The organism is Agrobacterium sp. P15N1-A, from assembly GCF_044626815.1.
Classification (GTDB): Bacteria; Pseudomonadota; Alphaproteobacteria; order Rhizobiales; family Rhizobiaceae; genus Agrobacterium; species Agrobacterium leguminum.
This window is the reverse complement of sequence record NZ_JBIUPF010000001.1, coordinates 1,338,343-1,391,979: the sequence shown is the minus strand read 5'-3', so window position 1 is coordinate 1,391,979 and position 53,637 is coordinate 1,338,343. Positions and strand designations below refer to the sequence as shown.

Annotated in this window: 60 protein-coding genes (2 of these 60 cut by a window edge); 23 read left to right on the top strand and 37 right to left on the bottom strand. The window is 59.7% G+C overall.

What is annotated here, in order from left to right; all coding sequences use genetic code 11:
- A protein-coding gene (locus ACIK7D_RS07035) for a GH25 family lysozyme (protein WP_035240397.1) crosses the window boundary here: on the top strand, positions 1–535 show its 3' end. The gene continues 578 nt to the left of window position 1, outside the view; 535 of the gene's 1,113 nt are visible here — the last part of the coding sequence; its start codon lies off the left edge, out of view; its stop codon occupies positions 533–535.
- 12 nt (positions 536–547) lie between these two features.
- Here ACIK7D_RS07035 and ACIK7D_RS07030 read toward each other — a convergent pair whose 3' ends face one another.
- Positions 548–1,423: a DMT family transporter gene (locus ACIK7D_RS07030; protein WP_080852814.1), complete on the bottom strand. Its 876-nt coding sequence runs from the start codon at positions 1,421–1,423 to the stop codon at positions 548–550.
- Between the two features lie 116 nt (positions 1,424–1,539).
- Here ACIK7D_RS07030 and ACIK7D_RS07025 point away from each other — a divergent pair, with 116 nt between their 5' ends.
- Both ACIK7D_RS07025 and ACIK7D_RS07020 read left to right on the top strand, forming a co-directional pair.
- Positions 1,540–2,952: a PLP-dependent aminotransferase family protein gene (locus ACIK7D_RS07025; protein ID WP_400155934.1), complete on the top strand. Its 1,413-nt coding sequence runs from the start codon at positions 1,540–1,542 to the stop codon at positions 2,950–2,952.
- A 72-nt stretch (positions 2,953–3,024) separates the two neighbouring features.
- On the top strand, positions 3,025–3,342 hold the full coding sequence (locus tag ACIK7D_RS07020) for a hypothetical protein (protein WP_003524488.1): 318 nt from the start codon (positions 3,025–3,027) through the stop codon (positions 3,340–3,342).
- Between the two features lie 79 nt (positions 3,343–3,421).
- On the opposite strand, the gene ACIK7D_RS07015 is transcribed toward ACIK7D_RS07020, so the two are convergent.
- The gene (locus ACIK7D_RS07015) at positions 3,422–3,880 is read right to left on the bottom strand and encodes an Rrf2 family transcriptional regulator (RefSeq protein WP_400155933.1); all 459 of its coding nucleotides are present in this window, start codon (positions 3,878–3,880) and stop codon (positions 3,422–3,424) included.
- A gap of 154 nt (positions 3,881–4,034) precedes the next feature.
- On the opposite strand from ACIK7D_RS07015, the gene ACIK7D_RS07010 reads away from it, so the two are divergent.
- A complete protein-coding gene (locus tag ACIK7D_RS07010) occupies positions 4,035–4,922 on the top strand; it encodes an NAD(P)/FAD-dependent oxidoreductase (RefSeq protein ID WP_400155932.1) in 888 nt (295 codons plus the stop codon).
- Here ACIK7D_RS07010 and ACIK7D_RS07005 read toward each other — a convergent pair whose 3' ends face one another.
- The gene (locus ACIK7D_RS07005) at positions 4,923–5,699 is read right to left on the bottom strand and encodes an AraC family transcriptional regulator (RefSeq protein ID WP_400155931.1); all 777 of its coding nucleotides are present in this window, start codon (positions 5,697–5,699) and stop codon (positions 4,923–4,925) included.
- A 94-nt stretch (positions 5,700–5,793) separates the two neighbouring features.
- On the opposite strand from ACIK7D_RS07005, the gene ACIK7D_RS07000 reads away from it, so the two are divergent.
- The gene (locus ACIK7D_RS07000; RefSeq protein ID WP_078051400.1) at positions 5,794–6,201 is read left to right on the top strand and encodes a DUF2000 family protein; all 408 of its coding nucleotides are present in this window, start codon (positions 5,794–5,796) and stop codon (positions 6,199–6,201) included.
- A 69-nt stretch (positions 6,202–6,270) separates the two neighbouring features.
- On the opposite strand, the gene lepA is transcribed toward ACIK7D_RS07000, so the two are convergent.
- From lepA to ACIK7D_RS06985, 3 genes are all read right to left on the bottom strand, one after another.
- A complete protein-coding gene (gene lepA, locus ACIK7D_RS06995) occupies positions 6,271–8,109 on the bottom strand; it encodes a translation elongation factor 4 (RefSeq protein WP_035240402.1) in 1,839 nt (612 codons plus the stop codon).
- Between the two features lie 61 nt (positions 8,110–8,170).
- A complete protein-coding gene (locus ACIK7D_RS06990) occupies positions 8,171–9,040 on the bottom strand; it encodes a carbon-nitrogen hydrolase family protein (RefSeq protein WP_400155930.1) in 870 nt (289 codons plus the stop codon).
- On the bottom strand, positions 9,037–9,645 hold the full coding sequence (locus tag ACIK7D_RS06985; RefSeq protein ID WP_170985787.1) for a GNAT family N-acetyltransferase: 609 nt from the start codon (positions 9,643–9,645) through the stop codon (positions 9,037–9,039). Before ACIK7D_RS06985 ends, ACIK7D_RS06990 begins: the two co-directional genes overlap by 4 nt.
- Before the next feature lie 73 nt (positions 9,646–9,718).
- Here ACIK7D_RS06985 and ACIK7D_RS06980 point away from each other — a divergent pair, with 73 nt between their 5' ends.
- The 3 genes from ACIK7D_RS06980 to ACIK7D_RS06970 all read left to right on the top strand — a co-directional run bounded on the left by ACIK7D_RS06980 (position 9,719) and on the right by ACIK7D_RS06970 (position 11,336).
- Complete coding sequence (locus tag ACIK7D_RS06980) at positions 9,719–10,120, top strand: ketosteroid isomerase-related protein (protein WP_400155929.1); 402 nt, start codon at positions 9,719–9,721, stop codon at positions 10,118–10,120.
- A 95-nt stretch (positions 10,121–10,215) separates the two neighbouring features.
- Complete coding sequence (locus tag ACIK7D_RS06975) at positions 10,216–10,797, top strand: helix-turn-helix domain-containing protein (protein WP_400155928.1); 582 nt, start codon at positions 10,216–10,218, stop codon at positions 10,795–10,797.
- Between the two features lie 20 nt (positions 10,798–10,817).
- The gene (locus ACIK7D_RS06970; RefSeq protein ID WP_400155927.1) at positions 10,818–11,336 is read left to right on the top strand and encodes a GNAT family N-acetyltransferase; all 519 of its coding nucleotides are present in this window, start codon (positions 10,818–10,820) and stop codon (positions 11,334–11,336) included.
- Between the two features lie 18 nt (positions 11,337–11,354).
- Here ACIK7D_RS06970 and ACIK7D_RS06965 read toward each other — a convergent pair whose 3' ends face one another.
- Positions 11,355–12,428, bottom strand: a complete 1,074-nt coding sequence (locus ACIK7D_RS06965; RefSeq protein WP_400155926.1) for an alpha/beta hydrolase family protein — start codon at positions 12,426–12,428, stop codon at positions 11,355–11,357.
- 145 nt (positions 12,429–12,573) lie between these two features.
- Between ACIK7D_RS06965 and ACIK7D_RS06960 the strand changes: the two genes are divergently transcribed.
- Complete coding sequence (locus ACIK7D_RS06960) at positions 12,574–13,668, top strand: helix-turn-helix domain-containing protein (RefSeq protein WP_400155925.1); 1,095 nt, start codon at positions 12,574–12,576, stop codon at positions 13,666–13,668.
- 6 nt (positions 13,669–13,674) lie between these two features.
- Here the strand turns inward: ACIK7D_RS06960 and ACIK7D_RS06955 are convergent, their stop codons facing one another.
- Both ACIK7D_RS06955 and ACIK7D_RS06950 read right to left on the bottom strand, forming a co-directional pair.
- Positions 13,675–14,778, bottom strand: a complete 1,104-nt coding sequence (locus ACIK7D_RS06955) for a TRAP transporter substrate-binding protein (protein ID WP_065654685.1) — start codon at positions 14,776–14,778, stop codon at positions 13,675–13,677.
- Positions 14,779–14,956: 178 nt separating this feature from the next.
- Complete coding sequence (locus ACIK7D_RS06950) at positions 14,957–15,430, bottom strand: group III truncated hemoglobin (protein WP_400155924.1); 474 nt, start codon at positions 15,428–15,430, stop codon at positions 14,957–14,959.
- Positions 15,431–15,569: 139 nt separating this feature from the next.
- Between ACIK7D_RS06950 and mbfA the strand changes: the two genes are divergently transcribed.
- Complete coding sequence (gene mbfA / locus ACIK7D_RS06945) at positions 15,570–16,553, top strand: iron exporter MbfA (protein WP_400155923.1); 984 nt, start codon at positions 15,570–15,572, stop codon at positions 16,551–16,553.
- A gap of 55 nt (positions 16,554–16,608) precedes the next feature.
- Here mbfA and ACIK7D_RS06940 read toward each other — a convergent pair whose 3' ends face one another.
- Together ACIK7D_RS06940 and ACIK7D_RS06935 are read right to left on the bottom strand one after the other, a co-directional pair.
- On the bottom strand, positions 16,609–17,223 hold the full coding sequence (locus ACIK7D_RS06940) for a transglutaminase-like cysteine peptidase (RefSeq protein ID WP_003524508.1): 615 nt from the start codon (positions 17,221–17,223) through the stop codon (positions 16,609–16,611).
- A gap of 118 nt (positions 17,224–17,341) precedes the next feature.
- Complete coding sequence (locus tag ACIK7D_RS06935) at positions 17,342–18,130, bottom strand: alpha/beta hydrolase (RefSeq protein WP_400155922.1); 789 nt, start codon at positions 18,128–18,130, stop codon at positions 17,342–17,344.
- A gap of 187 nt (positions 18,131–18,317) precedes the next feature.
- Here ACIK7D_RS06935 and infC point away from each other — a divergent pair, with 187 nt between their 5' ends.
- The 6 genes from infC (at position 18,318) to pheT (ending at position 24,270) form a co-directional block, all read left to right on the top strand.
- On the top strand, positions 18,318–18,854 hold the full coding sequence (gene infC / locus ACIK7D_RS06930) for a translation initiation factor IF-3 (protein WP_078051391.1): 537 nt from the start codon (positions 18,318–18,320) through the stop codon (positions 18,852–18,854).
- Positions 18,855–19,044: 190 nt separating this feature from the next.
- Positions 19,045–19,248 (top strand): 50S ribosomal protein L35, encoded by a 204-nt coding sequence (rpmI, locus tag ACIK7D_RS06925; protein WP_003493355.1) that lies wholly within the window; start codon positions 19,045–19,047, stop codon positions 19,246–19,248.
- Between the two features lie 40 nt (positions 19,249–19,288).
- Positions 19,289–19,693 (top strand): 50S ribosomal protein L20, encoded by a 405-nt coding sequence (gene rplT / locus ACIK7D_RS06920; protein ID WP_003493358.1) that lies wholly within the window; start codon positions 19,289–19,291, stop codon positions 19,691–19,693.
- Between the two features lie 175 nt (positions 19,694–19,868).
- Positions 19,869–20,747 (top strand): phosphotransferase, encoded by an 879-nt coding sequence (locus tag ACIK7D_RS06915; RefSeq protein ID WP_127756722.1) that lies wholly within the window; start codon positions 19,869–19,871, stop codon positions 20,745–20,747.
- Positions 20,740–21,822: a phenylalanine--tRNA ligase subunit alpha gene (gene pheS / locus ACIK7D_RS06910; protein WP_400155921.1), complete on the top strand. Its 1,083-nt coding sequence runs from the start codon at positions 20,740–20,742 to the stop codon at positions 21,820–21,822. The genes ACIK7D_RS06915 and pheS overlap by 8 nt, the downstream gene beginning before the upstream one ends.
- Before the next feature lie 24 nt (positions 21,823–21,846).
- The gene (pheT, locus tag ACIK7D_RS06905) at positions 21,847–24,270 is read left to right on the top strand and encodes a phenylalanine--tRNA ligase subunit beta (protein WP_400155920.1); all 2,424 of its coding nucleotides are present in this window, start codon (positions 21,847–21,849) and stop codon (positions 24,268–24,270) included.
- A 59-nt stretch (positions 24,271–24,329) separates the two neighbouring features.
- On the opposite strand, the gene ACIK7D_RS06900 is transcribed toward pheT, so the two are convergent.
- Entirely contained in the window at positions 24,330–25,331 is a 1,002-nt protein-coding gene (locus tag ACIK7D_RS06900) for an aldo/keto reductase (protein ID WP_400155919.1), read from the bottom strand.
- A 117-nt stretch (positions 25,332–25,448) separates the two neighbouring features.
- Here ACIK7D_RS06900 and ACIK7D_RS06895 point away from each other — a divergent pair, with 117 nt between their 5' ends.
- Entirely contained in the window at positions 25,449–26,339 is an 891-nt protein-coding gene (locus tag ACIK7D_RS06895; protein ID WP_269314234.1) for a LysR family transcriptional regulator, read from the top strand.
- Here ACIK7D_RS06895 and ACIK7D_RS06890 read toward each other — a convergent pair whose 3' ends face one another.
- The 4 genes from ACIK7D_RS06890 to ACIK7D_RS06875 form a co-directional block, all read right to left on the bottom strand.
- Positions 26,340–26,783 carry a GNAT family N-acetyltransferase gene (locus ACIK7D_RS06890; RefSeq protein WP_262534634.1) on the bottom strand — a complete coding sequence of 148 codons (444 nt, stop codon included), beginning with the start codon at positions 26,781–26,783 and terminating at the stop codon, positions 26,340–26,342.
- Between the two features lies 1 nt (position 26,784).
- Positions 26,785–27,735: an aldo/keto reductase gene (locus ACIK7D_RS06885; RefSeq protein ID WP_400155918.1), complete on the bottom strand. Its 951-nt coding sequence runs from the start codon at positions 27,733–27,735 to the stop codon at positions 26,785–26,787.
- Positions 27,736–27,844: 109 nt separating this feature from the next.
- Positions 27,845–28,828: a GlxA family transcriptional regulator gene (locus ACIK7D_RS06880; RefSeq protein ID WP_400155917.1), complete on the bottom strand. Its 984-nt coding sequence runs from the start codon at positions 28,826–28,828 to the stop codon at positions 27,845–27,847.
- On the bottom strand, positions 28,828–29,388 hold the full coding sequence (locus tag ACIK7D_RS06875; RefSeq protein ID WP_400155916.1) for a cysteine hydrolase family protein: 561 nt from the start codon (positions 29,386–29,388) through the stop codon (positions 28,828–28,830). The genes ACIK7D_RS06880 and ACIK7D_RS06875 overlap by 1 nt, the downstream gene beginning before the upstream one ends.
- 180 nt (positions 29,389–29,568) lie before the next feature.
- Between ACIK7D_RS06875 and ACIK7D_RS06870 the strand changes: the two genes are divergently transcribed.
- Positions 29,569–30,552: a Gfo/Idh/MocA family protein gene (locus ACIK7D_RS06870; RefSeq protein WP_400155915.1), complete on the top strand. Its 984-nt coding sequence runs from the start codon at positions 29,569–29,571 to the stop codon at positions 30,550–30,552.
- On the opposite strand, the gene ACIK7D_RS06865 is transcribed toward ACIK7D_RS06870, so the two are convergent.
- On the bottom strand, positions 30,549–30,920 hold the full coding sequence (locus tag ACIK7D_RS06865; RefSeq protein ID WP_400155914.1) for a hypothetical protein: 372 nt from the start codon (positions 30,918–30,920) through the stop codon (positions 30,549–30,551). The two genes, ACIK7D_RS06870 and ACIK7D_RS06865, sit on opposite strands and share 4 nt — an antisense overlap.
- Before the next feature lie 12 nt (positions 30,921–30,932).
- Entirely contained in the window at positions 30,933–31,175 is a 243-nt protein-coding gene (locus ACIK7D_RS06860; RefSeq protein WP_020812414.1) for a hypothetical protein, read from the bottom strand.
- A gap of 189 nt (positions 31,176–31,364) precedes the next feature.
- Here ACIK7D_RS06860 and xseA point away from each other — a divergent pair, with 189 nt between their 5' ends.
- Positions 31,365–32,963, top strand: coding sequence for an exodeoxyribonuclease VII large subunit (gene xseA, locus ACIK7D_RS06855; RefSeq protein WP_137452474.1), 1,599 nt, complete (start codon positions 31,365–31,367; stop codon positions 32,961–32,963).
- Here the strand turns inward: xseA and ACIK7D_RS06850 are convergent, their stop codons facing one another.
- From ACIK7D_RS06850 to ACIK7D_RS06840, 3 genes are all read right to left on the bottom strand, one after another.
- Entirely contained in the window at positions 32,964–34,166 is a 1,203-nt protein-coding gene (locus ACIK7D_RS06850; protein ID WP_080818184.1) for a mandelate racemase/muconate lactonizing enzyme family protein, read from the bottom strand.
- Between the two features lie 47 nt (positions 34,167–34,213).
- Complete coding sequence (locus tag ACIK7D_RS06845) at positions 34,214–34,921, bottom strand: FadR/GntR family transcriptional regulator (protein WP_400155913.1); 708 nt, start codon at positions 34,919–34,921, stop codon at positions 34,214–34,216.
- 105 nt (positions 34,922–35,026) lie between these two features.
- Entirely contained in the window at positions 35,027–35,527 is a 501-nt protein-coding gene (locus tag ACIK7D_RS06840) for a MarR family winged helix-turn-helix transcriptional regulator (protein ID WP_162936740.1), read from the bottom strand.
- An 81-nt stretch (positions 35,528–35,608) separates the two neighbouring features.
- Here ACIK7D_RS06840 and ACIK7D_RS06835 point away from each other — a divergent pair, with 81 nt between their 5' ends.
- Positions 35,609–36,472: an EamA family transporter gene (locus ACIK7D_RS06835; RefSeq protein WP_127756734.1), complete on the top strand. Its 864-nt coding sequence runs from the start codon at positions 35,609–35,611 to the stop codon at positions 36,470–36,472.
- 6 nt (positions 36,473–36,478) lie between these two features.
- Here ACIK7D_RS06835 and ACIK7D_RS06830 read toward each other — a convergent pair whose 3' ends face one another.
- From ACIK7D_RS06830 to ACIK7D_RS06820, 3 genes are all read right to left on the bottom strand, one after another.
- Positions 36,479–37,717: an aminopeptidase gene (locus tag ACIK7D_RS06830; protein WP_400155912.1), complete on the bottom strand. Its 1,239-nt coding sequence runs from the start codon at positions 37,715–37,717 to the stop codon at positions 36,479–36,481.
- An 88-nt stretch (positions 37,718–37,805) separates the two neighbouring features.
- A complete protein-coding gene (gene ybaK / locus ACIK7D_RS06825; RefSeq protein ID WP_400155911.1) occupies positions 37,806–38,282 on the bottom strand; it encodes a Cys-tRNA(Pro) deacylase in 477 nt (158 codons plus the stop codon).
- A gap of 12 nt (positions 38,283–38,294) precedes the next feature.
- A complete protein-coding gene (locus ACIK7D_RS06820) occupies positions 38,295–38,642 on the bottom strand; it encodes an ArsC family reductase (RefSeq protein WP_400155910.1) in 348 nt (115 codons plus the stop codon).
- A 237-nt stretch (positions 38,643–38,879) separates the two neighbouring features.
- Here ACIK7D_RS06820 and ACIK7D_RS06815 point away from each other — a divergent pair, with 237 nt between their 5' ends.
- Positions 38,880–39,047 (top strand): hypothetical protein, encoded by a 168-nt coding sequence (locus ACIK7D_RS06815; protein WP_003503889.1) that lies wholly within the window; start codon positions 38,880–38,882, stop codon positions 39,045–39,047.
- Positions 39,048–39,239: 192 nt separating this feature from the next.
- On the opposite strand, the gene ACIK7D_RS06810 is transcribed toward ACIK7D_RS06815, so the two are convergent.
- Together ACIK7D_RS06810 and ACIK7D_RS06805 are read right to left on the bottom strand one after the other, a co-directional pair.
- A complete protein-coding gene (locus ACIK7D_RS06810; protein WP_400156021.1) occupies positions 39,240–39,956 on the bottom strand; it encodes a 2'-5' RNA ligase family protein in 717 nt (238 codons plus the stop codon).
- A gap of 91 nt (positions 39,957–40,047) precedes the next feature.
- Positions 40,048–40,749 carry an isoprenylcysteine carboxylmethyltransferase family protein gene (locus ACIK7D_RS06805; RefSeq protein ID WP_170985784.1) on the bottom strand — a complete coding sequence of 234 codons (702 nt, stop codon included), beginning with the start codon at positions 40,747–40,749 and terminating at the stop codon, positions 40,048–40,050.
- A gap of 355 nt (positions 40,750–41,104) precedes the next feature.
- On the opposite strand from ACIK7D_RS06805, the gene ACIK7D_RS06800 reads away from it, so the two are divergent.
- Both ACIK7D_RS06800 and ACIK7D_RS06795 read left to right on the top strand, forming a co-directional pair.
- Positions 41,105–41,680: a TetR/AcrR family transcriptional regulator gene (locus ACIK7D_RS06800; RefSeq protein WP_400155909.1), complete on the top strand. Its 576-nt coding sequence runs from the start codon at positions 41,105–41,107 to the stop codon at positions 41,678–41,680.
- 105 nt (positions 41,681–41,785) lie between these two features.
- Complete coding sequence (locus ACIK7D_RS06795) at positions 41,786–42,274, top strand: hypothetical protein (protein ID WP_400155908.1); 489 nt, start codon at positions 41,786–41,788, stop codon at positions 42,272–42,274.
- A gap of 40 nt (positions 42,275–42,314) precedes the next feature.
- Here ACIK7D_RS06795 and guaA read toward each other — a convergent pair whose 3' ends face one another.
- The 11 genes from guaA to ACIK7D_RS06740 form a co-directional block, all read right to left on the bottom strand.
- A complete protein-coding gene (gene guaA / locus ACIK7D_RS06790; RefSeq protein ID WP_127756740.1) occupies positions 42,315–43,892 on the bottom strand; it encodes a glutamine-hydrolyzing GMP synthase in 1,578 nt (525 codons plus the stop codon).
- An 83-nt stretch (positions 43,893–43,975) separates the two neighbouring features.
- Entirely contained in the window at positions 43,976–44,614 is a 639-nt protein-coding gene (locus ACIK7D_RS06785) for a 5'-methylthioadenosine/S-adenosylhomocysteine nucleosidase (RefSeq protein ID WP_137452469.1), read from the bottom strand.
- Complete coding sequence (locus ACIK7D_RS06780) at positions 44,611–45,060, bottom strand: PaaI family thioesterase (protein WP_400155907.1); 450 nt, start codon at positions 45,058–45,060, stop codon at positions 44,611–44,613. The genes ACIK7D_RS06785 and ACIK7D_RS06780 overlap by 4 nt, the downstream gene beginning before the upstream one ends.
- 78 nt (positions 45,061–45,138) lie before the next feature.
- The gene (locus ACIK7D_RS06775; protein WP_400155906.1) at positions 45,139–45,591 is read right to left on the bottom strand and encodes a TspO/MBR family protein; all 453 of its coding nucleotides are present in this window, start codon (positions 45,589–45,591) and stop codon (positions 45,139–45,141) included.
- A gap of 51 nt (positions 45,592–45,642) precedes the next feature.
- Positions 45,643–46,737, bottom strand: coding sequence for a DUF1513 domain-containing protein (locus ACIK7D_RS06770; protein WP_400155905.1), 1,095 nt, complete (start codon positions 46,735–46,737; stop codon positions 45,643–45,645).
- Between the two features lie 4 nt (positions 46,738–46,741).
- A complete protein-coding gene (locus ACIK7D_RS06765; protein ID WP_400155904.1) occupies positions 46,742–47,863 on the bottom strand; it encodes an imelysin family protein in 1,122 nt (373 codons plus the stop codon).
- Positions 47,863–49,386, bottom strand: coding sequence for a di-heme oxidoredictase family protein (locus tag ACIK7D_RS06760; protein ID WP_400155903.1), 1,524 nt, complete (start codon positions 49,384–49,386; stop codon positions 47,863–47,865). The genes ACIK7D_RS06765 and ACIK7D_RS06760 overlap by 1 nt, the downstream gene beginning before the upstream one ends.
- A gap of 58 nt (positions 49,387–49,444) precedes the next feature.
- A complete protein-coding gene (locus ACIK7D_RS06755; RefSeq protein WP_020812392.1) occupies positions 49,445–50,722 on the bottom strand; it encodes an imelysin family protein in 1,278 nt (425 codons plus the stop codon).
- Between the two features lie 155 nt (positions 50,723–50,877).
- Positions 50,878–52,167, bottom strand: coding sequence for an RsmB/NOP family class I SAM-dependent RNA methyltransferase (locus tag ACIK7D_RS06750; RefSeq protein WP_400155902.1), 1,290 nt, complete (start codon positions 52,165–52,167; stop codon positions 50,878–50,880).
- Positions 52,168–52,228: 61 nt separating this feature from the next.
- Positions 52,229–52,597 (bottom strand): septal ring lytic transglycosylase RlpA family protein, encoded by a 369-nt coding sequence (locus ACIK7D_RS06745; protein ID WP_059759243.1) that lies wholly within the window; start codon positions 52,595–52,597, stop codon positions 52,229–52,231.
- A 428-nt stretch (positions 52,598–53,025) separates the two neighbouring features.
- Positions 53,026–53,637: the 3' portion of an SDR family oxidoreductase gene (locus ACIK7D_RS06740; protein WP_137004262.1), read on the bottom strand. 261 nt of this gene lie beyond the right edge of the window; the window shows 612 of its 873 coding nt (coding positions 262–873); the start codon falls outside the window, past its right edge; its stop codon occupies positions 53,026–53,028.

The following is a 53,637-nucleotide window of genomic DNA, read 5'->3' as shown; positions in this document are numbered from 1 at the left end:
GGCGACGGATGGCGGCGATCATCTCGATCCGATGTTCCGCACCAACTGGCAGCGCGCCAAGGAAGCGGGCATTCGCCGCGGCGCTTACCACTTCTTCTACTGGTGCCGCAACGCCAGCGAACAGGCGGACTGGTTCATTCGCAATGTACCGCGCGATCCTGACGCGCTGCCGCCGGTGATCGACGTGGAATATAACGGCGAATCGAGCTGCAAGATGCGCCATTCCCGTGAACGCGTTCTGGAAAAGATGCGCGTCTTCATGGACAAGCTCGAACGCCATTATGGCCAGCGGCCGATCATTTATACGGCGCCCGATTTTTACAAGGACAACCTCCAGGGCGAATTCCAGGATTATCCCTTCTGGCTGCGTGCGGTCGCCCAGCATCCGTCGGTGGTTTATCCCGGCCGCAAGTGGCTGTTCTGGCAATATTCCGGTTCCGGCCTGTCACACGGCGTCGATGGCCGCATCGATCTCAATGTCTTCAACGGCAGTGAGGATGCATGGCATCGCTGGGTGGACCGCCGTTCGAGCTGACGATGGCAGCCGTCAGCGCGCGAATTTTCGCGCGCCTGCGACACAAAGCACCACGATAAGCGTAACGGCGATCATGGCCGGGCTCACCTCCTCATGCAGCAGGGTCGCGGCAAGTGCCAGCCCGAAGAAGGGCTGAAGCAGTTGCAGCTGGCCCACGGCGGCGATGCCGCCGAGCGCCAGTCCGCGATACCAGAATATGAAGCCGATCAGCATGCTGAACAGGGAAACATAAGCAAGGCCGGCCCAGGCCTGCGGATCGATGCCGGCAAGCGTTTCCGGCCCGGTGAAGAAAGCAAGCGGCAGCATGACCGGCAGGGAAAGAACCAGCGCCCAGGAAATGACCTGCCAGCCGCCCAGCTTGCGGGAAAGGGCAGCACCCTCCGCATAGCCGAGCCCGCAGACGATGATTGCGCCGAGCATCAGAAGATCGCCGGCAAGCGAGGCCTCGATCCCGGCGGCAAACGAATTCGACAGGGAAAACCCTGCCACAAGCGCACTGCCCAGACAGGAAAAGAACCAGAACACCGGGCGTGGGCGTTCTCCGCCGCGCAGCACGGCGAAGATTGCTGTTGCAAGCGGCAAGAGCCCCACGAAAACGATGGAATGCGCCGAGGTGACATGCCGCAGGGCGAGCGCGGTCAATAGCGGGAAACCCACCACGACACCGAGCGAGACAATGAAAAGCGATGTCAGGTCATCGCGCGCCGGGCGCCTTTGCCTGAACAGAAACAGCAGCGCCAGCGCCAGCAGGCCGGCAATGCTGGCACGGGCGACGGTCAGGAACACCGGATCGAAACCCGTTACCGCAATGCGTGTCGCGGGCAGCGAACCGCTGAATATCACCACACCTGTCAGGCCGCTCAGCCAACCGCTCGTCGTCTTGTCCATTGTCAACTCCTGCGTTTTGCCTTTCTTGATCCCGAATGGCTGGCAGGAACAGCGACAATCATATACAATTTCAACAAACTGTTATGGTGTCATAAGCGGTACAGTTGGAGGAAAATGTGGACGGACAGGTCGCTGCGGGCACGCGCATAGAAAAGGTGATGGCAAGTGTGCGGCAACGCATCGCCTCGCGCAGCCTCGTGCCAGGCGCGCGCCTGCCGTCGGTCAGGGCGCTAGCGAAGACCATGCAGGTTTCCACCTCCACCGTCGTCGAAGCCTATGACCGGCTCGTGGCGGATGGCACTATAAGCTCGCGGCCCGGCTCCGGGTTTTTCGTTTCGGGCCCGCTTGCGCCCCTGTCGCTCGCCGATATCGAGCCGCAACTCGATAGGGCGGTGGATCCTTTATGGGTCTCGCGGCAGGCGCTGGATGAAGGTTCCGTTCTCGCCAAACCCGGCTGCGGCTGGCTTCCCGCATCGTGGATGCCGCAGGAGGCGTTAAGGCGGGCGATGCGCGGCCTTGCCCGCGCCGACGCCGCTCTGCTGACGGATTATGGCAGTCCGATGGGGCTGCTGCTGCTGCGCCAGCTTCTGTCGCGCCGGCTGGCCGAACACGGGGTGCAGGCGGGCGCCAGCCAGATCATGCTCACCGATTCCGGCACGCAGGCGATCGATCTTCTGTGCCGTTTCCTGCTGCAGCCGGGCGATACGGTTATTGTCGATGATCCCTGTTATTTCAATTTCCACGCCCTCCTGCGGGCGCATCGGGTGAGGATCGTCGGTGTTCCCTATACGCCGACCGGACCGGATCTGGCACTTTTCGAGCAGGCGCTGAAAGATCATCAGCCCCGGCTTTATATCACCAATTCCGCAATCCATAATCCGACAGGTGCAAGGCTTTCCGCCGTTTCCGCCCATCGCCTGCTGATACTCGCCGAGCAGGTGGGACTGACCATCATCGAGGATGATATTTTTGCCGATTTCGAAACCCAGGCCGCGCCCCGGCTGGCGGCCTTCGATGGTCTGAACCGCGTCGTCCAGATAGGCAGTTTTTCAAAAACACTGTCGGCCTCCGTGCGGTGCGGTTTCATCGCAGCACCCATGGCTTGGGTGGAGGCCCTGACCGATCTCAAGATCGCCACCACTTTTGGCGGAACGCATTTTTCGGCGGCGCTGATCCTCTCGCTTTTGACCGATGGCAGTTACCGCAAGCATGTCGAGGCGCTGAGGCAACGTCTTGCGGCAACGATGCCGGAGGTGGCGACGCGTCTGAGGTCGGTCGGATGTGCGCCGTGGATCGAACCGCAGGCGGGCATGTTTTTATGGTGCCGCCTGCCGGACGGGGTTGATGCCGCCGATGTAGCGCGCCGGGCGCTTTCGCGGCAGGTGGTGCTGGCCCCCGGCAATGTGTTCAGTTCCTCGCAGAACGCCTCCGGTTTCATGCGTTTCAATGTGTCGCAAATGGCAGGTCCGCAGGTTATGGCGGTGCTGGCGGAGGCGCTTCAGCAAACGCCCGAACCTCGTCGATTGTAAGCGTTCTGAAAGGAATCGGAACAAAATCCCGTGAACGTCGTTTTCTCCGCAGAATGAAGAGGAGGAAACACCATGACATTCGATCCCAACAACCCGCGTCCGGACCGCGATCTTCGTCCGGAAGTGAATATCAGTAATGAACCGCGTGCCCGCACGTCGTCGTCCTGGGTGCCGTGGTTGGCGATCATCGTCGTCGTATTGGTGGGCGTTTTCGCCTGGTCGCAGATGAGCGGCCCGACCACCGATCCGGCCACGACATCCTCCACCACGCCGCCTGCGGCAACGGATCAGGCACCGGCGCCCATGGCTCCGACCGCTCCGGCAACACCGCCTGCGAACAATACCGCACCGGCAAGCCCGAATACGGGCGGCACGCAGACCCAGCCGTAACCGGCTTACTGATATGATAAAACCGCCTGCCTCCGTGCAGGCGGTTTTTCTTTGCAAGAGGAGGACAGTTGTCCGCCCCTTAAAGCTGCTCCATCGCGGAAGGGTGGTTGGAAACCCTGGACCAGCGGCTGATGGACTCCTGTGCCAGCTGCGAAAGGGCAATGCTTCCGAAGCGGGACAGCAGAATGTTTTCCGCCTCTTTCATGGCGTCGAAAAGGGCTGCATTGACGGCCTGTTCGATGACGCAGTTCGGGTTGTCGCCCGCCAGCCCGATCGAGAACAGTTCCGGCGCGCCGAGCGCCCGGTAAATATCGAGCAGCGTGATCTCGCTGAGCGGCCGCGCCAGCACCCACCCACCGCCATGGCCTTTTTCCGACGAGACATACCCATGCTCGCGCAAGCCTGCCATTGTCCTGCGCACCACCACCGGATTGGTCTGAAGCATCGCCGCGATGCTCTCGGATGTCGCCGCAGCCTTATGATTTTCCATATGGATCAAAATATGCAGCACCCGTGAAAGGCGCGTGTCGTGTCTCATTGTCCAAACCCGTCCGTTTACACCGACGCTATCACTTTCGAGGTGATGTAACAATATAAGTTGCGTGACTATTGACTCCGAAAATCATGTAACAATATAAGTATCGTGAAATGAACGGGCACTTCCGCCTCTTTCCTGAAACGATGGGTGCATCATGAAATTCGACGTCATCATTATCGGCGGCAGCTACGCCGGCCTCTCGGCCGCCCTGCAGCTTGGACGCGCCAGAAAAAACATTCTGGTGGTGGACGCCGGTGAACGGAGAAACCGTTTCGCCAGCCATTCCCACGGTTTTCTCGGCCAGGATGGCAAGGCGCCGGGTGAAATTATCGCCGAGGCGCGCCGCCAGATCGAACGTTATCCGACCATAGATTGGGCTGAGGGCAGGGTGACCGATGCCGAAGGCGCCTTCGGCGATTTTGTAATCGAGATCGATGGCAAACGCCGTGAGACAGCGGACCGGCTGATCCTCGCCATGGGGGTCGCCGATGAATTGCCTGTTATTGCCGGGCTGAAAGAGCGTTGGGGCTCTTCGGTCTTCCATTGCCCCTATTGCCATGGTTACGAGCTCAATCAGGAAAAGATCGGCGTCATCGCCGCTTCACCTTTGGCCATTCACCACGCATTGATGCTGCCCGACTGGGGCGACACGACCTTTTTCACCAATGGCGTATTCGAACCGGATGGGGATCAGCAAGCATTGTTGTCGGACCGGGGCGTGCGCGTGGAAACAACCCGCATCCGGGAAATTACGGGGCATGCGGATGTCGTTCTGGCGGATGAACGCAGCATCGCATTGGCTGGCCTTTTCACCCAGCCGAAATTGCGTATCGCCTCGAACTGGCTGGAAAAACTTGGCTGCGCCGTGGAGGAGGGGCCGATGGGATCGACCATCGTGACAGATCCCATGAAACAGACCACCGCCCGCGGCATCTTCGCATGCGGTGATGTGGCAAGGCCTGCCGGCTCGGTCGCCCTTTCGGTGGGAGACGGCGCCATGGCGGGTGCTGCGGCTCACCGGTCGATCCTGTTTCCGGAATGATCAATGCGAAACAAGGTTGAGCCAGCGTCCCGGCGGCATGCCGAAGGCATTTTTGAAATGTCGGGTAAAATGCGCCTGATCCGCAAAACCGCAGGCAAATGCCGTTTCCGCAAGGCCCGCACCCGCACGCATCATGTCCTTGCATTTTTGCAGTCGGCGCATAATGAGATAACGGTGCGGGCTGGTGCCGAACAGGAAGCGAAAGTGCCGAAAGAGCGTGAAGCGGTCGAGCCCGCTTATCCGTTCCAGCTCTTCAGAGCCGACCGTGTCGGCGCTATTCTCCAGCAGATAGTCCCGGCACCGTAAAACGGCGATACGGTCGATCCGTTTGATGGTTCTGGCGCTTCCGTTTGAATGTTTCCAGAGCAAATCCGCCAGTCTCGACTGCCAGTCGGTGAGAAGCAGATTGTCCGGCTCGCCTTCCAGATTGCCAAGCGCCTCGATGAGGCATTGCCGGAATTCCTCATCTTCTATGACGGGATTCTGGGCGAAGGGCAGCGCATTATATCCCGCCTCAGTCGTTTTTTCGGGCGCAAGATAAAGCACACGGTAGCGCAGGCCTTCATCGGTGCCTGCGCCGCCATCGTGAACTTCGTCCGGATGCAGCACGATTACTTTCCCGGGCGTGCTGAAATGCGATTTCCCCCGATAGGAAAAGGTCTGGACGCCGGAAAGCGTGACACCCAGCGCATAAGTATCATGGCGGTGCGGCGCATAAGCGTTGCCATGAAAGCGCGCTTCGATGCGTTCTATGCCTTCACTGGAGGGCGCCTGCACGATCCCTTCGAATTTGCACGAACGTTCAAGATCGCCGGCGCCCCGAGGCGCTAGGATCGCTTCTCTTTCGTAACCACAGCCAGATTGAGTTCGCATGTTTGATACCAAGATCGCCGTCATCCTTCGTGATGACCTTGCCGTGTGGCAAAAACTGAACGTTACCGCATTTCTCATGTCCGGGATCGTCGCCCAGACCAAGGAGATCATTGGAGAACCATACCGCGACGGGGCGGGCAACGTCTATAATCCCCTGTCCATCCAGCCGATTGTCGTCATGGCCACGGATCAGGAGGCGTTGCGCAAAATCCACCAGCGATCCCTCGAGCGCGACGTCACGACATCGCTTTATATCGAGGAAATGTTCGCCACCGGGCACGATGTCGCCAATCGCCAGGTATTTTCGGAGTTTTCACCGGAGAATGCCAAGGTGGTCGGCATGGCGCTGAGGGCCGACAGGAAGATCGTCGACAAGATCACCAAGGGCGCAAAGCTGCACGCGTGACAGAACCTTAAACGCAAAAGGGAGGCTAGGGGCCTCCCTTCGATAGCGATGGCAATATGATCTTGCCGCTTATTCGTCGTTCATCTTCAGCGCAGCGATGAAGGCTTCCTGCGGAATTTCCACCTTGCCGAACTGGCGCATACGCTTCTTGCCTTCCTTCTGCTTGTCCAGAAGCTTGCGTTTGCGCGTCGCGTCGCCGCCGTAGCACTTCGCCGTCACGTCCTTGCGCAGGGCGCGCACGGTTTCACGGGCGATGACCTTGCCGCCGATGGCCGCCTGAATCGGGATCTGGAACATGTGCGGCGGAATGAGTTCCTTCAGCTTTTCGCACATGCCGCGTCCGCGCCGGTCGGCCGCCGAGCGGTGCACCAGCATGGAGAGAGCATCCACCGGATCGCCATTGACGAGGATCGACATCTTGACGAGATCGCCTTCGCGGTAATCGATGATGTTGTAATCGAACGAGGCGTAACCCTTGGAGATGGATTTCAGGCGGTCGTAGAAATCGAACACCACTTCGTTGAGCGGCAACTCATAGGTGATCATCGCACGGTTGCCGACATAGGTCAGCTCCGTCTGCAGGCCGCGCCGGTCCTGACAAAGTTTCAGAATGCCGCCGAGATATTCGTCCGGCGTCATGATCGTCGCCTTGATCCACGGCTCGCGGATTTCCTTGATCTTCACAACGTCGGGCATGTCGGCCGGGTTGTGCAGTTCCTTCTCCGTGCCATCCGTCAGCGTCATTTCATAAACAACGGAAGGCGCTGTCGCGACGAGATCGAGATTGAACTCGCGCTCAAGGCGTTCCTGAATGATTTCGAGATGCAGCAGGCCGAGGAAGCCGCAGCGGAAACCGAAGCCGAGAGCAGCGGAGGATTCCATTTCGAAGGAGAAGGAAGCGTCGTTGAGGCGAAGCTTGCCCACCGCCGCGCGCAAATCTTCGAAGTCGGCCGCATCGACCGGGAACAGGCCGCAGAACACCACGGGCTGCGCGGGCTTGAAGCCGGGCAGGGCCTGCGCCGTCGGGCGCTTGTCGTCGGTGATGGTATCGCCAACACGGGTATCGGCGACTTCCTTGATCGAGGCGGTGATGAAGCCGATCTCGCCGGGGCCGAGGCTGTCGACATTGACCATCTTCGGGGTCAGCACGCCGACGCGCTCGATGCCGTATTTCGCGCCCGAGCCCATCATGCGAATCTGCTGGCCCTTGCTCAGCACGCCATCGATGACGCGCACCAGAACCATGACGCCGAGATAGGTGTCATACCAGCTATCGACCAGCAGCGCCTTCAGCGGTCCGTTTTCGCCGACTTCGCTCTTCGGCGGCGGCAGACGATGGACGATGGCTTCCAGCACATCGGGAATGCCAAGACCGGTCTTGGCGGAAATCATCACGGCGTCGGAGGCGTCGATGCCGATCACTTCCTCGATCTGTTCCTTGATACGGTCGGGTTCGGCCGCCGGCAGGTCGATCTTGTTGAGCACCGTCACCAACTCGTGATTGTTGTCGATGGCCTGATAGACGTTGGCGAGCGTCTGGGCTTCCACGCCCTGCGATGCATCGACCACCAGCAGCGAACCTTCGCAGGCCGAAAGCGAGCGGGACACTTCGTAGGCAAAGTCGACGTGGCCGGGCGTGTCGATGAGGTTCAGCACATAGGTCTCGCCGTTATTCGCCTTGTAGTGCAGGCGCACGGTCTGGGCCTTGATGGTGATGCCGCGCTCGCGCTCGATATCCATCGAATCGAGAACCTGTTCCGACATGTCGCGTTCGGCAAGGCCGCCTGTCGACTGGATCAACCGGTCGGCCAGCGTCGATTTGCCGTGATCGATGTGGGCAACGATCGAGAAGTTGCGGATATGGTCCAGGGGCGTGCGGGTCGAATTTGTGCTCATGTCCCGCGCTATAGCAGGGGCTTGTCACACCGCAAAGCGGGAATTTGGTTAAAAGCCCTTTAAAATGGGCTTTTCAGACCGCAAATTGCTCCGGCCAGTCGCGGCGGGTGGCAACCTGTCCTTCGGTGCGGAGCCTTGCGACGGCGGCAAGATCGATATCGGCGATGAGCAGCGAGCTTTGCGTGACCGCATCACGCTCGCTTTCCGCGATGATGCCGGATGCCGGCATGCCGTAGTCCGAAGGCACGTAAAGGGCGGCGCGGCCGCGATTTTCATCGACGGCGGGAGACCAGGGAGCCTCGCCCGCGGTGGGGGAGGAGAGGATGGCGTATTGGTTTTCCAATGCCCTGGCCTGCGCGCCGATGCGTACCCGGTAAGCACCCGCCAGCGTATCGGTGCAACTCGGCGCGAGCACGAGTTCGACGCCGAGCTCCGCCAGCCTGCGGCCCAGCATCGGGAACTCGTTGTCGTAACAGATCAGGATGCCCAGCCTGCCTATCGGCGTCTCGAAGGCTTTCAGGCCCTCGACGCCGGCATGAATGTTCCATTGCTCCCGCTCGAAGCGGGTCATGATCTGCTTGTCCTGATAACCGATCAACCCATCCGGGCCGAACAGCCATGCGCGGTTGCGGAACTTGCCGTCCGGATCCTTCACCGGCGCACTGCCCGGCTGGAAGAGGATTTGATGTTGCCGCGCCAGCTCCTCGCAAAGCTCCACCCAGGAGGGGATCAGCGGCTGTATTTCTTCGATGGAACGGTGCAGATCGGAGCGCATGTCGGGCGGCAATTGCCCGGTTAGCGCCATGGCCGAATATTCAGGAAGCAGTAGCAATTCAGCGCCTTTTTCCTTCGCCTCGCGAACGATGGCGGAGAGATGCGCGGCATAAGCCTCCCATGTTTCGATCAACTCGATGGCATATTGGCTGGCGGCCAGGCGCGTCATTTGTCTCCGTCTCCGGCAAGAATGGTCTTCATCCAGAAAGACAGGGGTTTCGGGCTCTCGGTGCTCTCGTCGAGGTCCTGCCAGGTGAAGCTGGTGTGCAGTTCAGGGTGATGTCGGTATCCGCGCTTTTCCCAGAACGCGTTCAGCGGCACGTAGTCCGCCGGGCGTCGTGGATGATCTGCGGGTCGCTCCACAGCACAGAAAGTGCACCTGTCGAAACCGTGCCGCTTTGCATGCGCTTCCCGCTCCTCGAAGAAGCGCACGCCGATGCCGTGGCCGCGATAGCCGGGCAGCAGCACGCTTTCACCGAAGTAAAATATGCGGTCCGGATCGTAACCCGCTTTGACGAAGGGCGTCTTGACCTCGTCGGTCTCTGCCGCCATCGGCATGCCCGTGGACATGCCGATCACTTTGCTGTCGTCCAACGCCAGCACGAAGACGGCGCCGTCCGTATCGGCATAGGTCGCGAGATATTTGCGCTCATAGTCCAGCGAGCCGTCATAGAGATAGGGAAAGGCGCGAAACACCTCGATCCGCAGGCGCGCGAGGTCATCGAAATAGGGCGTGGCGTCAATGCCGGAAAGAGACTTGATTTCGACGGTCATGGGCATTTTCACTTTCGGTTGCACTGGTTATACCGTCATGGAAAACCCGCGCAAGCATTGAACGGAGAAGACGATGACCGCTGCCGAGACCATCCGCGCCTATTACGAAGCCTTCAACCGTCAGGACATGGATGCCTTTCTGGCGCTTCTTCACGATGAGGTGGTGCACGACATCAATCAGGGCGAGCGCCAGACCGGCAAGGCCGCCTTCGCCTCTTTCATGGACCACATGAACCGCTGCTATAAGGAAAACCTCACCGATATGGTGATCATGGCGAGCGACGACGGCAAGCGTGCTTCCGCGGAATTCATCGTCAATGGCGAATATCTCAACACCGATGAGGGATTGCCCGAGGCGAATGGCCAGAAATACGTACTGCCGGCCGGTGCCTTTTTCGACCTGAAGGACGGAAAAGTTAGCCGAGTAACGAACTACTATAATCTGCACGACTGGATTGCGCAGGTCGGCGCCTGAGACGCCCTTTAGCCGCAAAGCGACCAGCGGCAAAGAAGATGATAATTTCCATTATCGTGGATATTGACTCCATCATATGAGAGTGCAATTCTCATATGATGGAAAACGAAGATCATATCCTCGAACGCTCTATTGGCGAGCGGATCAAAGCATTACGGGCTGAAAGCGGCTTGACGCTGGACCGCCTCGCGTCCGAATCCGGCGTCAGCCGCGCCATGATCTCCCGCATCGAGCGCGGGGAGGCGAGCCCCACGGCCTCGCTGCTGGCCCGTATCTGCGCAGCTCTTGGCCTGTCGCTCTCCGGTTTCTTCGCCGAAAACGAAGAGGCTGTTTCCCCGTTGGTGAGAAAACGCGACCAGCAGCTCTGGAAAGATCCGGAGACCGGTTATGTGCGCCGCGCCATTTCCCCGCCGCGTGTGGGATCCGATGTCGATATCGTCGAAGTCGAGTTTCCCGCTGGCCCGCGGGTCGGTTTTCCGCCGCATGCGGCAAGCCGGGGAATGACGCAATATGTCTGGCTTTTCGAAGGTGTGCTGGAAATGACGAGCGGTGGAGACGTTCACCGGCTCGAGCCCGGCGATTGCCTTTTCATGCCGGTCGGCGAGGGACATGTTTTCCACAATCCTTCCGAAAAACCTGCCCGCTACGCTGTCGTGCTGGATCGAAGACAGCGCTGATTTTCCCGACAGGAGTTATCATGACCACCATCCGCGTGTTGAACGGGCAAGAGACTATCGATGTCTTGCCCGAGCTCTGTGAGGTTCTGGCTGCCTGCGTGAACGGCGGCGCATCCGTCGGCTTCATGTTACCCTTTTCACCGCAGGATGCGCAGCCTTTCTGGCAGGCCGTTGCAGAAGCGGCGGGCGAGGGCAGCACCATTCACGTGGTGGCGGAAGTGGATGGGAAAGTAGTGGGCACCGTCCAGGTCGGCCTTGCCTCCAAACCCAACCAGCCGCATCGCGGCGACCTCATGAAGCTCCTCGTGCATCCGTCCGCGCGAGGCCTCGGGCTTGCCCGCATGCTCATGCAAAAAGTGGAAGAGGAGGCGGCAAAACGCGGCCGTACCCTTTTGGTGCTGGATACGGCCACGGGCAGCGATGCCGAGGCGATTTATCCTCGTCTCGGCTGGGAGCGGGTTGGCGTCATCCCCGATTACGCCCAGTTTCCGGATGGACGCTTTTGCGGCACGACCCTGTTTTACAAGCGAATCGGCTAGTCCTTTCAGACTGCCGCCTTATTGACCCGGCTTCAGCGTACGATTGAAGGCGGCAACGATCATCGTTTCCAATTGTTTGTGAATATCCGCACGGTCCCGCAGCCCGGCCGGTTCGCAGATGGGGTCGCGTTCGCCGACGGATTTGAGAAACGCGTCAGCATCCGGTTTGCAAAGCGGCAGGAAGCTGAAATGATTGGCCTCGTCCACCTGCCGATAGCTTGCGCCGGGCACTTCGTCCGCGAGTTTATCCGCAAGCACGGCCGGCGGAATTTTGCCCTTGCTGCCGAGATTGACGAAGGTTAGCGGAATATCGATCTCTTTCAGGCTCTCCGGTTTGAAGGCCAGCGCCAGACCGGGATCGACCAACACGGCGGACCGAATGCGGGGATCGCGGTTCTGCTGCTCGAAACGGGCCTTGTCGAGGGTTCTGAGATCGAGCTTCGGCACGCTCACCGGCTCGCCATCGAGATAACCGCGGCCGCCGGCGAACCATTGGCAATCCATCATCGTGGCATAATCTTCGCAATAGCGCACATAGGCATCGAGATCGGCGCGCGCACCCGAAATCTCCATCGCCGCACTGCCGCCGAGCGAAAAGCCCAGCACGCCGATCCTTTGTGCGTCGATAGCACTCGACCATTTGCCGTTTGCCGTTAGAACAGTGACAATCGTGGAGAGATCGTCCGTTCGCTCCCAGATTTTCGGCGTATCGGCGGGCGTGGAATCGCCGCTGGTGGTGCCGGGATGGTTGGCGCCGGCGACAATGAAACCTTCGCTCGCAAGTTTCGCGGCGATCCATGCCATGCCGGACACTCGTGAACCCGAGCCGTGGGACAGAAGCACAAGCGGCAGGCGACCCGGCCTCAACGCGCCATCCTTGAACACGGGCGTGCCCTGAAAAATCCGGTCATCGCCGGAAAGCGTCTGCGTGCCCTTTCCGTCGGAGGGATACCAGACCGTGACGGCAAGGTCCTTGCCGCGTGCCGGCGAATGGATAGTTGTTTCGCTGACGCCGACAGCCTCGCCTGCAAAAGCCGGCTGGGTGACGAGAGCGGAAAACAGGATGGTTGTGATGGTGGTGACAGGGCGCATGAAAACCTCGTGCGATTGGAAAGAACAGGGTTCAATCTGCGCCACGACATATTTTTTGCGTCCTCGATCGTGTTAAAGGTCGTCCCGAAACGCGATCTGGTCCATGAATTGGCAATATAGGCCGTTATTCCGGGGATATTCATTCGTGTTGTTCATTCCGCTGCCTTTCGTTGTGGCGCTTCTGCTGGTTGTCATGTTCATCGTTTTCTTTCGAGGCGGAGACGATGTGCGAACCAATCGGGCCTTTCTGACGCTGATCGCGCTTTGTGCCGTGCAATCCGTCCTTGTCGGCCTGCGCTGGGGGTATGGCGTCAACGAAACGCGTTATGTTCTGCCGATCCTGGCCGCCTGCCTGCCGCCGCTCGTCTACATTGCTTTTCGTGGGCTGATGAGAGTGGCGGCCGAGAGCAGGATGGTGATGCTCGCCAACCTCGCTTTCTCGCCTTTGCTCATCGTCATCATGGAACTCACCTGGCCGATGGCGATCGATCTTGCGCTGATCGTCATCTTTGTCGGCCACGCCATTGCCCTGCTTCTTCTTGGCAGAAAGGGCCCGGATGGGCTGGACGAGGCGCAATTTGCCAGCGTCGCCTCGGCGCACCGGGCGCTGATAATCGCCGCCATTGCCCTGTGCGTTTCTGCCCTGTTCGATCTTCTGGTGTTTTTCGATTTCGAATGGGCGCATGGGCAGAATGTTGCAGTGCTGGTCAGTAACGCCAATCTTTTCGGCCTGCTGTTGATTGGCCTCATGGCCGCGCTGGCCGGCAGGAGCAAGGCACCGCAAACAGGCACAGAACCTGTCGTGGAATTGTCAGCGTCGGCGGAACCATCGGAACAGGACCGGGATATCGTTGCAAGGGTTGATCGACTGATGGAGACACAGGCGCTTTACCGCGACGAGAACCTCAACCTGTCGCGGCTAGCAAGACGCCTCGGCTTGCCGAGCCGGCAGATATCGGGCGCGATCAACCGCTCGCTCGGCGTCAATGTCTCGCAATATGTCAACCAGCTGCGCATCCGCGAAGCCTGCCGGCTGCTGGAGGAGACGGAGCAATCGGTGACGGCGATCATGCTATCCTCCGGCTTTCAGACCAAGTCCAACTTCAACCGCGAATTTCGCCGCGTCACCGGCATGAGCCCGGTGGACTGGCGGGAGCGTGAAGTGTGGAAGCTGGTCTCGCCAAACAAAACGGCCACCCGGCAGATGCCGGATGACCGTTTGAAGATCGTCGGGAAATGATGGGGATCAGAGCGTGCCGTTGCGCTGCTGGATCATCATGTAGGTGTCATAGGTATATTCGGCGATCTGCGCCCAGAGATAGGCATCCTTCTTGAAGGCCTGCTGGCTCTCGTAAATCTTCTTGAAGCTTTCGTTCTTGGCCGAAATCTCCGCATAGGTGTCCTGCGCCGCCTTGTGGCAGACATCGAGGATTTCCTGGCTGAAGGGGCGCAGGATGGCGCCCTGCGCCACGAGTTCCTTCAGCGCCTTCGGATTGCGCGCATCGTAACGTTCCAGCATGCTGGCGCTGCCGGCGGCGCAGGCGTCTTTCAGGATGCGCTTGTAGTTTTCAGGCAGCTCGTTGAACTTCTGCAGGTTCACGAAGGCATGCACGGCCGGGCCGCCTTCCCACCATGCGGGGTAGTAGTAATATTTCGCGACCTTGTAGAAGCCGAGCTTCTGGTCGTCATAGGGGCCGACGAATTCGGTGGCGTCGATGGTACCCTTTTCCAGAGCCGCATAGACATCGCCGCCGGCGATCTGCTGCGGCGTGACGCCGACCTTCTGCATCACCTGGCCGGTCAGGCCGGCGATGCGCATCTTCAGGCCCTTCAAGTCATCGATGGTGTTGATTTCCTTGCGGAACCAGCCGCCCATCTGGGCGCCGGTATTGCCGAGCAGGATCGAGTAGATATTGTGCTGGGCAAGGAATTCATTGAGCAGCTCATTGCCACCGGCCTGGTTGAACCAGGCATTGGTCTGGCGGGCATTGAGGCCGAAGGGAACCGACGTTCCGAGCGCGAAGGTCGGGTCCTTGCCGACGTAATAATAGGAGCAGGTATGCGCCATTTCGACGGTGCCGGCCGTCACCGCATCCGCCGCCTGCAGCGCCGGCACGATTTCACCGCCGGCAAAGTGCTGAATGACGAAGTTGCCGCCAGAGGCTTCCTTGACATGGTCAGCGACGATCTGGCCCGCGCCGAAAAGAATGTCGAGGCCCTTGGTGAAGGACGATGTCATGCGCCAGGTGATCTTGGGGTTTTCCTGTGCGATGGCCGGAGCGGCCAGCGCCGTTGCGGTAACACCGGCGCCGAGAGCGCCCGCCTTGCGGATAAATGATCTGCGATCCATGTCGATAAGCCCTGCTATGTCTGCACATTATAGGCGAACCGCACGGTACGCCTCCCGCCGGCTACTAAACATTTATCCCTCCGGCCATCAAGAGGGAATGTTTGAAACTTGCGTGATCTGACGCACGGCTTGGCAATTGTTGCTTGTACCGGCCTTTCGCTGTTCGGCGCGGCTGCCGCTAAGGCGCGCTGCGCTTTAATGCCGGGTCATCCATCGCAGGATTGTAAAACAGCGAAAGCGTCAGGCTTCTGGCGATGCGTTGTGCCGTTTCCATGAACCAGTCGTGGGCCTCTTTGCTTGGCGCAATATCATCAAGCGTAGCGGAAAACAGCGTGAGCCACTGCGGAAAAAGCTCTGCCGACATGCCTTTTACCCCGAGATGGGCCTGCACGGGCTTGCCGCCATAACCGCCATTCTTGAACGCGACAGCTGCCCAGAACTGTTTCATCTTGGCCATATGCTCCGGCCAGCGCCCGGCGAGCCGCGCATCGAAAACCGGGCCAAGCGTGGGGTGTTCAAGAACGCGGCCGTAAAATGTTTCCACCAGCAGGTCGATGAAACCGGCATCGACGCCGATCTCCGCCATGGCTTTTTCCGCCCTGTCCTGAATTTCCGCGCTGTGGGCGGCTCTGGCCGCAATGTCGTCCTGCATGGTGGTTCCTTTTCTGCGAATTTACCCCGCTGCGATGCGGCCTGCAATGCGACCCTTTGCCATATTAGAATTATTCTAATATGGCTTGATCCTGCTGCAGCATGGATGTATTTAGAATTATTCTAAAAAGGTTTCAGCCATGTTTCGCAGTCTTTTTTCCCTGTCCAAACGTCCCTTTTCCTCCCTCGGCGAACAGGAAATCCTCGCGCTCGCCATTTCGTCTGAAGAAGACGATTCCCGCATCTATCGCTCCTATGCCGACCATCTGCGTGCGCAATATCCGCAATCGGCGAAAGTCTTCGACGATATGGCGGAGGTCGAGCAGCAGCATCGAAATATCCTGATCGACATGCATCGCCGTCGTTTCGGAGAAACCATCCCGCTGATCCGCCGCGAACATGTCCGTGGTTTTTACGAGCGCACCCCGGACTGGCTGGTGAAGAACCTGTCGCTCGAGAAAATCCGTGCCCAGGCCGAATTGATGGAAGCCCAGGCGATCCGTTTTTACGACGAGGCCGTCAAGCGCACCAGCGATGCCTCGACGCGCAAGCTGCTCGGCGATCTGGCCGAGGCGGAGCGGGGTCACGAAGACATCGCGCAGATGCTGGAAGAAAAACACCTCGATGAAGATGGCAAGACCGAAGAGGCGGAAACCGCAAGGCGGCAATTTCTTCTGACCTATGTGCAGCCGGGTCTTGCGGGATTGATGGATGGTTCCGTCTCGACGCTCGCGCCAATTTTCGCGGCCGCCTTTGCCACCCAGGATACCTGGCAGACCTTCCTCATCGGCCTCTCGGCCTCCGTCGGTGCGGGCATCTCCATGGGTTTCACCGAGGCCGCCCATGATGACGGCAAGCTTTCTGGCCGCGGTTCTCCGGTAAAGCGCGGTCTGGCGTCGGGCATCATGACGGCCATAGGCGGTCTCGGCCACGCATTGCCCTATCTCATTCCGCATTTCTGGACGGCAACCGCGATTGCCGCCGTCGTCGTTTTCGTGGAACTCTGGGCCATTGCCTTCATTCAGAACCGCTTCATGGAAACGCCGTTCCTGCGCGCGGTGTTTCAGGTGGTCCTCGGCGGCTCACTGGTGCTGGCGGCCGGCATCATCATCGGCAATGGGTGAAAAAGAAAGAGCCCGCAATAGCGGGCTCTCAATCTATCGAACGTGGAACCAGGCGTTAGCGCAATGCGCCAACCAGTACGTCGCGGCCGTCTTCGATCGAGACCCAACGGCCCGTATTGAAGGACGCCTGCCGCTTCAGGTAGGTGTAGTTGGTGTCGGTCCACAGCTTCACGTCGTCGGTGAGATTATCGAGAATGTAATCACCGTCGGTGGTGCGAAGGGTCAGCACGGCATGGCCCTCGCCATCCGGCTTGCGCACGACGGTGATTAGAAGATCAGCCACGGAAAAACCACGCTCGACCAGCTTCTTGCGCTTCAGCAGCACGAAATCTTCGCAGTCGCCGGCGGTCGTCGGATATTCCCAGACTTCGTCTTTGCCGTAGATTTCCTGGTCGGTCATCGCCACGATTGTGGTGTTGACGGACGTATTGACCTCGCGAATGACATCCCAGCCATAATCCGTGACGCGCGGCGGCGGCGTCGCCTTGCTGCGAATATTGCACTCGTCGGCATATTTCTGACAGAACTCATAATGGCCGATCGGCTGGGATGTGATCCCCCCCGTCACCATGGAAGGGCTTCCCTTGGTTTCCGCCGTGGCGGAGGCAGCAGTCATTAGCCCGGCGGCAACTGCAAACAGCAGCGCACGCGCCAGCGGTGCGTTCATCATGAAACCCGTCCCTTAATTCTTAACGAAAAGTTAAGAGGGATAGGGGGCTTGAGTCAATCGCTAGCAATCGGCGGCGCGCAAGACTCGTCGAATATGGTTAAGAGCGTTGCGCAAATGCCTATATTGCAAGGGCTTTGACCGCGGCGAGCATCCGCTCGATATCCTGCGGCCGGGAAAGCCGATGGTCGCCGTCGCGGATCAGCGTCAGCACGACGTCGTCGGACGGAAGATGTTCGAGAAGCTTCAGCGCATGCTGATAGGGAACATCGGGATCGCGCATGCCCTGCAGGATGTGAACGGGGCAGCCGGTGGTGATGATACCCTGCAGCACGCGGTTCTGCTTCCCGTCCTCCATCAGCGCGCGGGTGAAGATGTTGGGCTCGGGGCTATATTCCGAATGTTCCTCGAAATAGCCCTTTTCCGCCAGAGAGGTTTTTTCCGCATCCGAAAGGCTGGGCTCTATCAGCTCCTGCGTGAAATCCGGCGCTGGCGCAATGAGGACGAGACCGGCGACCGATGGTGCGCCACCGGCCTTGCGCAGCTCCTCGACCATGCGCAGCGCAATCCATCCGCCCATGGAGGAGCCGATGAGAACGACGCGCGACGGCGCCTTTGCGCGCACCACGGCAAGCGCCTCTTCCAGCCAGCGGGAAATCGTGCCCTTCCTGAAGTCGCCGCCGGAAGCGCCATGGCCGGAATAGTCGAGCCGCAGGCAGGCAAGACCGTTTTCAGCGGCGAAGCGATCGAGTTCAACCGCCTTGGTTCCGGTCATGTCGGAACGATAGCCGCCGAGCCATACCAGCGTCGGCATATTCTCGCCCGAAGCCGCCGGGCGATGAAGGAAAGCGATGTCGCGCGTGTCGTTGTCGGGGCCTACACGCAGGAATTCAGCGGCTTGTTCGGTCATGTATATGCAATTCTCCTGATTTTGGTGCAACAACGGCGGCGTATTTGCAAAAACCGTGACAACAGGTGATCTTTTCGGGCAGATATGCTATTGACTTCGCCACGGCAATAACGACATTTCCGCCGCTTGTACCAAACAAGCTGTTTTTTGCTGACGTGATCCAGAAACAGATCAGGAGAATACGACCATTCGCAGACCTTTCAAAGCCGATGCCCCCGTCAAGGAGGGGCCGCGCTCCAACCGGGAAATTCGGGTTCCCAGAGTTCAGCTTATTGATGAAGAGGGCCAGAACCTCGGTAGCATGCCGACGGATCAGGCTTTGAAACTGGCGGAGGAGGCCGGTCTCGATCTCGTTGAGATTTCGCCGAACGCGGAACCGCCGGTATGCAAGATCCTCGATCTCGGCAAGCTGAAGTACTCGACCCAGAAAAAGGCCGCTGAAGCGCGCAAGAAACAGAAGATCGTCGAAGTTAAAGAAATCAAGATGCGCCCGAACATCGACACGCATGACTATGACGTGAAGATGAAGGCGATGGGCCGTTTCTTTGACGATGGCGACAAGGTGAAGGTAACGCTGAAGTTCCGCGGCCGCGAAATGGCCCACCAGGAACTCGGCATGAAGCTTCTCCTCCAGGTGAAGGAAGACACCCAGGCGATTGCCAAGGTGGAGGCCGAGCCGAAGCTGGAAGGCCGTCAGATGATGATGGTTCTCGCCCCGAAATAATCTTTTTACGCGTTCACATCACCGGCGCGTATCCCACCGCAAGGGGAAATTTTCATTCCCCGTTGCGCTTTTAGCCGACTGCGGTTATAAGCGCGCGTCCGAACGGTCCGGCAGGGCATGCCGAGGCCGTTCCTGAATAGCTTGAAATAGGCCTCGTCTGCCTGTTTCGATACAAAAACGGAGTAGCAAAATGCCCAAGATGAAGACGAAGTCCGCTGCAAAGAAGCGGTTCAAGATCACCGCAACCGGCAAGGTTGTTGCAGCCGCCGCCGGCAAGCGCCACGGCATGATCAAGCGTACCAACAAGTTCATTCGCGACGCGCGTGGAACCATGGTTCTCGCCGAAGCTGACGGCAAGAAGGTCGTCAAGAACTACCTGCCGAACGGTCTCTGAGACTTTTCCGCACTTTTGGACACTTTAAGGAGATCATGACATGGCACGCGTAAAACGTGGCGTAACTTCCCGCGCCAAGCACACCAAGACACTCAAGGCAGCCAAGGGCTTCTACGGCCGCCGCAAGAACACCATCCGCGCAGCAAAGGCTGCCGTGGATCGTTCCAAGCAGTACGCTTACCGCGACCGCAAGGTCAACAAGCGCAACTTCCGCGCTCTGTGGATCCAGCGTATCAACGCTGCTGTTCGCGAATTCGGCCTGACCTATGGCCGCTTCATCGACGGCCTGAACAAGGCTGGCATCGAAGTCGACCGCAAGGTTCTGTCCGACATGGCTATCCATGAGCCGGCAGCATTCGGCGCGCTCGTCGAAGCAGCGAAGAAGGCGCTTGAGTACCTCAAGGATGCTGGTACGGCCAACGAGTTTGAAACCGCTGTAAAGTAATTACGGCGCGGACAATCTGTTGTTCATTTGAAACCCGTGCCGGTTCTCCGGCGCGGGTTTTCGTTTTTTGGAATTCACGGCAGTTTCGGCAAAGGCGTGGAACGCTTTTGCGCCGAGGTTGCCAGAAGGGTGGGGCATCCGGCTCTCGGTCGGCGGGTTCCATTGGGGGCGGAAAATGCTGGTTGCCGCAAGCGAGGCGGAAAAGGCGAAGGGTTTCCACGTCCATCTCGAAGATGGCGATATCGCAGCCTTGATGCGGGCTTTGCTTAAGAGCGAGCGCCGCGTGCAGAAACTCGAGCTTTCCACGACAACCGTCTGGATCAAGCGCCAGGGTACGGAAACGCCATCCTGGTGGATAAAGCTGCAGACCTTTCTCGCAAAGCTGCTTCCCTACACTTTCATGCGCCCATCACCGCCGCTCGATGGCGCAGGCCTGATGCGCCGTGAACTCGAAACATTGCAGGTCTTCAAGGCCCGCGGGTTTCCCGTTCCGCCCATCATCTATTCTTCGTTGACGGCCGTTGTCCTGGGGGATGTCGGCCCCACCATCATGGAGCATATGGACGCGATTAAAACCGCGAGGCCGGCGGAACATGATGCCCTGCTGGTAAAATCTGCCGAGGCACTCGGCGAATTGCATGCGGCAGGCCTTTGCCACGGGCGACCGCATGTGCGCGACTTTTTTCTCGAACACGGCCGCGTCGGTTTCATGGATTTCGAGGAGCGCCCGCAGGAAGTCATGCCGCTCGAGACGGCGCAGGCCCGCGATATATGGCTGCTGTTTCTGCAGGTCGCGACACGCGCCTGCGATGCGCGGAAAACCTGCGATGCCGCCTTCGCCCGCTGGCGCGAAAACGCCCCGCCCCGGGCGCTGGAAGAATTGTGCCGTCTGACCGGCATTCTGGGGCGTTTTTTACCGGTTGCCCGGTTGATCGGGCGCGTGCGGATGGGTAGTGATCTGCGACGCTTTATCATGGCGACCGACTATCTGATGAATGCTGTGAACCCCGAAGCCGCTGTTAAAAAGACCGGCAAGGCAGGAAAAGATGACTGAACTTGATACCTTGAAATCGCAATTGATGTCGGAGATCGCCACGGCTGCCGATGAGCCGGCCATCGAAGCCGTGCGCGTTTCCGCGCTGGGCAAGAAGGGCTCGGTTTCGGAGCTTCTGAAGACGCTTGGCAGCATGACGCCGGAAGAGCGCCAGACGCGTGGCGCCGCCATCAACCAGCTCAAGACCGAAATCACCGACCTCATCGGTGAGCGCAAGAACGCGCTGAAGGACGCCGCCATTACTGCCCGGCTGAAAGCGGAAACGGTGGATGTCAGCCTGCCGGTCCGCCAGTCTCCGGCCGAGCGCGGCCGCATTCATCCGATCAGCCAGATCGTTGATGAAATCACCGCCATCTTCGCGGATATGGGTTTCTCGATTGCCGAAGGTCCGGATATCGAAACCGACTACTACAACTTCACGGCGCTGAATTTCCCCGAAGGCCATCCGGCCCGCGAAATGCACGATACCTTCTTCTTCCAGCCGGATGAAAACGGCGAGCGCAAGGTGCTGCGCACCCACACCTCGCCGGTGCAGATCCGCACCATGGAAAGCCAGAAGCCACCGATCCGCATCGTCATTCCCGGCAAGACCTACCGTCAGGATTCCGACGCCACCCATTCGCCGATGTTCCATCAGGTCGAAGGCCTCGTCATCGACAAGAAGGCGCATGTCGGCAATCTGCGCTGGATTCTGGAAGAATTCTGCAAGACCTTCTTCGAGGTCGACAGCGTCGTCATGCGCTTCCGCCCGTCCTTCTTCCCCTTCACGGAGCCGAGCTTCGAGGTGGATATCCAGTGCGACCGTTCCGGCCCGATCGTCAAGTTCGGCGAAGGTAACGACTGGATGGAAATTCTCGGCTGCGGCATGGTGCACCCGAACGTGCTGCGTGCTGGTGGGCTGGACCCGGACGAATATCAGGGCTTTGCCTGGGGCATGGGCCTCGACCGCATCGCCATGCTGAAATACGGCATGCCTGATCTGCGCGATTTCTTCAACGCCGATGTCCGCTGGATGAACCATTACGGCTTCCGCCCGCTCGACATGCCGACGCTGTTCGGCGGTTTGAGCGTTTAATCCGGTTAGCCAAGGAGCAAAGACATGAAATTCACTCTTTCCTGGCTGAAAGAGCATCTCGATACCGATGCGACGCTGGACGAGATTTGCGAGCGGCTGACGGCAATCGGCCTCGAGGTCGAAGAGGTTGACGACAAGGCGGCTTACAAGCCTTTCGTCATTGCCAAGGTGGTTTCCGCTGAAAAACACCCTGAGGCCGACCGCCTCAAGGTGCTGATGGTCGATGCCGGTGACGGCAAGCCGGTGCAGATCGTCTGCGGTGCGCCCAATGCACGCGCCGGCCTTGTCGGTGCGCTGGCGCGTCCGGGCGTGTATGTCCCAGGTATCGATGTCACCCTTGCTGTCGGCAAAATTCGCGGCGTCGAAAGCCACGGCATGATGTGCTCCGAAAAGGAGCTCAACATTTCCGACGATCATGACGGCATCATCGATCTGCCGCAGGATGCCCCTGTCGGCACGTCCTTCGCCACCTATGCCGGCCTCGACGATCCGATGATCGAAATCAACCTGACGCCGAACCGTCCGGATTGCACGTCGATCTACGGCATTGCCCGTGATCTTGCGGCTTCCGGTCTCGGCAAGCTGAAGACGAGGCCTGCGCCGACCTTCAAGGTGGAAGGCGCAACGCCCGTCGATGTGAAGCTGGAACTGGACGATGCGGCGCTCTGCCCCGGCTTTTCGCTGCGCATCGTACGTGGCGTGAAGAACGGCCCGAGCCCGAAATGGATGCAGCAGCGCCTGATGGCAATCGGCCTGCGCCCCATCAACGCGCTTGTCGACATCACCAACTACATGACCTTCGACCAGGGCCGGCCGATGCACGTCTTCGACGCTGCCAAGGTCAAGGGCGATCTGACGGTTCGTCGTGCGAAAGAGGGTGAGACCATCCTCGCACTCGACCAGCGGGAATATAAGCTCGGCCCGAACAATGTCGTCATTGCCGACGAAAAGGGCCTCGAGTCCATCGGCGGCGTGATGGGCGGCGAACATTCCGGCTGCGACGAAAACACTGTCGACGTGCTGATCGAGTCCGCACTCTGGGATCCGATCAACATCGCCAAGACCGGCCGTTCGCTCGGCATCATCACCGATGCGCGTTATCGTTTCGAGCGCGGCGTTGATCCGGAATACATGGTTCCGGGTCTGGAGCGCACCACCGAACTGGTTCTGGAACTCTGCGGCGGCGTCGCTGGCGAAGCCCGGGTCGTGGGCTATAAGGGCCATCAGCCCAAGGTCGTGGATTTCCCGCTCGCGGAAGTGAAACGCCTGACGGGTCTGGAAGTCTCGGCAGAAGAGAGCCTCACGATTCTCAAGGGCCTTGGTTTCGGTGTCGAGGGAACGGGCGAGCGCGTTTCCGTCACCGTCCCGTCCTGGCGTCCTGATGTCGACGGCAAGGCCGATCTGGTGGAAGAGGTCATGCGCATCCATGGCGTCGACAATATCAAGCCGGAGCCGCTGGAAAGTTTTGGGGCCGTCAACGGCCGTATCCTGACCACGCTGCAGATCCGTACCCGCACCGCGCGCCGCGCGCTGGCAAGCCGCGGCATGCTCGAGGCCGTCACCTGGTCTTTCATCCCGGCAGCGCAGGCAAAGCTTTTCGGCGGCGGTTCACCCGCGCTGAAACTCGCCAACCCCATCGCAGCGGATATGTCGGACATGCGGCCTTCGCTGCTGCCCGGTCTTCTGACCGCCGCGCAGCGCAATGCCGATAAAGGGCATAGTGATGTCGCGATCTTCGAGGTCTCCGGCACCTATGAGGGCGATACGCCTGAGAAGCAGCGCCGCGTTGCCGGCGGTGTCCGCCGTGGCACGGCCTCGCTCGCAGGCAGCGGCCGCATGTGGTCCAATGCTTTGAAGGGTGGCGGCAAGCCGGTGGATGTCTATGACGCCAAGGCCGATGCGCTGGCGGTGCTGGAAGCCTGCGGCCTGCCCATGGCCAATGTGCAGATCGAAGCGGGCGGCCCCGGCTGGTATCACCCCGGCCGCTCCGGCACCATCAAGATGGGGCCGAAGGTCGTGCTCGGTTATTTCGGCGAGTTCCATCCAAAGACGCTGTCCGAACTGGATGTCTCCGGCGCCTATTGCGGTTTCGAGATTTATCTCGACGCCATGCAGGAGCCGAAGAAGAAGGCGACCCGCACTAAGCCTGCGCTCGAGCTTTCGCCCTTCCAGGCGGTGAAGCGCGACTTCGCCTTCGTGGTCGACAAGTCGGTCGAGGCGGGGGCCATCATCAAGGCTGCAACGAGCGCCGACCGGAAGCTGATCACCGGCGTCAATGTCTTCGATATTTTCGAAGGCGCGTCGCTCGGTGAAAACCGCAAGTCAGTCGCCATCGAAGTACAGATCCAGCCGGTCGACAAGACGCTGACCGATGAGGATTTCGAGGCCCTGACGGCCAAGATCGTCGGTAATGTCGAGAAAACGACGGGCGGCGTCCTGCGCGCCTGAGGTTGAAGGCATCTGTCGGAATGAAAAAAGCCGCGGCAACCGCCGCGGCTTTTTTGTTTTTAGCGATTGGCCATCCGTGACATCTGTTCCGGGTAACGCGCGCCGGCGACTTTTGCGGGCGAAAGCAGCGCGCCGAGGCTGGCGGCTTCTTCCGCTGTCAGCGACACCTCCGCTGCGGCAACGTTCTTCTCCAGATTGGCGATTTTTGTCGTGCCGGGAATCGGAACGATGAAGTCGCCCTGTGCCAGAACCCAAGCCAGCGCCAGTTGCCCGGCGGTTACGCCCTTCTCAGTCGCCATGTCCTCCAGAAGCTTGATGAGCGCCAGATTGGCGTCGAAGTTTTCGCTCTGGAACCGTGGCAGGCCGCGGCGGAAGTCGTCGGATGCAAGGCCGTCGAGTGACTTCAGTGCACCCGTCAGAGCGCCGCGTCCAAGTGGGCTGAAGGGGACGAAACCGATGCCCAGTTCACGGCAGGTTTCCAGCACGCCGTTCTCCTCCACATCACGGGTCCACAGCGAATATTCGCTCTGAATTGCCGCAATCGGATGAGCGGCGTGCGCTTTGCGAAGTGTTTCGGCGCTTGCTTCCGACAGGCCGAGATGCTTCACCTTGCCCTGCTTTACCAGCTCGGCCATGGCGCCCACCGTATCCTCGATCGGAACATTCGGATCGACGCGATGCTGGTAGAACAGGTCGATCTCATCGACGCCAAGGCGTTTGAGAGAGGCTTCGGCGACGGCGCGCACATTTTCCGGGCGGCTGTCGGTGCCCACCATCATCTGGCCAGCGGGTTTGCTGGTGTCGATTTTGAAGCCGAATTTGGTGGCGATGACCACCCTGTCGCGATAGGGCTTCAAACCCTTGCCGACAAGAAGCTCGTTATTGTAAGGCCCGTAAACCTCCGCCGTATCGAAAAAGGTGACGCCGAGTTCGACGGCGCGGTGCAGCGTTGCAATTGCGCTGCTCTCATCGCCGGTCGGGCTGTAGGCATGGGTCATTCCCATGCAGCCGAGGCCAAGCGCCGAAACGGAAAGGTTGTTTCCAAGGGTTCTTTGTTTCATCTGTTCGTCCTTCCATAAGGAATCGCCCATCGCTAAGGGCGTGATGAGAAAATAGCGTCTCACGGCGGTAAAAATAATCGCTGCAAATCCGCTTGGGTTGTTCTATCATTTAGAACAATGAACCGTGTGCAACTCTCCCAGCTGGCTGTTCTCGCCGCCGTTGCCGAAGGCCGCAGCTTTCGCAAGGCCGCCGCCGAACTTGCCATTGCCCCTTCCGCCGTCAGCCATGCGGTGTCATCGCTGGAGGCGAGCCTTGGGCTGCGCCTGCTTCATCGTACCACCCGCAGCGTTTCTCCGACAGAGGAGGGCAAGCGGCTTCTCGAGACGCTTGGCCCTGCACTTGCCGATATAGATGCGGTCATCGAGACGCTTGCCGAGCAGGGCGGAAGACCCGCTGGCCCCCTGCGCATCACCCTGCCGCGACTTGCCGCTGAGGACCTCATCGTGCCCCGGCTGGGTGAATTCCTGCAGCTCTACCCCGATATTTCACTCGAAATCTCAACCGACGACCGCTTCGAGGATATTGTCGCGAAAGGTTTCGATGCGGGTCTGCGGCTTGGCGAGCACCTCGATGCGGATATGATTGCGGTGAAAGCGAGCGGCGCATGGCGCGGCGCGATTGTTGGCGCGCCCCCTTATTTCTTAGAAAATCCACCACCGCAGGATCCAAGGGATCTCATCCGGCATCGCTGCATTCGCCGGCGTTTCGCCAGCGGCCTTATCTATCGCTGGGAACTGGAGAAGAATGGCAAGCCATTGGTGGTCGATGTGCAGGGGCCGCTGATTCTGTCGGACCAGAGCCTCATTCGAAGGGCAGCGATTGACGGCGCAGGGCTTGCCTTCGTGTTCGAGCAGCGTGTCGAGGACGATATCAGGGAGGGAAGGCTGATCCGGGTGCTGGAGGACTGGTGCGCGCCCTTTGACGGTTTTTACATTTATTATCCCTCGCGCCGGCAGATGCGGCCGGCGCTGAGAGCCTTTGTGGATTTCTTCCGTTTCCGGGGATGATCAGAGGGTTATGCGATAGCGGATATGGCCGTCGCTTTTCACGTAGCTGTCGTAGAGCTTCTGGGCGCGGTGGTTATCCTCGCCGGTGTTCCAGTAAAGCCGTGACCAGCCCTTTTCCTTGCAGATGGCGATAAGATCGTCCATCAGCGCCCGACCTGTCCCCTTGCCACGGATTTCGCCATCGACGAACAGGTCTTCCAGATAGCAGTCTGGCGTCTTTACCCAGGTGGAATCATGGAAGTGGTGAATGGCGAAACCGGCCATGCGGTCGCCGAGCATGGCCACGCGCATGGAGACGCGGGATGCGGGGTCGAGAATGCGTGCCCAGGTATGCTCGGTTACCTCATCGGCAAGATTAACATCATAAAAGGCGAGGTAGTCGTTCCATAGGCGCAGCCATTCCGCCCGGTCAGCGGGCTGCGCGTCGCGAATTCTAAGCTCCATGTTACGCACCCGCTTTGTCGAGAAGTGTCATCATCTCATCCGTCAGCTTTAATTCGACGGCGCGTTTGAAACTTTCGAGCTGGGACAGGCTGGTGGCGCTGGCGATTGGCGCGGTTATCGCCTTCTTTCGTAACAGCCAGGCCAGGGCGATATCGGCGAGCTTGGCCCCGGTTTCCACTGCCACCGCATCCATGGCGCCCAGAATGGCAAGACCGCGCGTATTGACATATTCACCCACGCGATAGCCGCGGGCGACGCCTTCCGTATCGGCCTTGGCGCGATATTTCCCGGTCAGGAAACCGGCGGCGAGGCTGTAATAATTGATGACGCCGATCTCTTCCTTCTGGCAAAGCTCGGCAAGCGGACCTTCGAAATCCGCGCGGTTATAGAGATTGTACTCCGGCTGCAGCACGTCATAACGGGGAAGATTGTTTTTCTCAGCCGTGTCCAGCGCGTCCTGAAGCTGGCTGGCGGAATAATTGGAGCAGCCGATGGCGCGGATTTTTCCCTGTTCCTTCAGTCTGCCGAAAGCGGCGAGCGTTTCCTCCAGCGGCACATCCGCGTCTGGCTTATGGGCGAGGTAAAGGTCGATATAGTCGGTTTGCAGGCGCTTCAGCGAGGCGTCGACAGCTTCCGCGATCCATTTGGCGCTGAGGCCGGTCTTCTGGCCGCGATTGTCAAAACCGACCTTGGTGACGATCACTGCATCCTCACGCCTGACGCTCGATTGCTTCAGCCATTTGCCGATGATCGTCTCGGACTCGCCGCCCACATGCCCGTCCACCCATGCGGAATAGACATCCGCCGTGTCGATGGCGTTGAACCCGGCGTCGAAAAAGGCGTCGAGAAGGGCAAAGGAAGTCTTCTCATCCGCTGTCCAGCCGAACACGTTGCCGCCGAAGACGATTGGGGCGATGGAGAGGCCGGTGCGGCCGAGGCTTCGTTTTTCCACGGGGAATGCTCCTGTTGCTGTCTTGGTGGCAAGGTTAGCAACTGCTCACCCGCATAACCATTCAATTCCTTTGATGGCATTCATCAGGCAGCGGCAGGGCCTGAGATTATCAGGCCTGAAAACCGCGATAATGGCTGGGCGGGTAACGATTATGCTGCTGCCACACGCGCCGTAAATGCCGGGCGGAGGCAAAACCCACCCGTTCGGCAATGGCTTCCATATCCAGGCGGCTGTTGGCGAGAATGTCGCGGGCAAGATTGACCCGCATCAGGTTGACATAATCGATGACGCTGATGCCGGTATGCTCGCGAAACAGACGCGACAGGTGCCTTTCGCTGAGCGCGGCAATATCGGCCAGCCGCTCCAGCGACCAGTCCTGCGCCGGCTCGGCCATCACACGGTCCTGAACCCGGTGAATGGCGGGGTGGATGTGGTTGCGGCCGGTCATCCAGGGGGAGATTTGCGGATCGCTGCCGCTGCGCCTGAGATAAACCACCATGGTTTTGGCAATACGCGCCGCGACCGCAGGCGATGTCAGCCGGGAAACCACATGCAGCATCAGGTCGATGCCGGTGGAAATACCGGCGCTTGAGAAGCGGTTGCCATCCTCGACGAAAAGGCGGTTTTCGGCCACCTGGGACAGCGGCGCGATGCGGCGCAGCCCTTCAACGCAGTCGGCATGGGTCGTGCAATTGCGCCCGTCGAAAAGCCCGGCTTCGCCCGCCAGCAGTGCGCCGGAGCAGATGGAAATGACTGTCGTATCGGGGCGCACCGCGCGGCGCAGCCATGCCGCCAGCGCCTGCCGCTCTCGCCGTGTCTCCGGATCGTTGTCGAAGCGCGATGTGCTGCCCGAGATCAGCAGGAAAGCATTTTCCGGCAGGGTCTCAGGCAAGCTCTCCAGCCCTGAAAGCGCAAGGCCGATGGAAGATTGTTGTTTGTCAGTCGCGGCAATGTAGCGGCAGTCGAAATAAATGTCCCGCTGTTCCCCGTTGGCATAGCGGATCACTTCGAGCGGACCGGCAATATCGAGCAACAGCGCATGTGGCGGCACAAGCGTATAAAAGGGAATGAAGCGTGTGCCGCCTTTATCCATCAGGCGGCCTCTTTGACGGTGGCAAGTGCGTCGTCGACGGTCACGATGCGCGCGAAGCGGCCGGCCAGCACCAGTTCGGTCCGCTTGCGGATATCGTCCGGGCTGAAGACGGTGCCGGAAGCATGTGTCATCGGGAAAGTCAGCGTCGCTTCGGTGACGTAATCGACGCTATAGCCAAGATCGGAAGCATGCCGGGTGGTGGTTTCACAGCATTGTTCGGTGCGGATACCGGAGACGATCAGCCGGTTGATGCCCTTCTGCGTCAGCCAGATTTCGAGGCCGGTGCCGGCAAAAGCCGAATGGCGGTTCTTATGAAAGGTGACATCTGGGGTAATCCGCACACCCTCCAGCGCCCGGATATAGCCGCTGTCTTTTGAGAAGGCCCTGTCGCCATCGACATGGAAGATTTGCACGACGGGAATGCCCGCAGCCCTTGCACCGTCGATCAGTGCCTGCTGCTTTTCCAGATAGGCGGCAAGCTTGCTTTCTTCGAAGTAAGGGGCGTGCCGAAAGGATTCCTGAACGTCGATAACAAGCAGTGCTGTGTGGGAAGAGGACATTTCATGTTTCTCCATTGGGTTCATGCATAGCATAATTCCTCTAAGTAAACTCGGAGAAAAGCAGGCATTCCGACAAAGACAGGACAAATTCAGCCATACTTTGCTCTATCATGCATCTGCGGCTTGCCAGACCGTGTGACGATGGTAAGTTTTCGGCGGATGGCAGAGCGGGAGAATGGAATGCTGCGTTTCGGAATAATCTCAACGGCGAAAATCGCTCAGGATCACGTCATTCCGGCGATACAGGATGCGCAAAACTGCGTGGTCGGCGCCATCGCCAGCCGTGACCATGCCAGGGCCCGCGCGGTGGCGGATCGTTTTTCCGTGCCATACGCCTTCGGCTCCTATGAGGAGATGCTGGCCTCGGATGTGATCGACGCCGTCTATATTCCGCTTCCGACCTCGCAGCATGTGGAATGGACCATCAAGGCCGCCGATGCCGGCAAGCATGTTCTGTGCGAAAAGCCGATTGCGTTGAAGGCAGAGGAGATCGACACCCTCATCGCCGCGCGTGACCGCAACCGTGTTATCATCTCGGAAGCCTTCATGGTCACCTATGCGCCCGTCTGGGCGAAGGTGAAGGAGTTGCTGGCATCCGGCGCGATCGGCACACTGAAGCATGTTCAGGGCGCTTTCAGCTATTTCAACCGCGATCCCGGCAATATGCGCAATATTCCCGAACTGGGTGGCGGCGCCTTGCCGGATATCGGCGTTTACCCGACCATCGTTACCCGCTTCGCTACGGGTGCGGAGCCCCGGCGCGTACAGGCCACCGTCGAGCGCGATAAGGAATTCGGCACGGATATCTACTCCAGCGTCAGAGCCGATTTCGGCGATTTCGAACTGAGCTTTTATCTGGCCACGCAGCTTGCCGCCCGTCAGCTCATGGTTTTCCATGGCACTGAGGGATACATTGAGGTCAAATCTCCCTTCAATGCCAATCGCTGGGGGGCGGAAGAGATCGAACTGACCAATCAGGCCCATAACCAGTCGCAAATCTTCCGGTTTCAGGATAGCCGCCAATATAAGCTGGAGGCGGAGGCCTTTGCCCGTGCGGCGAAGGGCGAGGGCGATGTCGTGACGCTGGAAAGCTCGAGAAAGAACCAGCTTTTCATCGACGCTATCTACCGGGCGGCGGAAAAAAATGGCTGGGAGACGGTTTAGTCCTGATCTTGCCGTTGCTTTTGAAGCCGCCAGTAGCCGTAAAGCGCCAGCACCAGTGCCGCCAACGCTGAAAAGGCAAGCGGAATGAGCGGCTGTACAAGCGGGTTGCGCCATTGCAGCAGGGCAAACAGGCCGACACTGACGATACGTGAGGTGAGCGTGACGGCATTCATCAGAAAGCTGCTCAGCCTGGCTGATGCCTCACTATTTGTGCGGTTCAGCCGCCAGCTTGTTGCAAGCCCCGTTGCTGCGCCCGGCAAACGGGCGGCCAGCGGATCGACGCCGAGATAGAAAATAAGCAGACAGGTAACGGCAAGGTCGGCGGCCAGTCCGCATGTCTCGGTCAGCGCAAAGTGCGGAAGCCTCAAGGTCGTGGGCTTTTAGAGGGTTGGCTGGGTGGAACGCGGGCGCTGCAGCACCAGAAGGCCGAGGACGACACCCACGACACCGAAATTATAACCGGCGAGTGCCAGAAGCAGCGACATCAAGGGCACGGCCGTGGAAGAAAGTGCAATCGCCACGCCATAGGCACCGATAATCATCATGCAGATGAAAACGATGCTGAAAACCGAACGGAGCGCAACTGCGGTTACGCCGAGCGCTGTGGCGGTAAGAAAAATCATGATGCCGCCTCCTCTTTGGTTGCCGGGCCTGGGGCAAGACGTAACGCCGTTTTCCCTAACGAACCCTTGTTTCCTCCTCCAATCCCCATTTTCCTAACTCGTTAGTTGAGGATATGGTTTCATCGCCGTTAAAATGAGGCTGGCCGGTGCCGGCATTTCCGAATCGACGGGTTTTGGTTACAAACGGGCATGAGCGATATCTTCTCCCACGCAGCATTGAGCAATCTTGCCGAGTTCTCGGTTTCCGAACTGTCGGGTTCCATCAAGCGCACGGTGGAGACAGCTTTCGAGCAGGTGCGGGTGCGCGGCGAAATTTCCGGCTATCGTGGGCCGCATTCGTCAGGACACGCCTATTTCTCGTTGAAGGACGACCGCGCCCGTATCGATGCGGTGATCTGGAAAGGCACCTTTTCACGGCTGAAGTTCCGCCCGGAAGAGGGCATGGAAGTCATCGCCACCGGCAAGGTCACAACCTTTCCCGGCTCCTCGAAATACCAGATCGTCATAGAAAGCCTTGAGCCTGCCGGTGCGGGTGCGCTGATGGCGCTTCTCGAAGATCGCCGCCGGCGTCTGGCGGCGGAAGGGCTGTTCGATGCGACCCGCAAGCGCCGGCTGCCCTTCATGCCGCATGTCATCGGCGTCGTCACTTCGCCCACCGGCGCGGTTATTCGCGATATTCTTCACCGCATTTCGGATCGCTTTCCGGTCCATGTGATCGTCTGGCCGGTCAAGGTGCAGGGGGAAGGTTCGGGCGAAGAAGTGGCGAACGCCATTCGCGGTTTCAACGCGCTTCAGCCCGGTGGTGAGATTGCGCGGCCCGACGTCCTGATTGTCGCGCGCGGCGGCGGCAGTCTGGAGGACCTCTGGAGCTTCAACGACGAAATCGTCGTACGCGCCGCCGCCGAAAGCGAAATCCCGCTGATTTCCGCCGTCGGGCATGAAACCGATACGACCTTGATCGACTACGCCGCCGATGTTCGTGCGCCGACCCCGACGGGGGCCGCCGAAATGGCCGTGCCGGTGCGTGCGGAACTGGAAGCGCAGCTCTCCGGCCTTGCCGCGCGACTTTCAGGCTCGGTATCGCGGCAGATGGACAATCGCCGTCAGGGCTTGCGGGCGCTGGTGCGCGCGCTGCCGTCGCTCGATCAGCTTCTGGCCCTGCCGCGCCGCCGGTTTGATGAGGCGGCGAGCGGTCTCGGTCGAGGATTGGAAATGACAACGCTCAACAAGCGCCGTGCTTTTGAGCGGTCCGCCTCCGGTCTCAGGCCGGAAACTCTGCTGAACGGTCTCAAACAGCACAGGCAACGGATTACCGAGCGCATGCACCGGGCCGAGACCCTGGTGGAGCGCCGTCTGCTGCAGGGAAAAGGCCGCGTCGATGCCTTCGATTCCGCGCTGCGTTCGCTTCCCGCCCGGCTGCTCGGCCAGTTGGAGCGGCAGAAGGAGCGGGTCGTTACCGGCGCGCGCCGGGTCGATACAGCCGTATTGCACCGCATGACGCAGAACCGTGCAGGCCTTGCCGCCCATGACCGCATCCTGCAATCGCTCTCTTATAAAAACGTGCTGAAACGCGGTTATGCCGTGATCCGCGATGAAGAAGACCGGCCGCTGACCCGCGCTGCCGCTGTCGCTTCAGGTGCTGTAATCTCGATGGAATTTGCCGATGGCCGCGTCTCGGCCATCACGACGGGGGAGGGGACGCCATCCTCCGATAACCACGTAGTGCCAAAAAAGAAGCCGGCCAAACCGGCTTCTTCCGATCCGGGCAATCAGGGTAGCCTGTTCTGATCAGATCGACGCCGCATCCGAAAAACGGCGGCTGACGGTGAAGGCCTTTTCGATGTCGGGATGCAGTTCCATGCCAAGGCCGGCGCCCGGCGGCACGGTGATCATGCCATTCTTCACTTCAGGCAATGCGGTGACGAGATCGCGATACCAGGTCTTGTAGAAGGCGCGCACGCTTTCCTGCACCAGCGCGTTCGGCGCGTTGAGCGACAGATGGGTGGAGGCGCAGAGCACCACCGGCCCGGTGCAATCATGCGGGGCGACCGGCAGATGCCAGGCTTCCGCCATCGAAGCGATCTTGCGCGCCTCCGAAAGCCCGCCGCACCAGCTGATATCAAGCATCACCACGCCAGCTGCACCCGTTTCCAGCAGGTCGCGGAAAGCCCAGCGGGAACCCAGCGTTTCGGATGCGGAAATCGGCGCGGGCGAAACGGCGGCATAACGCGTCAGGCTGGAAAGGCTGTCCATCTTGATCGGGTCTTCATGCCAGAAGGTCTGGTAGGGGGTGAGCGCCTTGGCGATCTGCATGGCCGGCAGAAGCTGCCACATGGAGTGAAACTCCACCATGATATCCATCTTGTCACCCACCGCCTTGCGGATTTTTTCGAAGGGCTCGAGCGCGCTTCTCAGGTCCGGCATCGAGATGTATTGCCCGCGCGTCTTTTCCGCCGCCGCGTCGAAGGGCCAGATCTTCATGGCGGTGATGCCGTCTTCCAGCAGCGAATGGGCAAGCTCGTCCGCCCGGTGCAGGAAGCCGTTCAGATCGTCATAGTCCTTGCCGCCGGAAAGGCCGTAATTGGCCGTCTGCTGCCCGGTGGCCTTCTTGATATATTCGGTGCCCGCGCAGGTATTGTAGGTGCGGATTTCCTTGCGGCTGAAACCGCCGAGAAGCTGGGCGATGGGCTGGTTTGTGGCCTTGCCGAAAATATCCCACAGCGCGATATCGAAAGCTGAGTTGCCGCGCACTTCCGCGCCCGATGAACGGAAGCCGAGATAACCGACGAGATCCTGCGCCAGAAGGTCGATCTGCAGCGGATCGCGGCCGATCACCCGGGGCGCGATATATTCGTGCACATAGGTTTCCACCGTTTCGGCGCCATAAAAGGTTTCGCCAAGCCCGGTAATGCCCTCATCGGTATGGACCAGAACCCAGAGCAGGTTTGCCCGTTCCGCCACACGGACGGTCTCGAGTTTCGTGATTTTCATGAAAGTGTCTCCTCCAGAGATTTTCGCCTGGGATTGCGTTGAAAAAATCAGGCGATGCCGGCGGCCAGAAGCGCATGCACGCTTTCATCGAAATGTCGCGCCATCAGCGTCGAGGCCGTTTGCGGATCGCCGGCGGCAATGGCCTGCCCGATGGCGACGTGAAGTTCGCCGGCTGCATGGCGCTGCGCATCGGATGTGCGGCTTTTCCAGCCGATCGGCCATGTCTGGCGCGTCACATTCTGGAAAGCGCCGAGAATGAGCTCGAAAACCGGGTTCTTGGAGGCCCGGGCGACGGCGAGGTGAAAGGCAAGGTCGTGTTCCATGACCTTGTCATTGTCACCGAAATCCCGCTCCATGTTGTTGGCATGGTCGAGAATGGTGAGCGCTTCCGCATCCGTGCGCCTAAGCGCCGCCAGAGTTACGGTTCTGACTTCGATCGTGCGGCGCACGTCGTAAATCTGCTGGATGTTGATCTGTTCGGTATGAATGCCATGTTCGAACATCAAGGACATTGCACCGTGATCCAGCGTCGCCACCGTCGCGCGCTTGCCGGCGCTCACGTCGATCAGTCGCATGGCCGAGAGGGACCGGAAGGCCTCACGAACGACGGTGCGCGAAACACCGAGCTGCTGTGAGAGCGAGAGCTCGCTGGGGAGTTTCGCCCCGGGTGCAAGTTCGTTTTCCCTGATATGGCGGGTGATCGCTCCGATCGTGCTGCTGACGAGACCGGATTCATGCGAAATGGCAGTTAACATTTTTCCTCCAACCTGTAGTACAGGTTTATGGAAAATTGCTTACAGGATTTTTTTGGGCGAAACAAGCGTCATCATGGAACCATCGTGTTTGGCGGGCCGAAAAGCCTATTCTTCGAAATCCCGCAAAAACCGTTTCAGCAGCCGGTTCAGCGTCACACGCTCTTCTTCGCTGAGGCCGGCGACCAGGCGGTGCTGGTTTTCGACGTGAGCGCCTGCCGCTTCCTCGACAATGGCAAACCCCCGTTCCGTCAACGATATCAGGACGCTGCGCCGGTCGTTCGGGTTATGGATGCGCTCCACCAGCCCGGCTTTCTCGAGCTGGTCGATGCGGTTGGTCATGGTGCCGGAACTCACCATCGTCATGGCCAGGAGATCGCCGGGGGAAAGCCGGTATGGCGAGCCGGAGCGCCGCAATGTCGCCAGCACATCGAAAGCGGAAGAGGAAAGCCCGTGCTTCAGCAGCACTGCCTCCACCTCCCGGCCGAGATGGGTAGCGAGACGGTTCAGTCGCCCGAGCAGCCCCATGGGGCCGACATCGAGATCGGGTCGCTCCCTGCGCCATTGCGCCAGAATGTGATCGACGTGGTCCAGCGGTTCTTTGCTCATCACCAAGGCATAACAATTGATGTCTTGACGTCAAGATAAAATCGACTAGACTGTATTTATCTTGATATAGAGATTCTTGAAATGAAGAAAAATACGACCTACGCCGCCGATGTGCTGGTGACCGCCCTTGCTCCGGCCATCTGGGGAACCACTTATTTCGTGACGACCGAATTTTTGCCGCACGGTTATCCCTTTCATGTCGCGATGCTGCGCGCATTGCCCGCCGGTGTGCTTTTGCTGCTTTTCGTGAGAAAGCTGCCGCACGGCATCTGGTGGCCGCGCAGCTTCATTCTCGGGGCGCTGAATTTCTCGTTCTTCTGGGCGATGCTTTTCGTGTCGGCCTATCGGCTGCCGGGCGGCGTCGCGGCAACGGTGGGCGCAGTCCAGCCCCTGATCGTAATTGGCCTTTCCCGCCTGTTTCTCGCGGCGCCCGTCCGGCCGCTGGCCATCGCGGCCGGTTTTCTGGGCATTGTCGGCGTCGCGCTTCTGGTTCTGGCGCCGGGCGCTGCGCTGGATGGTATTGGCGTGGCGGCAGGTCTTGCCGGTGCCGTCTCCATGGCTTTTGGAACGGTGCTGACCCGTAAATGGCGGCCGCCGGTGTCGAACCTCACGTTTACCGCCTGGCAATTGACGGCGGGCGGCCTTCTGTTGCTGCCCGTTGCCTATTTCCTGGAACCGGCCCTGCCGACGCCGACAGCGGCCAATATTCTCGGCATGGCCTATCTGGGACTTATCGGTGCCGCCCTGACCTATTTTCTGTGGTTTCGCGGGCTTGCCCGCATCGAACCTTCCGCCGCCGCATCGCTCGGTTTTCTAAGCCCGGTCGTTGCAACCCTGCTCGGCTGGCTGGCGCTCGGCCAAAGCCTTACGCCAGCGCAGATCGCCGGTTTCGTTGCGGTGCTTTTCAGCATCTGGCTCAGTCAGCGCAGCCAGTTGCCGAGATAGGCGTCGTCAGGCCCATTCGCCCTTGCGCATCACCGGAACCGTGGAGCCATCCGGCTTCACACCGTCAATATCCACCTTGTCGGAGCCGATCATCCAGTCGATATGGATCAGGCTTGAGTTGCCGCCCTGCGCCTTGATCTCATCCTGCGACAGCGAAGCGCCGTCGAGGAAGCATTTCGAATAGCATTGGCCAAGCGCGATGTGGCAGGAGGCGTTTTCATCGAAAAGCGTATTGTAGAACAGAATGCCGCTTGCCGAGATCGGCGAGGAATGCGGCACCAGCGCGACTTCGCCGAGACGCCGTGCGCCCTCGTCGGTGTCGAGCACCTTGTTCAGCACCGCTTCGCCCTTCGAAGCCTTGGCTTCGACGATACGGCCGGCTTCGAACTTCACCTGTATGTCGTCGATCAGCGTTCCCTGATGCGACAGCGGCTTGGTGCTGGAGACGTAACCGTCGACACGCAGCGCATGCGGGGTGGTAAAGACTTCTTCCGTCGGGATATTCGGGTTGCAGGTCACGCCATTCTTGGCGGTGGAGGCGCCGCCATGCCATTCATGGCCGTCGGCGAGGCCGATCTTCACATCCGTACCGGGGCCGGTGAAATGCAATGAGGAGAAGCGCTCGCCGTTCAGCCATGCCGAACGTTTGGCGAGATTGGCATTGTGCTGCGCCCAGGCTGCCACCGGATCGGCCAGATCCACCCGCGATGCGGCGAAGATAGCGTCCGCGAGCTTGCGGACCGCTTCGTCTTCCGCGAGACCGGGGAAGACCTGCTTTGCCCAGGAGGGGTTCGGATAGGAGATGATGTTCCAGTTGATGTCGAAATTGGAAATCTTCTCCAGCGCCGGCTTGTAGGCCGTGGAGTTTGCCTTGTTGGCGCGGGCCACCTTGGCGGGGTCCTGTTCAGCCAGCAGCATGGGGTTGTCGCCGGCAATCGCCAGCCGTGCCGCGCCGTTGGCATAGGCCTTCGCCATGCCTTCATAAAGCCAGCCGGAAGCCCGGTCGAAATTGGCGTCGCTGGCGTGGCGATAGCGGGCAAGCGTGGTTTCTTCGTCGGAATAAAAGGTGGTGACCAGTCCGCCCCCCGCCATATAGGCGTGTTTGGTCAAAAATCGCACCAGCGGTAGAGCCGCCAGCGGTGCGGTAATCACCAGATCCTGATCCTTCTGCAATTGCAGGCCGACCTTGACGGCGACTTCGGCCAGTTTTTCGAGTTTGACGGGATCGATGGGGGAAACGGTCATGATCTGCCTTCGTCTATTTCAATAGGAGGCGCCGACCATAGCCCATTCCTTCCGAAAGCCAAATGCTTTCAGGTGCGTCCCTTACGCTTCAATCGGCGACCAGCGGCGCGGCAATGGCCTTCAGTGCGCTTTGGGCATCGCGGGGCGAAAGCCTCACCTGCAGGCCGCGTTGCCCACCATTCATGTAGACATAATCATGCGCCATGGCCCCGGCCTCGATGGCCGTCGGCACCTGTTTCTTCTGCCCGAAAGGGCTGATGCCGCCGACATGGTAACCGGTGGCGCGCTCCGCATCGGCAGGCTTCATCATGCCGGCGGATTTGCCTCCGAAGGCGGCGGCCAGCTTCTTCATGCTGACCTCGCGATCCGAAGGAACGACGACGCAGACCGGTTTGCCATCGAGTTCCGCCATCAGCGTTTTCAGCACCAGATGCGGTGGCTCACCGATCGCCTCGGCCGCCTGCAGGCCGATGCGGTCGGCATTCGGATCGTAGTCATAAGTGACGGTGGTGAAGGCAACGCCGGCCTTGGTCAGCACCTGGGTGGCGCGGGTTGTTTTGGACATGGCGGGCTGCGTTCACGCAAAAAGGGTCTGGTAGGTTTCAGGCTTGAAACCGACGGTTATCCTGTCCTTCGCTTCCAGCACGGGACGCTTGATCATGGAGGGCTGTTCCAGCATCAGCTCGATGGCCTTCTCACGGGTGAGATCGGCCTTCTGGCCGTCGTCGAGTTTTTTGAAGGTCGTGCCGGCCCGGTTGAGAACCGTTTCCCAGCCCGCGGCATCGCACCATGTTTCCAGATGGGCACGGTCGATGCCGGCCGTCTTATAGTCATGGAAAGAATAGTCGACGCCGTTGGCTTCCAGCCAGCTTCTGGCCTTCTTCATCGTGTCGCAGTTCTTGATGCCGTAAATCGTGACCGTCATGCCTTCTGCCTCTTCGTCTCTAAAAGCACTTCCGGCATAACAAAATATCCGTCTTATTCAACCCGCCTGCTGAAGTGCCCTGCGGATATATCCGGTCCTGACGCTTAAGCCATGCAAAATCGCAATAGCTGATATCCAAACGAGCGCGAGCAAAGCTGCATGGCTTCCCTGCTACATCATGAGTTGTAGAGCGGCCCGGAAATGCCCATTATCTGGGCATCAAAGATGGAGAGAAAAATGCGTCAGGTTGCAAAGACATCGCGTAACTTCTTCGGTGAAACTTTCGCCGTTCTCGGTGCAGCGCTCTCGGTTTCGGCCGCTGTTCGCGCACATCGCAAGCCCGCCCGCGCCGATCTCGAAGCCCTCGGCATCGACGGCAAGGCTTTCGACAAGGTACAGCTCTAAGCTGGTCATCCGTTGCGAGGCGATATCGCCTCGCTTGCGCTCAGGATCGATAACCGGATCGGTTTTCGGCTGGCGTGGCGGATTTGCGGCTGGCGCAAACGCCTCGGATTCGCACAGCAAGGTTCCGCATAGTTCTCAATGGAGAATGCGGAAAAATTGTCGGTATCAGCGCTATGCCGCTTCAGGTGCATGTTATCGCACCGATGCCCTTTGTGTCGGCCGTTTCGAAGGTCCGATCACTTTTTCCGGCAAATGTAGCTGGCTTTCAGGCCGTTCATAACGCTCCGCTTTCGGCGAGAGTGCGAAGCGCCCGAGCAGCTCATGCCGTGTTTCGCCATTGTGGCTGAAAACGAGTTCGAAGCTCCCCGCCAGCCAGCTATAGGGTTTATCAGCCGGCATCAGCTCAATTTTCCCGCAGCCGTAGATCACTGTGAGATGTGGCGTAAATGACGATGCGGCGACATAGGGCAGGTTTGCCCGCCGCAGGGCGCGCTGCACGATTTTCGCCAGAGCCTTAAGTTCCTGCATCTCGCGGCTGCTGCGTAGCGCCAGACTGTTGCGATTGCCGAAAAGCGATGTTCCATCGAATGTGATCGGCACAGGCCGCGCCTTGATCTCCCCCAGTGCCGCCTTCAGCCTCTTTACCAGCCCTTGAGGCACGGTCTCGAAACCTCCGATACAGAGCAGGCTTATATGCAGAAGCTCCGGCGGATAGGCCTCACGCTTCGTCCGCCCTGCGGCATGGCGCGACGCATCGGCAAAAATTCGTTCCGCCAGGGCTGCCGGCGGTTTCACCGTAATCAAGAGCTTGCTGCTAAATCGCGGATTGAAACGCCGTATTTTCTCCGGCTCCCATCCTTCGAAGAAAAGCTGCCTTAAACCTCCTTCATCTGCCAACCCGAAACCCATAGCGATGCTCCACGGCCTTTGCCCGGGCCGGGATATTATCACCAATGGCAATAATTTAAAGAACAAAAAGAGAACACTTGTCTTGTGGCGCTTACCAGATGCCGGGAAATAGGCGGTAGCGCCTTTCACGGGCATAATCAGCATAACCGGGCAACTCTGCCTGGAGCAGACGATCTTCCCAGCCGGTGCGCAGGATCAGCAGGGCGATGGCCAAAGCGGCGGGGAGCAGAGCCACCCAGGAACCCAATGCGGGCGGTATGCCAGTGAACATGGCGATTGCTGCCGTGTAACCGGGGTGGCGCACGATAGCGTATGGGCCCGACGTGATCACCCGCTGTCCGCGCTCGCTTTGGATGCGGACACCCGGCTCGAAGAACGGATTGACAGCCTGAGCCCACGCCGTAACCGCAATGCCGCCGACAAGCAGGATATACCCGAGCAGAATGGCCCAAAGCGGCACGGTGGACCATCCCATCCGGCCGGCATCGAGTGCCGCAACCGGGATTTCAGCGGCAAAAGCGAGAAGGATGCCGGTGACGAGGAACAGGTCCCATGTCTTGGTGCCCGGCTGGAACCGGCTGCGCGCGCGGAAAATGGCCGGGTTCACACGCGCCAATACCAGGGCGGAAAGGCCAAAAGCGGCGACGACGACCGCGAGGAAAACCCAGCCCGGACACCAGTCGATCCGGCCCGCAGGCAGAAAGATCAGGGCCAGCAGGCTGAGCGGTGAAATAATGGCGTAGAGGATCGCGGCGGCGCGTGACATTGGCTTCGGATCGACATCGTGTGTCATCGATGGGCTCCTCCCCTTGCCCTTCGCAGGCGAATGTAGCCTCTCCTAGCGGACTGCATGACACTGGCTAAAGCCGTGCCGGACCGAGAGTACTCTGCGAAGGACAGTCGAAATACTGGCGAAAAAGGGCACAAAGTCAAACGTGCAAGCGGCGTCGTGGCTCGTCAACCGCATGACACGAGCTTCTCGACCCGGACGATGCGGCCTCGGTTGGGGGGGATCAGCTGCCACCGGCTTTGGAGGAGTCCCGTCATATCCGTCACGCGCACTCGGTCTCCGGCAAGCTCTTGGCAGCTGTCATAGGTTAAAACCGCTTGGCATTGACATTCTATCTACTAGTCGGTAGGTAACTTCCATGAAAAATCCACAAACCAAAGCTGATGAAATCCTCCGTTGCGCACGCTCCCTGATCATAAAGGGCGGCTATAACAGTTTCAGCTACGCCGACATTTCCGCCGTGGTCGGCATTCGCAATGCGAGCATTCACCACCATTTTCCCAGCAAGTCCGATCTGGTCCAAAGGCTTGTTGCCCAATACAGGCAGGAGGCGGAAGCCGGTATCGCCGAACTGGAGCGAAACATTTCCGACCCGCTCGAACAGCTCCGCGCCTATATCGGCTATTGGGAGGGGTGTATCGCCGAGGCCACTCATCCCTTCTGCGTCTGCGCTCTGCTCGCCAGTGAAATTCCGGTTCTTCCTGAAACGGTCGCTCTCGAAGTGCGCGCGCATTTTCGAAATCTCTCCGACTGGCTCACCGCCGTTCTGGAACGTGGCGTTGCCCAGGGGCGCCTCGCGCTGAAGGGAACCGCCAAAGCCAATGCTGAAATCTTCATGGCCACCGTGCACGGCGCGATGCTTTCCGCCCGTGCCCATGGTGATGCAACGACTTTTGGAGCAATAACCCGCCCCATGCTGGAGCGCATGACCTGAGCGGCACGCCACCGAAAAAATAGACCGTATTAAGCTGGCAGATTTGTCGATGACAGTCCGCTTCCCCGACCACCACGTCCTTCTGGACGAGAAAGGCAATCTCTCATGTTCGGAATTTCTCCGCTCGGCTGGATCCATACGCTTGGAAGCCTGCCGGCCATTCCCGCCGCCATTTACATGTTTGCCCGCCATGGTCGAATCGTTCCCCGATCAGCGCCGGGCGCCCTCTATCTTGTCTCCATGCTGATCGGCGCTGCGACGGTCTTCCTCGTGGCGCATCAGCCGATCAGTTACGGCGTTGGCGTCCTGACCATCCTGTTCCTGCTCGCAGGTTACGGCATCGAAGGCGTTCTGGGTTCAACGCGCATGGCCAGATATATTGAAACCATCTGTCTCAGCATCAGTGCGTTTCTTTTGATGGTTCCGACGGTGAGCGAAATCCTGCGCCGTGTTCCAGACGGTCACCCTCTGGTTACGGACCTGAAATCGCCGCTGCTTCTCGGCGCTCAGGCAGGGTTGCTGGCGATCCTTGTGGTCGGCCTGACCGCCCAGATCATCTATCTCGCACGACAAAACAGAAGCGCCGCGAACTAGTCGCGGCGTCATCTTTACAGGATCGTTTCGAGTATAGTCCTTATTCCCACTCGATCGTGCCGGGCGGCTTGCTCGTCACGTCATAGACGACGCGATTGATGCCGCGCACCTCGTTGATGATGCGGGTTGCCGCGCGGCCAAGGAAATTCATGTCATAGGGATAGAAATCCGCCGTCATGCCATCCACCGAGGTCACGGCGCGAAGCGCGCAGACGAAGTCATAGGTACGGTAATCGCCCATGACGCCGACGGTCTGCACCGGCAGCAGCACGGCGAAAGCCTGCCAGATGGTGTCGTAGAGACCGGCCTTGCGGATTTCATCGAGATAGATCGCATCCGCCTTGCGCAGAATATCCAGCTTCTCACGGGTAATCGCACCGGGGCAACGGATTGCCAGGCCCGGGCCGGGGAAGGGGTGGCGGCCGATGAAGCTGTCCGGCAGGCCGAGTTCACGGCCGAGCGCGCGCACTTCATCCTTGAAGAGTTCGCGCAGCGGCTCAACGAGCTGCATGTTCATCCGCTCGGGAAGGCCGCCGACATTGTGGTGGCTCTTGATGGTGACGGAGGGGCCGCCGGAGAAGGAGACGCTCTCGATGACGTCAGGGTAAAGCGTGCCCTGCGCCAGGAAATTCGGTGCGCCCTTGCCATCGGCGGCAATCTTGGCCGCTTCGGCCTCGAAAACCTCGATGAACAGGCGGCCGATGGTCTTGCGCTTCACTTCCGGATCGGAAACGCCCGACAGTTCGCCGAGGAACAGGTCGGCGGCATCCACATGCACCAGCGGAATATTGTAATGGTCGCGGAACATGCCAACGACCTGCTCGCTTTCGCCAAGCCGCATCAGTCCGTGGTCGACGTAAACGCAGGTGAGCTGGTCGCCGATCGCCTCATGGATAAGGATGGCCGCAACCGAGGAATCGACGCCGCCGGAAAGCGCGCAGAGTACGCGGCCGGTGCCGACCTGCTCGCGGATCTTGCGGATCATTTCGGCGCGATAGGCCGCCATCGTCCAGTCGGATTTAAGCCCGACGATCTTGTGCACGAAGTTGGAGAGCAGCTTGCCGCCGTCAGGCGTATGCACCACTTCCGGGTGGAACATGGTGGAGTAGTAGTGGCGCTTCTCGTCCGCGGCGATGGCGAAAGGTGCGTTCTCGGAGGTCGCGATGACCTCGAAACCTTCCGGCAGCTTCGTTACGCGGTCGCCATGGCTCATCCAGACGGGATAGCTCTTGCCCTCATCCCAGAAGCCTTCGAAAAGCGGGCTTGCCTTTTTGATGTCGATATCGGCGCGGCCGAATTCCGCCGCATGGCCACCCTCGACCACACCGCCGAGCTGCGTGCAGAGCGTCTGCTGGCCGTAGCAAATGCCGAGGATCGGAACCTTGCTGTCGAACACCGCCTGCGGTGCGCGCGGGCTTCCTTCCGCCGTGACAGATGCGGGGCCGCCGGAGAAGATCACGCCCTTGGGCTGAAGCTTCTCGAACGCCTCTGCGGCATTCTGGAACGGGTGGATTTCGCAATAGACCCCGGCTTCGCGGATGCGGCGCGCAATCAGCTGCGTCACCTGGCTGCCGAAATCGATGATGAGAATGCTGTCGGGATGGGCTATCTGGGTCATGGCGAGCCTTTAAAGAAAATGGCGGCTTTAGGCAACCCGGGAGCGGGCGTCAAACAACGGAAATTTGCGAAAATCGCAAGGTTCTAAAGGGCAATCACGCCGTCCTCGATGGCGCGGCAAAGCCGGTGGACGGCATCCGCCAGCTTTTCATCGATGATGTGCAGGTACTCCGTCCAGTCGTCCACATGGTTCACATCCACCTTGCCATCGGAAATGCCGCGCAGACTGATGAGCGGTACACCGAAGCGCTGGCAGGCTCTTAAAACCGCAAAGGTTTCCATTTCCACCATATCGGCGTCGATCAGCCCGTAGGCCTCGCCCGAAACGACATTGGCGCCCGTGGAAAGCCTCGCCTCGGCAATTTCGGGTATCCGCAAAGGCAAGGCCACTTCGGCGGGCAGATCGAGCAGCGGCGTGCAGCCCTTTTCGAAACCAAAGGCGGAGGCGTCCATATCGCGATAGGAAACCGAAATCGCCTGATAGATGCCGGTTTGCTCCAGCGTCCGCGAACCGGCGGAACCGAGCGAAACGACGAGGTCCGGCAGGTGATCGGCCGCATCGAGACCGGCAAGAACGGCCGTGACGGCAATCGCCGCCTCGACCGGGCCGATACCGGTCATCAGCGGCGCAATGCGTGCTTGGAGATGGGGACCGTATTCGGGGGAAGCCGCCATGACGAAGAGGACGGATTTATCCGCAACATGCAAAAGCCGGTAGCTCATCCGGTAATATCCTCACGCCCCTTCACCACCATCATCGTCCCCGTCATGGAGGCGATCAGCTTCGCGGGTCCATCGGACAGCGCATAGGCGCGGCCATCGGCGACGATCAGGTTGTTCCCTGGTTTGATGATCTCGCCGCGAAACAGAAACCGCTCGCCGCGCCCGGGCGACATGAGGTTGACCTTGAACTCGATGGTCAGCAGCGAGGCCTCCGGCTCGATGATCGTATAAGCGGCATAGGTGCAGGCCGTATCCAGACCGGCGGCGATGACGCCCGCATGCAATATACCGTGCTGCTGCGTCAGCTTTTCATGAAAAGGGAGTTCGATTTCCACCAGCCGGTGTTCGATACGGCTGATCTCGGCGTTAATCGCCTGCACCACGCCCTGCCGCGCAAAGCTTTTTTCTATCCGCTGACGAAAATCGCCGGGATCCGTGATCTCCATGGCCTACCTGCCTGCTTCTGCCTCATCGCAAACTGACATGGCGCGTGGCGGCAGACAAGGCAAGTGCGGTGCGGGGATTTAGTTCAACATGCCGATGCTTGCATTCAGCACCGTGGCAAAGGCGACCCATACCGCATAGGGCACGAAAAGCCACATGGATATGCGGTCACGACGGTAGGCGAGCGCCACGAAGGCGACGATGCAGATCAGCATCGGAATGATGACGATGAGTGCGCCCGCCGGGCTCTGCATTCCGAAAAAAATCGGAGACCACAGGAAGTTCAGCACCATCTGCGTGAACCAGAGCCGCATGCGCGTTCCCATCGGCTTGCGGAGCCATGTCCGTGCGCCGGCAATGCCGATCAACACGTAAAGCGCGGTCCAGACGGGTCCGAAAATCCAGTTGGGCGGATTGAAGAAGGGCTTCTGCAGCGATTGATACCATTCGCCGGGCACATTGTTGACGCCGATCAGCGCCCCCACGGCAACAACAGCAACCACAAAAACGACATAGACGGCAAGGTTTCTCATGATCCGTCCAATGCGCCGGCCGGGCTTTTGTTCCCCTTTCTTTTCAGTATTTTAGCTGGACAGACGCACGATGTGCTGGTCCCATGCCACGTCGCTGCGCCGGGTCTCGAAAAATCCGTCATAGGAAGAAACCGCAATGCCTCTCGCGGCGGGCGCGACGCCTGCCGCTTCCCGCACGGTCGTCTCGGAAACGACGCGGCCGGTTTTTGCATCCAGCGTCACGGCGGCGTTGCCGTTGGGCGAGGTCAGGCCCACCAGCCCATCTCGGCGGTTGACGGCAATGGCCCCGACATAATTGGCAAGGCGCACCGTCGTTTCTTCCGGCAGATCGACGAAGGTCAGAGCCTCGCCCTTGGAGAAATGGCCGACAAGCGGCGGGAGATCGTTGCGCGGTCCCTCATATTGGCAGGCGAACCAGATACGCCCGTCATCGCCGAGATCGACATGGCGGGTGGAAAGCTGCCGCAGATGCGCCGGCATGGCGTGTTTCTGGATCACTTGCCCGGTCGAGGCGTCCAGAAGCACGAGCGACGGCTGCATATTGTCGATATTGAGCTTGGTTCGGCCGAAATCCGGATGGGTCTCGATGCCGCCATTGGCGATCACGATCAGCCGGCCGTCATCGCTCACCGTCATGTCATGTGTGCCGATGCCATGCGCATCATATTCGCCGATGCGGGCAAAGCCGTTACGGGCGTCATAGAGCCCGATAACGCCGCGATTGCCGTCGAAGTCGTTTTCGCTGGCATAGAGGATTGCCCCGTCAGGGGAAAATTGCCCATGGCCGTAGAAGTGGCGGTTTTCCGGCGTGTGCATCACGATGGGTTCGCCGCGCCGCGCGGGGTCGAAGGCCATGAAGAAGGTGCCGGGCCGGCGCGCAAAGGCCACGGTCATGCCAGTCGCGTGGCTCGTCGCCATTCCATGCGCGCGGGCAGGAAGCGCGACGCGGTCGATGATCTCGCCGCGTTCGCTCACCGTCGCAATGCCGTAGGACCCGTCACGGGCGCGGAAGGCGGAGGCAAAGACCGCGTCTGTCCGCTCCAGCGCATAAAGTGAACGGGGAGCCAGCCCGGCGAGGAAGGGAACTCCCACCGCTTTGATGAAGCTGCGCCGGTCTATCAGCATCCGTTTGGTGCCGGAGATCATCGGCTCAGTCTCCATCGGCGAAGGAAAAGCCGGAGCTGAGGCCGATGGCGCCGCCATACTGATCGTTCAAGCGGTAGATCAGGTCTTTGCCGTTGAGCAGCAGATAATCCACCTTGGCGCGCTGATCGCCCTGATCCAGCGCCTTTTGCACATCCGTATCGATTGTCCCGGCAACGCGGATCATCGATTTGGCGATGAAATCGATGGAGTTGACGATGGAGCGCTGATCGGGCGGTACGAGTTCCACCATATCTGCCGTGTGCAGCAGCGTCTGAACCGCCTTGATATTGGTGGAAATGCTCTGCCATGTCAGGCCGGAGCGCCAATAAATGGCGGTGCGGGGAAATCTTGCCTTATCCGGCCCCTTGTAGAAGGTTTCGATCCGCTGGTCGCGAATGGCTTCGGAGCCATGGACGAGAATGCCGAGCAGAGCAACAAGCGCCTCGCGCTCGTCACGAAAGACGGGGTTGTCCGCTCCGGGCTGCGTCCAGTTTTTCAAGGCACCGTTGGGCGCATTCCAGCTGTCGGAAAGTTCTGCCGCCACATTGGCGATATTACCGGCGATGGCCGCACCGTAACGGCAGCGGAAATCACCCTTCCTGTCTAGCAGTTCTTCCGCCCCGGTTCCGTAAAGCACGAACTCAAGAGCGCCGAGCCCCTGCGCCGCAACGCTCTTGCCGCTCAGACCATCCGCACTCGTGACGCTTTCATCCTTTTCGGTAAGATAACGCTGCACCTGTTTCAGCCCGAGACCCTTCTTGTCGGGATAATAAAGCACACGTTCGAAACGGTTCTTCTCGATGACGGGGCCGACACGAACGATCTCGATGGTCGACCAGCTTGACACCGTATCGACAAAGGCAGCCTTGGCCGCCGCTGCCGTCGTTTCGGAGGGAGCGGTGCAGAAAGCTTTCATGCGGCTTTCCAGCGTCTCCGCCGACTGCCGGAAGCGATCATAGCCGGGACGGATGAAACCGTTCACCGCCTTTTCCATCACGCCCCGCACCTGAACCGGGTCGAGCGGCGGCGGCGGCATCAGCTCCACATCCTGCGCCCTTGCCGGCGGCGTGGTCAGAAGCAGCAGCACGGACAGGACGCCGGAAATTTTTCGCATGGCATTTTTCATCAAAGGGACTCCAGAAAGGCCAGCAAAGCCTGCCGGTCGGATTTTTGCAAGGCGGCAAAGGCGTCGCGCGCTTTTTGCCCTTCGCCGCCGTGCCACAATATCGCTTCCGGCAGGCTGCGCGCCCGGCCGTCATGCAGGTAAAAACCGTTGCCATTGACCTTTTGCGTCAGGCCTATGCCCCAGAGCGGCTGGGTTCGCCACTGTCTGCCATTTGCTTCTCCTACCTGCTGGCCATCGGCAAGTCCTTCGCCCATGTCATGCAGCAGAAAATCGGAATAGGGCCAGATCAGCTGGAAAGAATGAATGGGGTCGGCAGCGTCGCGGCGTGTGACGAATTTCGGGGCGTGGCAGGCGGTGCAGCCTGAGGCGTAGAAAAGCTGCTTTCCCTGCAGGACCGTCGGATCATCGACATTGCGGCGGCGCGGCACGGCGAGATTTTCGGTGTAGAAGGTCACGAGGTCGAGAACCGGGTCGGGCGCCTCCACCGGCCCGAGCCGGGGCTGCACGCCGGTCGGCATGGCAAGACAGTCCTTCTGGACGTCCGTGCAGTCGCCATAGGCATTCGGCGCATCCGGCGTGGAAACGCCGATATCGTGGGAGAAGGCGCTGGCGCTCTGGTCTCGCACGCTCGCATTCTGCGCTTTCCAGCCAAACCGCCCGAGTTTCACCTCGCCGGTCCGATGGTCTTTGACCCATGCGGGACGCCCGGCAATGCCGTCGCCATCATTGTCGTCCGGGTCGGCCTGGGCCAGAATATCGGCCTCGGCAATGGCCTCGATCAGGCCAAGACCGAGGGTGGGCATGGCGATGCGCGCCGAAAGCGTCGTGTCGGCGCCAAGCGGACCATATTGCAGGTTCGCCACGGCATAGTCGGGCTTGCGCAGCATCACCACCTCGCCATCCGCCAGCTGAACCGGTTCTTCCGTATAGGCGATGACCGGCTTGCCTTCGGCGGCGAGACCGGGAATGGCCAGGTTCTGAAGCTGCCGGCCATAGGTCTCATCGGGAAAATTTAAGGTCTGGTGGCTGGCAATGGCCTGTTGTTCGGCCTCATTGCGCGCCGGTCGCGCCAGCCGTAGAAACAGCGAGACGGCGTCTTCTCCGGCAAGAGGCGGTCGACCCCTGCCATCCTTCACGTGGCAGGTCTGGCAGGATCGGGCGTTGAAGAGCGGCCCGAGCCCGTCCGAGGCCTGTGTGGAGGACGGAGAGGAGACCCAGAGCTTCTGGAACAGCGCATTGCCGAGCTTGAAATCCTGCTTCCGCTCGAGCGGCATGGTGGCGGAAGGATGCGAAAACGCGCCACTGTCGGCCTTGCTGACGCTGGTCGTCGCTCCGCCGGCCATGGCCTCGAAAGGTTCCGGCCGGGTAAAATCCGTCGTTGGCGCAGTCACGGCCAGCACGCGGCTTCGATCGTTCTCCGTCAGGTCGTCGCGCAGCGGTTCGGCAAGCGCCATCGACGCCACAAGGCAGGCTGCCCCGGCGAAGAAGAATGGCTTGCGGATCGGCGGCAGCAAAAATTGCATGACAATAAGGGCGGGTGAAAAGTGACGGGCCGCAGCGATCTGCGGCCCGTTTTACCGCTTATTTGAAGACGGCGTTCGGATTGTCGAGGCTGTCGGAGCCTTCAAGCTCGATCTTGCCGAGATCGAGCGCCGCGATGACGCGTTCGACGGTCTTCGTCTGGTCGAGAAGGCCGTCGATGGCCGTCTGAACCACGGCGTTGCCTTCCTTGTTGCCTTCGCCGATCATCTGGTCATAGGCCTCGACGGTCTGCGCGCGCTTTTCCATTGCATGCATGGCGTCGAGCGTCTTGTTCAGCTTCGCCAGCATCTCGTCGTTCAGCGCCTTGTCCTTGGCGCCGACCAGTTCCGACAGCGAGGCGCCCGTCATCTTCGTTCCGTCCACACGGGTATAGTCGCCGGTATAGGCCGAGGCGATGCCGATCGCGTCGTAAAGATGCGAATTGTAGGTGTTGTCGGAGAAGCAATCATGCTCCTCTTCCGGATCGTGCAGCAGAAGGCCGAGCTTCATGCGTTCACCCGCCAGCTCGCCATAGGAGAGCGAACCCATGCCGGTGAGAATGGCGGTCAGGCCCGCTTTCGGATCGGCTTCCACCGTTTTCGTGGCTTCGCCTTCCGGCGCCCAGGCATCCACCATCTCCTGAAGATCCTTGATCAGCAGGGTCGAGGCGGATTTCAGGTAGTCGGCGCGGCGGTCGCAATTGCCGTTCGTGCATTTCGCCTTGTCGTAATCGGTGTAGGGGCGGTTGCCGGCGCCCGGTCCGGTGCCGTTCAGATCCTGACCCCAGAGCAGGAATTCGATGGCGTGGTACCCGGTCGTCACATTGGCTTCGACATCGCCCGCCTCGTGCAGGCTTTCGATCAGCTCGGGGGTGATCTTGGAGGCGTCGACCTCTTCACCGCTGATCTTGATCTTCGGATTGGCGATGATGTTGGCAACGTAAAGCTCGTTCTCGTCGCTTTCCGTGCCGTAAGAACCGTCGACATAGTCGATCAGGCCTTCATCCAGCGGCCAGGCATTCACCTTGCCTTCCCAATCGTCGACGATCGGGTTGCCGAAACGATAGACTTCCGACTGCTGATAGGGAACGCGGGCCTTGATCCATGCTTCGCGGGCGGCCTTCAGGGTTTCTTCGCTCGGCGTTGCGATCAGTGCATCGATGGCCTTGTCCAGCGCCTTCGCCGTGGTCAGCGAATCCTCATATTTCGCATGCGCGACATCGGCATAATGCTTGACGACGGCGGCCGCGTCGGTGGCGGCCCGGGCGGGAAGCGCGGTGAAAGCCGCAGATGCGGCAAGAAGCGCAAAAGAAGCGCTAAGAATGGTTTTGCGGATCATGATCCCTCTCCTTCGGCAGGCGCGAAATGACTTCGCGCCGCGGCAAGCGAGTTCTGACCCAATCACAAACTTGTGTCAAACATTCTAGTTTAGAATGCTTTGAAACAAGACCTGGTGTTGTTTTCCAAGTAAAATCAGTGCTTGCAAAGACGGTGTTATGCTTTGCGTTTCATCAAGCAGAAGAAGAAGCCATCCGTATCTGTGGTTGCAGGCGTCAGCGTCACTGTCTTGCCGTCGGAAGAATGCGGTTTATTCGCGTTGCCGCCGAAAGTCGTCTGCCAGCGTTCCAGTGCGGAGCCGATGGAAAATTCCGGATTTTCCGCGCAGAAACGCCTTACCTGCTGCTCGTTTTCTTCGGGAAGTACCGAACAGGTAACATAAAGCAGCTCTCCGCCCGGGCGTACGAACCCCTTGGCCTGCGAAAGCGCCTCGCCCTGCTGCTGCACGCGCTCCTCCAGATTACGGGCCGTCAGCCGCCATTTGGTGTCGGGCCGGCGACGCCATGTCCCGGTGCCGGTGCAGGGCGCGTCCACCAGAACGCGGTCGAATTTTTCCTGGAACGGCGTCAGGCCGGAGGCGCGGTCGTGTACCTGCACATTGCGCGTGCCGGCCCGCTTCAGCCGTTCGATGATCGGCGCAAGGCGCTTGCGGTCAGCGTCAAAGGCGTGGACCTGGCCCTTATTGTTCATGCTGGCCGCCATGGCCAGCGTCTTGCCGCCGCCGCCCGCGCAATAATCGAGGATCTGTTCGCCTTCATGCGCACCGGCAAGATCGGCAACGATCTGCGAACCCTCGTCCTGCACTTCGAACCAGCCCTTCTGGAAGGACAGTTCGGCGGTGACGTTCGGCAGGCGGGAAGGACCTTCGCCGGCGGGAATGCGCACGCCCTGCCGGGCGATATGTGTGGCTTCCGCGCCGCTTTCCTCCAGAGCCTTCAGCACCTTGTCACGTGTCGCTTTCAAGGTGTTGGCGCGCAGATCAAGCGTGGGCCGCTCGTTCAGCGCCTGCGCCTCGGCGAGCCAGCGCTCTCCGAAGGCGGTTTCGAAGGAGGATTGTACCCATTCGGGTATGTCGCCCTGAATATGGGCCGGTGCTTCACCGAGGGAACGGGACAGAAAGGCCTGCTGCCTTTGTTCATCCGGTGCGGCGGGGGCGAATTTGTCGCCGTCGAATTCCGACGAAAGGTCCGAAAAGCTCTTGCCCCATTGGCGCAGCAGCACGGCATAACCAAGCGAGGCGGCGCTGTCGTCATCCATCAGCCAGGCGTGCGACAGTTTCATGCGCAGCGCGTCATAGACAATGTTGCCGATTGCGGCCCTGTCGCCGGAACCGGCGAAACGATGGGCAAGGCCCCAATCTTTCAGAGCATCGGCGACGGGACGCCTGCGTCCCTCAATATCCGCCAATACTTCGATTGCTCCGGCCAAACGCCCGCCTAAACGCATTGTCTACCTCGTTCTTGTGCTAAGCCCGGTTGGTAGACGCGAATGGCGGCGAGGGCAAGGCTCAATCGGCCTTGACGACCTCGTAGCAGACCTTGGCGGTGCCGGAGTTGATCATGCCGATGTTCTTGGCGGCTGCCTTGGAAAGATCGAGAACGCGGCCCTTGATGAACGGCCCACGGTCATTGATGCGCACCACAACGGCCTTGCCATTGCGCGCATTGGTAACCTTGACCTTGGTGCCGAACCGCAGCGAGCGGTGGGCGGCGGTCAGGTTGGCGGCGTTCATGCGCTCGCCCGAAGCAGTCTTGGAGGTCAACGCATACCACGATGCGCCTCCACAACCATTTGCCGCATTCGCCTGAAGAGGCGCAATGATGGAACAGGCGGCGATAGTTGCAGCGGTGAAAGTTATACGACGGATATTCAACAAACTGTGCTTCCCTGAAAATCGGCCCCGCGCCGATTGATTGTGCCCTTGCTAAACGGCCATGAACTGGCCTGAACGCCTTTTGATGCGAGATTGTAGGGCGAGGGAAAAATGGCGAAAAAAAGCTGACCTCAAATCACGAACTGTTACAGTCTGTAATATTCGTGATCGTTAGCCGGAAAGCCGTCGGCAGGACATCCCGGTCAGAAGCTCGAAAAAATAACGCAGAATCAATGGATAACGGAAATGCTGTTGCGGGTCACGGCTTCGTGAATCCAGTTCACGAAATGTGAGTGAAATATTTTTCTAATGACTACGATTTTAGCGATTTTTGGATGGTTAATAAAATCCTAATTGGCTGAAATAAGACGAAAACCATCCGCAAAAGCGGGATTGGAAGGATTTTTCATCGCTTTTCAGGGTGGGATTTTTCAGCCCCGCCAGAGGCCGTTTTGCCACAATTGTCTGAGGGAGAACCTGTACTCCGGAAAGCGGAAATCGAAACCGAGATCGCGTATTCTGGCGTTGGAAACGCGCTTGTTCTCGCCATAAAAAGAGCGCGCCATCGGCGTCAGATCGGCGGTCTCGAAGGCCTGCTCGGGCGGCGGTTCCACCCCCATCAGCGCTGCTGCGAAGCTCACCACATCCTGCGGCGGGCAGGGTTCGTCGTCGGTCACGTTGAAGATGCCGCGTTCGTTTTTCCGTGCCAGAAAGGCAAGTGCGGCACCGATATCCTCGACCCGGATGCGATTGAACACCTGGTCTTTTTTCACCAGCCGCCGCGCCGTTCCCTTCTCGAAATTCATGAAGGCATTGCGTCCGGGGCCGTAAATTCCGGAAAGGCGCAGGATGGAAAGCGGCACATCCGCCTTTTCCGCTGCCGCAGTCCAGGCGGTTTCCGCAGCCACCCGTTCCACGGATCGCGCGGAGACCGGGCGGCAAGGCGTTGTCTCGTCCACCCAGGCGCCGCCATGGTCGCCATAAACGCCGACGGTGGAAAGATAAGCGACCCATTTCAGATTGGGCATGAGCTTTTTCAGATC

Bases quoted from the DNA above. Each gene is read 5' to 3' on its own strand.
- ACIK7D_RS07030 (WP_080852814.1), bottom strand. From the start codon at position 1,423: ATGGACAAGACGACGAGCGGTTGGCTGAGCGGCCTGACAGGTGTGGTG.
- ACIK7D_RS07020 (WP_003524488.1), top strand. From the start codon at position 3,025: ATGACATTCGATCCCAACAACCCGCGTCCGGACCGCGATCTTCGTCCG.
- ACIK7D_RS07015 (WP_400155933.1), bottom strand. From the start codon at position 3,880: ATGAGACACGACACGCGCCTTTCACGGGTGCTGCATATTTTGATCCAT.
- ACIK7D_RS07010 (WP_400155932.1), top strand. From the start codon at position 4,035: ATGAAATTCGACGTCATCATTATCGGCGGCAGCTACGCCGGCCTCTCG.
- ACIK7D_RS07000 (WP_078051400.1), top strand. From the start codon at position 5,794: ATGTTTGATACCAAGATCGCCGTCATCCTTCGTGATGACCTTGCCGTG.
- ACIK7D_RS06990 (WP_400155930.1), bottom strand. From the start codon at position 9,040: ATGACGCGCCTGGCCGCCAGCCAATATGCCATCGAGTTGATCGAAACA.
- ACIK7D_RS06985 (WP_170985787.1), bottom strand. From the start codon at position 9,645: ATGACCGTCGAAATCAAGTCTCTTTCCGGCATTGACGCCACGCCCTAT.
- ACIK7D_RS06980 (WP_400155929.1), top strand. From the start codon at position 9,719: ATGACCGCTGCCGAGACCATCCGCGCCTATTACGAAGCCTTCAACCGT.
- ACIK7D_RS06975 (WP_400155928.1), top strand. From the start codon at position 10,216: ATGATGGAAAACGAAGATCATATCCTCGAACGCTCTATTGGCGAGCGG.
- ACIK7D_RS06970 (WP_400155927.1), top strand. From the start codon at position 10,818: ATGACCACCATCCGCGTGTTGAACGGGCAAGAGACTATCGATGTCTTG.
- ACIK7D_RS06965 (WP_400155926.1), bottom strand. From the start codon at position 12,428: ATGCGCCCTGTCACCACCATCACAACCATCCTGTTTTCCGCTCTCGTC.
- ACIK7D_RS06955 (WP_065654685.1), bottom strand. From the start codon at position 14,778: ATGGATCGCAGATCATTTATCCGCAAGGCGGGCGCTCTCGGCGCCGGT.
- ACIK7D_RS06950 (WP_400155924.1), bottom strand. From the start codon at position 15,430: ATGCAGGACGACATTGCGGCCAGAGCCGCCCACAGCGCGGAAATTCAG.
- mbfA (WP_400155923.1), top strand. From the start codon at position 15,570: ATGTTTCGCAGTCTTTTTTCCCTGTCCAAACGTCCCTTTTCCTCCCTC.
- ACIK7D_RS06940 (WP_003524508.1), bottom strand. From the start codon at position 17,223: ATGATGAACGCACCGCTGGCGCGTGCGCTGCTGTTTGCAGTTGCCGCC.
- ACIK7D_RS06935 (WP_400155922.1), bottom strand. From the start codon at position 18,130: ATGACCGAACAAGCCGCTGAATTCCTGCGTGTAGGCCCCGACAACGAC.
- rpmI (WP_003493355.1), top strand. From the start codon at position 19,045: ATGCCCAAGATGAAGACGAAGTCCGCTGCAAAGAAGCGGTTCAAGATC.
- rplT (WP_003493358.1), top strand. From the start codon at position 19,289: ATGGCACGCGTAAAACGTGGCGTAACTTCCCGCGCCAAGCACACCAAG.
- ACIK7D_RS06915 (WP_127756722.1), top strand. From the start codon at position 19,869: ATGCTGGTTGCCGCAAGCGAGGCGGAAAAGGCGAAGGGTTTCCACGTC.
- pheS (WP_400155921.1), top strand. From the start codon at position 20,740: ATGACTGAACTTGATACCTTGAAATCGCAATTGATGTCGGAGATCGCC.
- pheT (WP_400155920.1), top strand. From the start codon at position 21,847: ATGAAATTCACTCTTTCCTGGCTGAAAGAGCATCTCGATACCGATGCG.
- ACIK7D_RS06900 (WP_400155919.1), bottom strand. From the start codon at position 25,331: ATGAAACAAAGAACCCTTGGAAACAACCTTTCCGTTTCGGCGCTTGGC.
- ACIK7D_RS06895 (WP_269314234.1), top strand. From the start codon at position 25,449: ATGAACCGTGTGCAACTCTCCCAGCTGGCTGTTCTCGCCGCCGTTGCC.
- ACIK7D_RS06890 (WP_262534634.1), bottom strand. From the start codon at position 26,783: ATGGAGCTTAGAATTCGCGACGCGCAGCCCGCTGACCGGGCGGAATGG.
- ACIK7D_RS06880 (WP_400155917.1), bottom strand. From the start codon at position 28,828: ATGGATAAAGGCGGCACACGCTTCATTCCCTTTTATACGCTTGTGCCG.
- ACIK7D_RS06875 (WP_400155916.1), bottom strand. From the start codon at position 29,388: ATGTCCTCTTCCCACACAGCACTGCTTGTTATCGACGTTCAGGAATCC.
- ACIK7D_RS06870 (WP_400155915.1), top strand. From the start codon at position 29,569: ATGCTGCGTTTCGGAATAATCTCAACGGCGAAAATCGCTCAGGATCAC.
- ACIK7D_RS06860 (WP_020812414.1), bottom strand. From the start codon at position 31,175: ATGATTTTTCTTACCGCCACAGCGCTCGGCGTAACCGCAGTTGCGCTC.
- xseA (WP_137452474.1), top strand. From the start codon at position 31,365: ATGAGCGATATCTTCTCCCACGCAGCATTGAGCAATCTTGCCGAGTTC.
- ACIK7D_RS06850 (WP_080818184.1), bottom strand. From the start codon at position 34,166: ATGAAAATCACGAAACTCGAGACCGTCCGTGTGGCGGAACGGGCAAAC.
- ACIK7D_RS06845 (WP_400155913.1), bottom strand. From the start codon at position 34,921: ATGTTAACTGCCATTTCGCATGAATCCGGTCTCGTCAGCAGCACGATC.
- ACIK7D_RS06840 (WP_162936740.1), bottom strand. From the start codon at position 35,527: ATGAGCAAAGAACCGCTGGACCACGTCGATCACATTCTGGCGCAATGG.
- ACIK7D_RS06835 (WP_127756734.1), top strand. From the start codon at position 35,609: ATGAAGAAAAATACGACCTACGCCGCCGATGTGCTGGTGACCGCCCTT.
- ACIK7D_RS06830 (WP_400155912.1), bottom strand. From the start codon at position 37,717: ATGACCGTTTCCCCCATCGATCCCGTCAAACTCGAAAAACTGGCCGAA.
- ybaK (WP_400155911.1), bottom strand. From the start codon at position 38,282: ATGTCCAAAACAACCCGCGCCACCCAGGTGCTGACCAAGGCCGGCGTT.
- ACIK7D_RS06820 (WP_400155910.1), bottom strand. From the start codon at position 38,642: ATGACGGTCACGATTTACGGCATCAAGAACTGCGACACGATGAAGAAG.
- ACIK7D_RS06815 (WP_003503889.1), top strand. From the start codon at position 38,880: ATGCGTCAGGTTGCAAAGACATCGCGTAACTTCTTCGGTGAAACTTTC.
- ACIK7D_RS06810 (WP_400156021.1), bottom strand. From the start codon at position 39,956: ATGGGTTTCGGGTTGGCAGATGAAGGAGGTTTAAGGCAGCTTTTCTTC.
- ACIK7D_RS06805 (WP_170985784.1), bottom strand. From the start codon at position 40,749: ATGACACACGATGTCGATCCGAAGCCAATGTCACGCGCCGCCGCGATC.
- ACIK7D_RS06800 (WP_400155909.1), top strand. From the start codon at position 41,105: ATGAAAAATCCACAAACCAAAGCTGATGAAATCCTCCGTTGCGCACGC.
- ACIK7D_RS06795 (WP_400155908.1), top strand. From the start codon at position 41,786: ATGTTCGGAATTTCTCCGCTCGGCTGGATCCATACGCTTGGAAGCCTG.
- guaA (WP_127756740.1), bottom strand. From the start codon at position 43,892: ATGACCCAGATAGCCCATCCCGACAGCATTCTCATCATCGATTTCGGC.
- ACIK7D_RS06785 (WP_137452469.1), bottom strand. From the start codon at position 44,614: ATGAGCTACCGGCTTTTGCATGTTGCGGATAAATCCGTCCTCTTCGTC.
- ACIK7D_RS06780 (WP_400155907.1), bottom strand. From the start codon at position 45,060: ATGGAGATCACGGATCCCGGCGATTTTCGTCAGCGGATAGAAAAAAGC.
- ACIK7D_RS06775 (WP_400155906.1), bottom strand. From the start codon at position 45,591: ATGAGAAACCTTGCCGTCTATGTCGTTTTTGTGGTTGCTGTTGTTGCC.
- ACIK7D_RS06770 (WP_400155905.1), bottom strand. From the start codon at position 46,737: ATGATCTCCGGCACCAAACGGATGCTGATAGACCGGCGCAGCTTCATC.
- ACIK7D_RS06765 (WP_400155904.1), bottom strand. From the start codon at position 47,863: ATGAAAAATGCCATGCGAAAAATTTCCGGCGTCCTGTCCGTGCTGCTG.
- ACIK7D_RS06760 (WP_400155903.1), bottom strand. From the start codon at position 49,386: ATGCAATTTTTGCTGCCGCCGATCCGCAAGCCATTCTTCTTCGCCGGG.
- ACIK7D_RS06755 (WP_020812392.1), bottom strand. From the start codon at position 50,722: ATGATCCGCAAAACCATTCTTAGCGCTTCTTTTGCGCTTCTTGCCGCA.
- ACIK7D_RS06750 (WP_400155902.1), bottom strand. From the start codon at position 52,167: ATGCGTTTAGGCGGGCGTTTGGCCGGAGCAATCGAAGTATTGGCGGAT.